Source organism: Cedecea neteri NBRC 105707 = ATCC 33855 (genome assembly GCF_001571265.1).
Classification (GTDB): domain Bacteria; phylum Pseudomonadota; class Gammaproteobacteria; order Enterobacterales; family Enterobacteriaceae; genus Cedecea; species Cedecea neteri.
This window is the reverse complement of record NZ_BCTL01000034.1, coordinates 1-57084: the sequence shown is the minus strand read 5'-3', so window position 1 is coordinate 57084 and position 57084 is coordinate 1. Positions and strand designations below refer to the sequence as shown.

The window sequence follows — 57084 nt, the reverse complement described above, 5'->3', positions numbered from 1 at the left end:
CTCAAAACCTTTGCCTGACACCGAAAAACGTGTGGCGATGCAGACGATAACTTCGACGAATCAGTCACAGCTTATTGTTGAAAGTTGGGAGGATATCGAGACCAGTATTAGCCGCCCAACGGACACTCAGTTGCGTTACGTGACTCAGGGCGATACCTCGAAAACCGCGGCGCTGAAAACGCTGCAGTTCGTGGCCCTGGCCTTTGCGGGAGGCGGGCAGGTCAACGGTTTTAGCAAGGAAGATTTGAAAGGGACTCAGGTGCCGGGCGTTATGAACCCTTCCATTACTTACCTGACGCCGCGCGTGAGCGACATCATGAAAAATGAGATGGATCGGCAGCCGATGAGAAAATACAACAGCCCGCTGATCATCAAGCCCACAACCTGGAAGCTGATGTATAAAAACCTGGCGGGCGGTGACGACAATTATACGTTAGTGATGAAAACGACGCTCAGTCGCAATGCCACAGACAAAACAGGGAAAGACAACTACATGTTTATGGAGTGCGTTTCTACCGAAACGACGCCGGAATATACCCTCCCACAATGGCAGGCCAATAACTATGCCAAAGTGAATGAAGTGACACAGCAGGTGTTGGATAGCTGTCTCGCTAAATTTACTACAAAGGCGAATGCCTTCCTTTAATGGCGAAAAAAGTAAGCGCTTTAAAAAGAATGCCTGGATAATTTCTTCGGGCATTCAATTTTCCCCTTAGATTTTCCTTACCTGTCTGTATTGAAACTAACCCCATTTCCTCTCCATCCTGAATATTCATTCCCGCTGAAAACCTGATTGATGTTTTATTTGTTATGTTATAACGTTTGTTTTTTTTCGTGTAAGGAATACACAGGGGAACAGTATGATCATGAAAAAATCGGCGTTTATTCTGGGCATGGGCGTGTTACTGGCGAGCCATCAGGCGTTGGCGCACGGCCATCATCACGGCAAACCGCTCACGGAAGTGGAACAAAAGGCGAGCGAGGGGATCTTTGACGACGTTAACGTGAAAGATCGCGCGCTGTCCGACTGGGACGGCGTCTGGCAGTCGGTCAATCCTTTACTGCTAAGCGGCGACCTCGATCCGGTGCTGGAGAAAAAAGCCAAAAAGAGCGGCAAAAGCCTGGCGGAATATCGTGCGTATTATCAAAAAGGCTATGCGACAAACGTGGAGATGATTGGGATTGAGAATAACGTCATCGAATTTCATGTCGGCAAAGAGGTGCAAAGTTGTCATTACGACTATGCCGGGCACAAAATCCTGACCTACACCTCGGGAAAGAAGGGCGTTCGCTACCTGTTTGAGTGCAAAGACGCGCAGTCCAAAGCGCCAAAGTTCGTGCAGTTTAGCGACCACATCATCGCCCCGCGCCAGTCGCAGCATTTCCACATCTTTATGGGCAGTGAATCACAGGATGCTTTGCTGAAAGAGATGGATAACTGGCCGACGTATTACCCGTACAACATGACCAAAGCGCAGGTTGTCGACGAGATGCTGCATCACTAACACAGTAAAAGGGCGGCCCGGTGGCCGCCTTAGTATTTAGAACAGGTAGCGAGTACCCAGAGTGAACTCGCTGGAGGCCAGACGGGCCTTCATCTGCTCGTCCTTCAGGCCGCGTACGTTCCCAAAGGTGTTATAGCCGCTTTCCACTTTCCCCATATCTACGTAGCGATAGCCCACGTCGAAGTTCAGGCGATCGATCGGTGAGTAGCTAATGCCCGCGCCCAGCGAATAAGCGAGATTGTTTTGCGTGCTGTCGGCGTATTCACGGGCGGTGTTGCCCTGCCAGCCGCCGGCTTTCACTTTCGCAATGCCCACGCCAGCGGTGCCAAACAGCGACACCCCATAGCCAATATTGTAATCGCGATAGACGTTCAGCATCAGCCGCTCGGTGTTCAGCTTCAGGTGGTTGAAGCTAGTCGGGAAGACGGTGGAGCCGCTGGTAAACTCGGTTTTCTGGCGGAAGGTGTATTCCCCTTCGGTACGCCAGCCATTGCCGTACTGATAGCCTGCCGCCAGCGAAGCGCCGCCGAGCCTGTCTTTTTCTTTGCCGTCAACAAACTGGCCGACGCCAGGACGGCTGCTGGTATCCTGGTCGCTGGCGCGCTGCTCGCTGTGCACGTATTTTGCCGAAGCGTAATAGCCTTCATCGCTGGTGGCTGCGGCGGCATGGCCCGCGCTCAGCAAAACCGCCAGCGTGAGTATGTTTTTCTTGTGATTCATGTTTTGGCTCCTTGCCGTGTTAGCCCGCGTTCAATTCTTTCTCAATGCTTTTTAAGCCTTCCAGCGCACAGGCCTGATCCAGATGTCCACCCGGTGCGCCGCCGACGCCGACTGCGCCAATCACCTGTTCACCGGACTTCACCGGCACGCCGCCCGCCAGCAGCAGGAAGCCAGGGATATCACGCATATTGGCCGCGCCGGCGTTGGACTGAGAGCCTTTCATTACGTTGTCGGTTGGGTTTTTGGTGGTCAGCGAGGTGAAAGCTTTCATGCGGCTGGCTTCCACGGTATGCGGCCCGGCGTTGTCCATGCGTTTCATCACCAGCGGCGTGCCTGAACGATCAACCACGGTGACCGCCACGTTGTAGTTATCTTTGGCGCACACCTGAAGAACGCTTTGTGCCAGCTTATCGGCAAGCTCAAGGGAGAGGTTTTTCTGGCTCAGCACGCCGGTGGCGGCGCTGGCGGTAGAGACGATGCCGCCCAGCAGCAGGGCGCTTAACAGAAGACGTTTCATGATGTTGCTCCAGAGTTGTTGGTTATGGAGCAATACTATGCAACGAGTCACAGGCGGGAAATTGGCGCGAACACCTAACTTTCCAGGTAGTTTTACTTAGTCTCTTTGGCGATGCCGCCGTAGGTTTTTAGCAGCTTAGGCAGGGAATTTACTTCCAGCTTGGCGAAAATGTTAGCGCGATGCGCTTCCACGGTGCGAGGAGAAAGCGAGCACAGCTGCGCGATCTCCTTGCTGGAATAGCCCTGAATCAGCTGCTCCAGCATCTCTTTTTCGCGCGCGGTAAGCGTCGCCAGTTTCTCCTGCAGCGGCAGCCATTGCTGCCGGGCTTCGGCTTTCGCTTTCTGCTGTTCCATCGCCGCACCAACGACTTCGAACAGCAGGTCGGCATCAACGGGCTTGGTAAGAAACTCAAAGGCACCGTTTTTAAAAGCCCGGCGGCACAGGTCAATGTTGCCGTGCCCGGTCATGATAATCACCGGCAGCGTCAGGCCTTGCTGCGTCCACTCCTCCAGCAGCGTCAGCCCGGTTTTTCCCGGCATTCGGATGTCCAGCAGCATGCAGCCGCTGAGCTGGCTGAAGTCACCGGCGTTTTGCTGAAAAGCCTGGGCGCCGTCAAAAACGTGAGTTTGCCAGCCGACGGTGGCGAGCAGGAGGCTCAGCGAGTCGCGAATGGCGGCGTCGTCATCAATCAGCCAGATGCACGGTTCCATAATTTCTCCTCATCCCGTAGCGGGAACCAAAGGCGGAAACAGGCTCCGCCCCCCGGCATGTTGCTGACTTCAATGGTACCGTTCAGGCGCTGTACCAGCGTATCGGCGAGTGCCATCCCCAGCCCAACACCCTGCGCACGGGTGGTGAAGAACGGGATAAAGACCTGTTCCAGCGCTTCCGGGGAAAGCCCCGGCCCGCCGTCGGTCAGCGTCAGCGCGATACCCTGATTTTCAATTGTCGCGTCCAGATGTATCCAGCCCGCGCCGCTGGTCTGTGCCTGAATCGCGTTGCTGGCGATGTTATGCAGGATTTGCTCCACCCACAGCGGCGGGGCAAACAGCGGCGGCAGGTCGTCGGCAAACTGGCTGGTGGCGCGGATTTTTCCGCTGCTCAGTTCGTTATCCAGCAGTCTGCATACGCGCTGCCAGAGCGGCGGGAGATCGACCCGTTGGTACTCGGCTCGCTCGCTGGTGAGCTTCTGGCGGAACTGACTTAGCAGGGCATCGATACGCTTTATTTGCAGCACGGCGGCGTCCAGCAGGTCAGGAACCTGGGCCGGGTTCTCCTGCTTAATTAGCCGTACTGCCGCCTGGTTGTAGCTCATGATGGCGGTTAGCGGCTGGTTTAGTTCATGCATCATGCCGGCCGCCAGCTCTCCCATCGTATTCAGCCGCGTCAGTTCGGCATAGCGGGCGCGCAGGTCGGCAATGTCCCGGCGGCGTTTGTTCGCCTGATATTGCGTCAGTAAATAGAGTGCCAGCGCCCAGAAAATCGCCGGAGAAACGATAAGCCACCAGGGCAGTTCCGCCCATTCCGGGCTGTCGCTTGCCGACACTAAAAACGGTTGCGTCGGGCTGGCGACGGCTTTGTCCCACCGCCAGTAGCCCGCGTTGGCGTTGCCCTGTTCGCAAAGAATTGTGTTATTCCAGCTGATGCTGAGGTGTTGAAAAGTCTTTTTCTCCCCCAGGGTGTCGAGCAGCGTCGGGAGATCAATCAGCAGCGAGAGGTTAGGGCGGTTCAGCCAGTAGCGGCCATTTGATTCCGGCACAATCGCCAGGCGAGGCTCAAGGTTGTTATGCCGCCGCCACAGGACTATCTGCGGCAGGATCTTTTGTACTTCACCGGCATCCTGACTGGCTGGCAGAAGCGGGATAATGGCATCGTGCTGGGACAGCTTGACCGTAATTTCGCGATAAAGAATGCGGAAGTCGGCGGATTTGTCTTGGTATTGCTGCTGTAAAAACCAGGCGCCAAGCCCTGCGCAGCTAAGCAGCGTGAGCAATAGCCAGCTGATTATCCTTAACATGCGAAGTCCTTTGGTCGGCGACGGCTGAAAATATGGGCTTCAGTATGGAGTAACTTTTAGGCAAAAAAAAGCGGGCACCGCAGCGCCCGCCTCAGTTCAGCTTTTAGAACAATCAGTGCTTGTTACAGCCTGCGCACTGTTTGTTCTGGATCTGCTGGAAGAAGTCGTTGCCTTTGTCATCCACCAGGATAAACGCCGGGAAGTCTTCCACTTCAATTTTCCAGATGGCTTCCATGCCCAGCTCAGGGTATTCCACCAGTTCAAGGCTCTTGATGCTGTTTTGCGCCAGCACGGCAGCCGGGCCGCCGATGCTGCCGAGATAGAACCCACCGTGTTTGTGGCAGGCGTCCGTCACCTGCTGGCTGCGGTTACCTTTGGCCAGCATGATCATGCTGCCGCCGTTGGCCTGCAGCTGATCCACGTAGGAGTCCATGCGGCCTGCGGTGGTTGGGCCTAAGGAGCCGGAAGCGTAACCCTCTGGGGTTTTGGCCGGGCCAGCGTAGTAGATCGGGTGATCTTTCACGTACTGAGGCAGCGCTTCGCCGTTATCGAGACGCTCTTTCAGCTTCGCATGGGCGATGTCACGCGCCACGATGATGGTGCCGCTGAGCGACAGGCGGGTGGAAACAGGGAACCCGGACAGCTGAGCGAGGATCTCTTTCATCGGGCGGTTCAGGTTCACTTTCACCGCTTCGCCTTCACCGGCCTGACGCAGCTCTTCCGGGATGTATTTACCCGGGTTGCTTTCCAGTTTCTCAATCCAGATGCCGTCTTTGTTGATTTTGGCCTTGATGTTGCGGTCCGCAGAGCAGGAAACGCCCATGCCGATCGGGCAGGATGCGCCGTGACGCGGCAGGCGAACGACGCGGATGTCGTGGGCGAAGTATTTACCGCCAAACTGTGTGCCCAGGCCGAGCTTCTGCGCTTCTTCCAGCAGTTCCTGCTCAAGCTGCACGTCGCGGAATGCCTGGCCGTGCTCGTTGCCTTCGGTTGGCAGGCCGTCGTAGTAGTGGGTAGACGCCAGCTTCACGGTTTTAAGCGTAGATTCAGCGGAGGTGCCGCCGATAACAAACGCCACGTGGTACGGCGGGCAGGCCGCGGTGCCCAGGGTACGCATTTTCTCAACCAGGTAATTTTTCAGCTTCGCCGGGGTGATCAGAGCCTTGGTTTCCTGGTAGAGATAAGTTTTGTTGGCGGAGCCGCCGCCTTTGGCGACGCACAGGAATTTGTATTCGTCGCCGTCCACGCTGTAGAGATCAATTTGCGCTGGCAGGTTGGTGCCGGTGTTCACCTCTTTGTACATATCCAGCGGGGCGTTCTGAGAGTAACGCAGGTTATCTTCGATATAGGTGTTGTACACCCCTTGAGACAGCGCCGCTTCATCGCCGCCGCCGGTCCAGACGCGCTGGCCTTTTTTTCCCATGATGATGGCTGTGCCGGTGTCCTGGCAGGTCGGCAGAATGCCTTTGGCCGAGATTTCGGAGTTACGCAGGAACTGCAGCGCGACGTATTTGTCGTTCTCGCTGGCTTCCGGGTCGCTCAGGATGTTCGCCACCTGCTGCTGATGCGCCGGGCGCAACATAAACGCCGCATCGTGAAACGCCTGCTGCGCCAGCAGGGTCAGCGCCTGCGGCTCAACTTTAAGAATGGACTGGCCTTCAAATTCGCTTACGGAAACGTGGTCGCGGGTTAACAGGTAATATTCGGTGTCGTCATGCGCCAGCGGGAAGGGATTTTGGTAAACAAAAGGTTTGTTCGACATAGCTCGTTACTCCATAAAAATAAACCGCCGGAGGTTGCCCTCCAGCGGCTTTAAATCAGAACATCAGGGACATCCACGGATAACCAATCACCAGCAGCGCGACCAGGAACAGGCCGCCGAAGATGGTGCCCAGGCGCCAGTAGTCTTTGGTTGGCAGGTAGCCGCTACCGTAGTAGATAGGGCTTGGGCCGGTGCCGTACGGGGTGATGATGCCCATGATACCCAGCGAGGTCACCATCAGCAGACAGAACACTTCCATATTCATGCCCGGAATGGTGGAGGCGATGGTCAGCATCGCCGGCAGCAGTGCGGTGGTGTGCGCGGTGGTGCTCGCAAACAGGTAGTGCAGCAGGTAGAACGCCAGCAGCAGGACAATGGTCGCGGTGCCTGGGGCGATACCGGTCATCAGCGCGCCGCCTTCTTTACCCAGCCAGGAGATGAAGCCGGTAGAAGACAGGCCATCGGCCAGGGCAACCAGGGTGGCGAACCAGACGAAGGTATTCCACGCCGCCTTGTTATTGGTGATGTCGTTCCAGTTCAGGACGCCGGTCCACAGCATCAGGACGATAACCAGAAGGGCGGCCAGCGCAGGCTCAATCCAGCTTGCCGCGAAGATCCACATCACCAGTGCGGAGCAGACGAACACCAGCAGCAGGATTTCGTTGCGGGACAGCTTGCCCAGTTTTTCCAGTTCACGGCTCGCCCATTTTGGCACTTCGTCGTTCACTTTCACTTCAGGCGGATAGAGCCAGTAGGCCAGCAGCGGCATGGTCAGCAGTAACAGCAGGCCAAGCGGCAGGAAGGCGAGGAACCACATACCCCAGGAGATGTTGATCCCGACGATGCTTTTCACCAGCGCCAGCGCCAGCAGGTTAGGGGCCAGAGCAGAAAGGAACATTGAGCTGGTGATACATGCGGCGGTGATAGCCACCCACATCAGGTAAGAACCGATTTTACGTGCGCTCGGGTCGTTAGGTTTAGAGCCGTACAGCGGCGGCAGGTTAGCGATAATCGGGTAGATGGTCCCGCCGCTACGTGCAGTGTTGGACGGGGTAAACGGCGCCAGCAGCAGGTCGGCGAAGGCAATGGCGTAGCCCAGCGTCAGGCTGCGGCGGCCAAGGTATTTCACCAGAATCAGCGCCAGGCGACGGCCAAACTGGGTTTTATCGTAACCGGCAGCAAACATAAATGCGCCGAAGATAAGCCAGACGGTGGAGTTACCGAAGCCGCTGACCGCCCATTTAAAGGAGGCCCCCGCCAGCTTGAATTTCGGGTCGGCCATTTGTTCCGGGCTGAACAGCAGCCACTGGCTGCCAAGTGAAATGACGACGATCCCGGTCAGGCCGATAACGGCGCCCGGCAGCGGCTCGAAGATAAGCCCTACGATGACGCCGACGAAGACAGCAAAGAAGTGCCAGGCGTACGGCGGCAAGCCGTCCGGGACCGGAACCAGCATCAACAACAGTGCCACAATGATGGGCAGCGCCATCATCAGCCAACGTTTGTTGCTGCCTGCTTTTTTAGTGCTCTCTTTGAGCGGCGGTAGATTGGTGGTTATTACACTCATAATGACACCGTTATAAGGAGTTAAGGATTCTGTTTTTATTTCCGCTTACTTTAGTTTTTAAACTTTCTTTATTAATTAAATGTTGGTTTCTGGTTGTGGCGGAAATAACCATTCATCGCTTTTTATCAGCGGTGAATTAAATTCTTTGGATAATTATATATTGCGCTTTCGGGGTATATGACAATTGATCGAGATCAAGAAACAGCATTCTGTTTATTCTTTTATAAAAAAATAATAGTTCGCATATTTTCAGGGGTATTTACGCAAAAAAGTTATCAATTTGATCATTAAAAATGCGCCTCTCAGTCTATTTTTAGTGGTTTTAGCTGACTCGATTCCGCTCTGCGCAAGGCCTGGCGTGTGTCTGTGTGGTACTCTGCCAAGGTAACTGAAATGTTATATTAATTTAATAAGCTGTTATCTTTTATATTTTAATTAATAACACGTTGTGGGTAATTGTGTTATTACGGTTCTTCAATAATTTTTAAACTAACGTAAATAGTTTGGTAACTAAAAATAGTCTTATATTGTTGATATGCGAAGTGGCCAATAACCAGAACGAAAATAGTGCCAGCAACCCAATTCTCAGTTTTAAATTTTAAAGTTTGGAGTCGACATTATGAGCACCGACAAACACATGTTAAGCCCATTTACTTTACCTAACGGTACGGCGTTAAAAAATCGTCTGCTAATGGCACCGATGACCACCTGCACCGGGTATTTTGATGGCACCGTGACCGAAGAGCTGGTGGAGTACTACCGCGTCCGTGCCGGGAGCATCGGCACCATCGTGGTGGAATGCTGCTTTATTGACGATTTGGGCCTCGCATTCCCGGGCGCTATCGGGATAGATACCGACGAAAAAATTGCCGGCCTGGCGAAAATCGCCTCCGCGATTAAGGCTGAAGGCTCCAGAGCGCTGCTGCAGATTTACCACGGCGGCCGCATGGTTGACCCTAAACTCATCGGTGGCCGCACGCCGGTTGGCCCTAGCGCACTGGCTGCACCGCGTGATGGCGCCGCAACGCCGCGTGGCCTGACCACAGAAGAAGTGGCAGGCATGGTCACCAAATTTGGTGACGCCGTTCGCCGTGCGATTCAGGCAGGTTTTGACGGTGTGGAAATCCACGGCGCGAATACCTACCTGATCCAGCAGTTCTACTCCCCGAACTCAAACCAGCGCGACGACGAATGGGGCGGCAGCCGCGATAACCGCGCTAAGTTCCCGCTCGCTGTACTGGATATCACCCATCAGATGGTGCGCCAGTACGCCGACGACGCGTTCATCATCGGCTATCGCTTCTCCCCGGAAGAGCTTGAAGTCCCGGGCATTCGCTTCGACGACACCATGTATCTGTTGGAAAAACTGGCCGCGCGCGGTCTGGACTACCTGCACTTCTCCCTGGGTTACTCGCTGCGTCCGTCGATCAACGACACCAGTGACCCGACGCCGCTTATCAACAAATACTGTGCAATGCGTTCCGACGCGCTGGCGCAGATCCCGGTGATGGGCGTGGGCGGCATCGTCAATGCATCCGACGTGGAAACCGCGCTGGAACACGGGTATGACCTGGTGGCCGTGGGCCGCGCCTGCATCGCCTACCCTGACTGGACTGCCCGCATCGCCAACGGCGAAGTGCTGGATCTGTTTATCGACAGCACCAAACGTGAAGAGCTGACTATTCCTGAGCCGCTGTGGCGCTTCTCGCTGGTCGAGGCGATGATCCGCGACATGAGCATGGGCGGTGCCTCTAAATTCAAACCGGGGATTTTCGAAGAAACTGTTAGCGATGACGTCAATCAGCTGGTGATCAACGTCAGCCTCGACAGCGATCGCATCGCCGATATCGTGCTGGCTTCTGGCCCGCAGGACGACGTTGAATTCACCACTAACTTCGAAGAAATTCGTACCCGCATCCTGACCGCCAACTCGCCGTTTGTGGATGCCATTTCCGGCGCGACTTCCCAGAGCGAAGCGGTGAAAAAAGCCGTTTCTAAAGCGATGGTGAAATCCAGCAAACAGCAGGCATTTGAAGAAAGCGGCGGCGTTAGCGCCCCGCAGAGCTACGACGTGGTTGTGGTCGGCAGCGGCGGTGCCGGTCTGGCGGCGGCGATTCAGGCCCATGACGAAGGTGCCAGCGTCCTGATCGTTGAGAAGATGCCGTCCATCGGCGGGAACACCGTCAAGGCATCTGCCGGCATGAACGCGGCGGAAACCCGCTTCCAGCGCGTAAAAGGTATTCTCGACAGCAAAGAGCTGTTCTATGCCGAAACCCTGAAAGGCGGCTACAACAAAAACAACCCTGAGCTGCTGCATCGCTTTGTGGAAAACGCCCCGCAGGCCATTGAGTGGCTGGCGGATCGCGGCATCATGCTGAACGACATCACCACCACCGGCGGGATGAGCATTGACCGCACCCACCGCCCACGTGATGGATCGGCGGTTGGCGGTTACTTGATCAGCGGCCTGCTGCGTAACATCAACAAACGCAGCATCGACGTGCTGATGGAAACAGCGGTAACGGAAATCCTGTTTGACCAGGGCGCGGTCAGCGGCGTGGCGCTGCTGACGGACGAAAACGAAGCGCTGACCATCCACGCGAAAAGCGTGATCGTGGCGACCGGCGGCTTCAGCGCCAACAGTTCGATGGTGGTGAAATACCGCCCGGATCTGGAAGGCTTTGTCACCACTAACCACAAAGGCGCAACGGGTGGCGGCATCGCGCTGCTGGAAAAACTGGGCGCAGGCACCGTGGATATGGGCGAAATTCAGATTCACCCAACCGTGGAGCAAACCACTTCGTACCTGATTTCCGAGTCCATTCGCGGCGGCGGTGCCATCCTCGTGAACCAGAAAGGCAGCCGTTTCTTTAACGAAATGGAAACCCGCGATAAAGTGTCGGCGCAGATTATCGCGCTGCCGGAGAAATACGCTTACATCGTGTTCGACGAGAACGTTCGCACCAAAAACAAAGCGGCGGATGAATACATCGCCAAAGGCTTTGTGGTCAGCGCCGAAGGGCCTCGCGAACTGGCGGAGAAACTGGGGATGGATTACCACACCTTCCTCGCCACGCTTGAGCGTTACAACGGCTTCGTGGAAAATCAGTACGACGAAGATTTTGGTCGTAAAACCGCGCTGCGTAACCCGATTAAAGATGGTCCGTTCCACGCCATCCGCATCGCCCCAGGGGTGCACCACACCATGGGCGGCGTGACCATCAACGCCGAAACCGAAGTGCTGGATAAACAGCACCAGGTTATCCCTGGCGCATTCGCGGCGGGTGAAGTGGCCGGTGGTATTCACGGCGGCAACCGCATCGGCGGTAACGCAGTGGCCGATATTATTGTCTTTGGTACCCTGGCGGGCCATCAGGCGGCAAGCTGGGCAAAACGCTAAGCCCGACTGCGCCCCGGCTTTTGCCGGGGCGCAACCCTTTCAGCAAAAGGAGTCCGCTATGTCACAACCCGAAGGTGTTTATGGCTACTCCGCCGTTTTAATGGGCTCGCCCATTCTCCTCAAGCTGTTCGAAGCCAACGAAACGCTCGCCTCCCAGGTGTTCCGCCTGATCAAACAATACGAAGACCTGCTCACCGTGAACCGCGCCGAATCCCAGGTGATGAGTATCAATCACGCCGCGGGCAAACATCCGGTCACCGTCAGCCGTCCCGTGTTCGAACTCATCAAATGCGCCAAAGCCGCCAGCCAGTTTCCCGACAGTATTTTTAATCTGGCCATTGGCCCGCTGGTGAAGCGCTGGAAGATTGGTTTTAAGGGCGACAGCGTGCCGCCGGCGCAGGATATCGCCGCGCTGCTGCCGCGCACGCAGCCACATCAGGTGGTGCTGGACGAAGCCGAAGGCAGCGTTTATCTGGCGCACAGCGGCATGGAAATCGACCTGGGCGCGATAGCCAAGGGCTACATTGCCGACCGCGTGCGCGACTTCCTGAAGCGTCAGGGCGTGGAGCAGGGATTGATTAACCTCGGCGGCAACGTACAAACGCTGGGTTCGCCGGAAGGCGGCTGGTCCATCGGGCTGAAAAAGCCGTTTAGCGGCCCGGACGAGATGCTGGGCGTGATTGAGGTGGCAAACAAGTCGGTGGTGACGTCCGGCGTTTATGAGCGTTATTTCGAACTGGACGGCAAACGCTATCACCATATTCTCGATCCGCGTACCGGCTATCCGCTGGACAACGACCTGGATAGCGTGACGATCGTGTCGACTGACTCTTTAGACGGTGATATCTGGACCACGCTGATTTACGGGATGGGCGTCGAGAAGGGCTGCGCCGTGCTGGCAAATCGCCCCGATATCGAGGCGATTTTTGTCACAAAACGGCGAGAGATTATTCTCTCTTCCGCCAGCCAGTTCCGCTTTACGTTACTGGATGACGGCTACCAGCTGATTACTGGCAGTACTGCTTGAGCAGGCCAAGCTGCTCGGCCTGCAGGCGATAGCGGTACACCGGGCGGCCGGTCATGCCGTAATGAATGCTGGTGAACAGAATATTGATCTGCGCAAGCCAGATCAGATACTTACGGCATGAAACGCGAGAGATATTCACCGCTGCCGCCAGTTCGTCGGTGGAGAACTCTTCCGTCGGGTGCGTGTCGATCCACTGGCAAATGGTGCGCAGCGTTTGCGGCGTCAGCCCCTTCGGCAGGCGCTTGGCGTCCGCCACCACCGGCGAGCCACCGTGCAGCAGCCTGTCAACGTCCGCCTGCTCGTAATATTTGTGGGTGCCCATCAGGTTTTTCTTTTCGCGCCAGTTGGTTAACGCTTCTTCAAAGCGCGGGAACTGGAACGGTTTAATCAGGTAATCCACCACGCCGTAGTGCATCGACTTCTGGATAGTGGCCGCGTCCGCCGCCGACGAGATAACGATCACGTCGATGGTTTTCCCCGCTTCACGTAGCGTCGGCAGCAGATCCAGGCCGTTGTCCTGCTGCATATAAACGTCCAGCAGGATCAGATCGATTTTTAACTCCGGGTTGCTGACCATCTCCCGCGCCTGTTTCAGCGTGGAGGCGGAACCGCAGCAGGTAAAGCCCGGGATTTGGCTGACGTAGGCGCGGTTAAGCTCCGCGACCATCGCATCATCATCAACAATTAAGACATTAATCACGCATTGTTCCTTTCACTATCCCAGGGTAACTGCACAAAGAATTGGGTGAAGACGCCGGGTTCTGACTCCACCTGAATACTGCCGCCGAGCCGCTCAAGCTGCTGCCTGGCGAGGAACAGCCCCACGCCGCGCTGATCGCCTTTGGTGGAGTAGCCTTTGTCAAAAATAGACTGAATATGGTCCGGATCGATGCCCGGCCCGTCGTCGCTGACCTCAACGCTCAGCACGCCGTTCTGATAGTGCAGTAGTACGCCCACCTCGCCATCAGCCTGGCCTGCCATTGCGTCCAGCGCGTTCTCTATCAGGTTGCCCAGCGCGGTAATCAGCGCCATCACCTGAAGCTCGTTCGGGTTGTCCGGCAGCTGGCATTCATCGGCAAGCGCCAGATGGTGGCCCGCTTCCCGCGCGCGGTTAATCTTGCCAATCAGGAACCCGGCAATGACCGGCGACTTAATTTTGCTCTGCAGCGTGCCAATTTCCGTCTGGTAATTGCTGGCGGTTTGCAGAATGTACTCTTCAAGCTTGTCGTAATGTTTAAGCTGCAGCAGGCCAAGAATGACGTGCAGCTTATTCATAAATTCGTGTGAGCGCTCGCGCAGCGCGTCGACATAATTCACCATGCCGTCTACACGCTGGGTCAACAAATTGATTTCAGTCTTGTCGCGGAAGGTACTGATGGCGCCGATCACCTGATTATTTATACGAATTGGCACCGCATTACACAAGACCAGGCGACCATAGCTGATGATTTGCCTGTCCTGAATCGGCGTGCCGGTATGAAGCACTTCGCACAGCGTTGCCACCAGCGGCCCCGGCGGCACGGTTTTGCCGAGGCGGAAATCATCCGGGGAGAGCAGCAGCTTGCGCGCCGCGTGATTGATGAGCGTCACCCGGCCTTCGCGGTCGACGGCGATAATGCCCTCTTTGACGGACTGCAGCATCGCCTGGCGCTGCTCGAACAGGGCGGAAATTTCATACGGCTCGAAGCCGAACAGAATGCGTTTCAGTACCCGTACCAGCACCCAGGTGCCGAGCGAGCCGAACAGGGCGCTAAATAACACCGTCCAGAGTACGCTCCAGCGGCTTTTGCTGATCTGCTCATCCACTTTGCTGAGCGAAATGCCGATGGCGACCACGCCTATCTGCTTATGCTGCTCGTTATAGACCGGCGTAAAAACGCGCAGGGCTTCCGCCAGCACGCCGTGGTTGATAGAAACATTCTCTTTGCCCTCCAGCGCCGGGAAAATGTCGTCGCCGATAAAATGCGAGCCGATATTGCCGGGTTTGGGGTGCGAGTAGCGAATGCCGTTCATGTCGGTCACCACCACGAACAGCAGGTCGTTACGATCCTGCACGCGTGAGGCTACGGGCGGGATGATGTCTTTACTGTGGGGCTGCGTCAGGCCGTACTTGATCGTTGGATCGTCGGCCAGGGTTCTCGCCACCGCCAGCGCGGTGTCTTTCAGGCCGCTGCGGGTGGCGTTGCTTATCTGGATAAAATACAGGGCGTAAACCACAAGCAGCACCGAGCCGATAACGGCGCACAGCATCAGCGTCACCGAGGTGCTGAGTTTCATCGGGCGCTTGGCCGTCGTTTGCGGGGGCTTTGTGTCGCTCATGGTTGTTCCGGTCCGGGGCGCAAACGCTGATTATCGCCGATGGAACCGGATTGTAAAAGCCGTGTCAGAGATAGCGGCCAATATACCTCTGCGGGGAAACGCCCAGTTTTTTCCGGAACATAGCGATAAATGCGCTGCTGCTGGCGTAGCCGAGCGTGCTGGAGAGATTGCTGATGGTGGTGCCGCGCGCGAGGTGGCAGACGGCTTCCACCAGGTGCATTTGCTGTCGCCATTCGGTAAAGCTGAGCTGGGTTTCTTCCCGGAACAGCCTGGCCAGCGTTCTTTCGCTCGCGCCTACCTGTTTGCCCCACCAGGCCAGGGTTTCCCGCTGGGAAAGGTCGCTGCATAGCGCATCGCAAAGCTGGCGAATACGCCTGTCGTGGGGCAGGGTGATGTGGCACAGGGCAATATCCTGCAAGCGCAGAAGCTCGTTGTGCAGCAGATCATGCAATAACTGGCTTCGCTGCGGGTCGGCGGGCTTTTCAAGGCCGGCGACGGTCACAGACTGAAACAGCGGCGTAACGGCCAGGCTGCGGCTGTGGCGGCTGAATGCGTTTGAGGCTGCGGGCGTCATGTACAGGTTGTGGGTCACCACTTTACCGATGGCCTCCAGGCCGTGCGGCAGGCGCCCCGGCAGCCAGAGCGCGTGGCCGGGGGCGACCACCCAAACGTTTTGCTCGCTGCGGATCTTCGCCACGCCGCTGACCGGGTAAATCAGCTGGCCCTGTTCGTGGGCGTGAAACGGTTCCTGGCTTCCTGCGCTATAATGGAGTTCTCGTACTTCCAGAAACGCTTCCTGCGGACTCTGCTGTGTGAATTGCTTTATCATTTGTTGCCTGCCGTTCGTCCGATTCTCGCCATTTCATGATGCAGTAGCGCGTTAAGACAATGTCTGTCCGCTTTGCGATATCTCCCCATCCGATCGCGCTATTCTGCCACGGGTGCTCTTCTCTTTTAAAGGTGAATAATTATCATTTCGATCCTCTTCTTATAACATGATACGGTCGATATGAAACAGGGCGGATGGGTAAACGGGAACATGCCTTTGAAGGCGTTAAGTTGTGCGGTCTTTGCGGCGTGCGCGGGCTTTGCCCATGCAGCAGACAAACCGGCGGCACAGGACAGCACGATGGTCGTTACGGCCACGGCACCTTCTTCTTCCGGCCAGGAAGATGAAACCAGCGTGGTGGCGCATGAGGCGGTGGCGGGCACCAAATCCAGCTCGCTGATTAGCCGCACGCCGCAGAGTATTTCGGTGGTGACCAAGGCACAGATTGCGGCGATGGCGGCAAAAAATATTCCCCAGACGCTGCGCTACGTCGCGGGCGTCTCGTCGGAAGATGCTGGCCCGGATACCCGCTTTGATACCATCATGGTGCGCGGCTTTGAAGCCGACGAATACCTGGACGGCCTGCGTTTGCCGCGTGAAGCCTGGTGGAGCCGCCCGGCGTGGGATCCGTTCCTGCTCTCCCGCATTGAAGTGGTCAAAGGGCCTGCTTCCGTGCTTTACGGCCAGGCGAACCCCGGTGGCGTGGTGAACCTAGTCAGCAAAACGCCTCAGGCCCAGCCGGGCGGCCAGGTTTACGTCAGCGCCGGGAATAACAGCCAGTTCGGCACCGGCTTCGACGTGACCGGCCCGCTGACCGACAGCAAAGAGTGGCTGGGCCGCGTGGCGGGTACCTTCTTCGACACCAAAACGCAGGTCGATCACACCCGTTACCAGCACTACGACATTGCTCCGTCCGTCACCTGGCAGCCAAACGACCGCACCAGCCTGACGCTGCTGGCGCAGCTGCGCCAGGATCCTGATACCGGCTTCTACAATATGCTGCCGATGAAGGGCACGCTGGTGAACAACCCGAACGGTAACATCGGCACCCACTTCTACGGCGGCCAGCCGGGCTTTGATACCTACACCCGCAGGCAGGGCAGCATCGGTTATCAGTTCCGCAGCGAGCTGAACGATAACGTCACGCTGCGCCAGAACGTGCGCTACATCAGCAGCAGTGCCGATTACCGCATGGTCTATCCGTTCGGGACTTACCCGACCCAGCCGCAGGTTGACCGTTACTCCATGAACCTCACCGAGACGATGAGTAACTTTGCAGCAGATAACCAGGGCGAGTTCCGCTTTGATACCGGCCCGGTGTCGCACACTGCGCTGCTGGGCGTGGATGTGATGCACTCCTCGGTGCGCAGCCAGGCGGGCTACGGCGACGCTTCGCCGCTGAATTACCTCCACCCGGACTACAGCCCGTTGGTGGAAGTGCCTGCGTTTACCAGCAACAGCCATTCTACGATGGATCAAACGGGGCTTTATCTGCAGGATCAGCTGGCGCTGAATAACTGGGTGATGAGCCTGGCGGGGCGCTACGACAGCGCGCAAACCAAAGCCACCAACCTGTTGAACGACACTCACCAGACGCGCAACGACTACGCGACAACCGGCCGCGCGGGGTTGCTGTACCACTTTGATAACGGTATTGCGCCGTACATCAGCTACTCGACCTCGTTTGTGCCAAGCGCCGGCACCGACTTTAACGGTAATGCGTTTAAGCCAACCAAAGGCAAGCAGACCGAAGTCGGGCTGAAATACGATCCGGTCGGGATGGACGCGCTGTTTACCCTGGCGCTGTTCGATCTGCGCCAGACTAACGTCGCCACGCCGGATCCCGATCATGTGAACTACAGCGTGCAGACCGGCGAGATCCGCTCGCGTGGGATCGAGCTGGAAGGCAAGGTGAACGTCACGCCTGCCTGGCAGATCCTTGCGTCTTACTCGCTGACCGACCCGGAAGTGATGAAGGCGAACGACGGCAGCGAAGGCAAACACCCGACGGGCATTTCCCGCAACCTGGCTAAGCTCTGGAGCCAGTACGCGTTCAGCGGCCCGCTGGATGGTTTCTCCGTCGTCGGCGGCGTGCGTTATGTCGGCCCAAGTTACGCCACCACCGATAACTCGCTGCAGGTGCCGGGCGCCACGGTCTATGACGCCCGCATCGGCTGGCAGTATCGCCAGTGGCAGGTCGCTCTTAACGCCGCCAACCTGACCAACAAAACCTACCTCGCCGCCTGCCAGAACAACGGCTGTGAGTTCGCGGTTAAGCGTCAGTACGTGGCCACGTTAAGCTACCAGTGGTAAGCGAATGCTCTCCCGCAGACGTTTACTGACCTTAGCGCTGGCCGCTCCGTTTATCGGGGCGGCTGGTGCCGTTTCCGGGCCTCCGCAGCGCCTGGCGGTGCTCGACTGGGGGCTAACCGAGCTGATTCTGGCGCTCGGCGTCACGCCGCAGTCGGTTTCCGCTCCCGACTGGTACCGCAAGCTGATTGGCACGCCGGAGCTGCCCGCCAGCGTGGTGGATATTGGCCTGCTGTTTCAGCCGAACCTCGAAACGCTGTACGCGCTGAAGCCCGATCTTATTGTGATCACGCCAGGCCATGCGCTGCTCAAGCCCCAGTTGGAGCGCATCGCGCCGACGCTTACCCTGCCAACCGGCAGCCTCGCCGAATGGCAAGTCTCCCTCAATAAGCTGGCTACCGTGCTGCGCCGTGAACCTCAGGCGCGTGCGGTGTTGGCGGCCTTTGAGCAGGCTTCGCTTCATGCCCGAGAGTCTGCCGCGGCTTATCAACGCCCGCTACTGATCGCCACGCCGATAGACGCGCTGCATATGCGGCTTTACGGCACAGGCAGCCTCGCCGGAGATGTGCTGGCACGCTGTGGTTTCAGCAATGCCTGGCAAGGCGGCGTTAATTCCCAGGGCGAAGCGATGGTCGAGTTAACGCGCATCGGCGCAGACAATGCCGGGCTGATTCTATTGCCGGAGGACGGGCAATGGCCGCAGATCCAGCGCTGGCAGAGTTCATTGCTGTGGCAGCGCCTGCCGCTCACTTCTCAGCCTCAACTGGCTTTCCCGGCGCAAAAATTCAATTCCGGTGGCGCGCTGGTGACGGCCACGCGCATCGCCGAAGCATTGGGGCAGATTGTGACGGGGTGGCAACGTGGCTGAGACGGGAAAAACGACGGCTTCCTGGCTGCTGATAGCCGCACTCTGGGCGGCAAGCCTGATCATGGCGCTGCAAAGCGTGGCGCAGCACGGCGGGCTTGTTCAAGGTCTGAGCGTGCTTTTTAGCTCGCAAATGCCGAATGCGCAGGCGGTGATCCTGCATTCCATGTGGTTCCCGCAGCAGGTGATGGCGTGGCTCGGCGGCGCGGGGCTGGCGCTTTGCGGCTGGCTGATGCAGCGCGCGCTGCGCAATCCGCTGGCGGAGCCGATTACCCTCGGCATGACCTCCGGCGCGACGCTGGCGTTAGGCGTGGCTTCGATGTGGTTCCCGGCCACGTTGCTGACGGCCCGCACCGGCGTGGTGATTACCGGGGAAGTTGCCGCTTTGCTGCTGGTGTTGCTGCTTTCCTGGCGGCAGCGCCTGTCGCCGCTGGTGATGATTCAGGCCGGGATGCTGGTCAACCTGTGGTGCGGCTCGCTGACCATGATCATGGCGGTGATCAACGACCGTTTTCTGCTATCGGTGCTGATGTGGGGCGGCGGCTCGCTGGCGCAGCAGGACTGGGGCGGCGTGACGACGATCCTGCCCTGGCTGGGGCTGTGCTTGCTGGCATTGCTGCTGTTGCTTCGCCCGCTGGCGCTGCTCAGGCTGCCGGAGGCGATGGTGAACAGCTTAGGCGCTTCTCCGCTGTTGATCCGTTCGGCGGCGATGGCGCTGGCGTTGGTGATGAGCGCTCTAATCATTAATAGCGTCGGGGTGATTGGTTTTATCGGCCTCGCCGCCCCGCACCTGGCCAGGTTAGGTGGGGCGCGCACCACGCGGCAAATGCTCTGCCATTCTCTGCTTATCGGCGCCGGTTTGCTGTGGTTCACCGATCTGTGCGTCAGCCGTATCACGCTGCTGGACGGGCAACTGCTGCCCGTCGGCATGCTAACCGCTTTAACCGGCGGGCCGCTGCTGATTCTGCTTGCGGGCAAAGCCCGGCATCAGGTGCAGGACACCACGCCCTCCGCCTACGAAGGCGAGGCGTGTGGCGTGCGCTTCCCGGCGGGCACTGCTTTTGTGTTGCTGCTGGTGGCTATTGTGCTGTCGCTGTTTGTCGGGCAAGGGCTGCACGGTTGGCACTGGACGACCCTTGCAGAACAACACGCTCTGCTGCCGATGCGCCTGCCGCGCCTGCTGGCGGCGTTAAGCGCCGGAGCTTTGCTGGCGGCCGCGGGCGTATTGATGCAGCGCGTTAGCGGCAACCCGCTGGCAAGCCCGGAGATCCTCGGCATCGGCGGCGGGGCAGCGATGGGCGTGACGGCGTTTCTGCTGCTATTCCCGGCGGGCGGGACAGGGCTGATGATCCTCAGCAGCGCCACCGGGGCATTAATTAGCCTGCTGATAACGCTGTGGAGCAGCCGCCAGAGCGCCTTTAACCCGCAGCGGGTGCTGCTGAACGGGCTGGCGCTGAACGCGCTGTTCCAGGCGATTGCCAGTATCGTGATGCTCAATAACCGCCAGGCCAGTTCGATGCTGCTGCAGCTGATGACCGGCAGCACCTACTACGTTAATAACGGCATCGCCATCGGCGTGTTCTTCGCCATGTTGCTGCTGCTGGCGGTTTCTCCACTTTGCAGACGCTGGCTGCTGCTGTTACCGCTTGGGCAGGTGAGCGGCTCGCTCGGCGTGAATGTTGCCAGGGCGAGGATTAGCGTACTGGCGCTGGCCGCATTGATGACCGGACTTGCCACGTTGATCGTCGGGCCGGTGTCGTTTGTTGGGCTACTGGGGCCGCATCTGGCGCGAAAAGCCGGCGCGAAACGCCCGATGGCGCAGTTGTTCACCGCCGCGCTGTTGTCCGCGCTGATTATGGTGCTGGCGGACTGGATGGGCCGCAATTTTCTTTATCCGCGTCAGCTGCCCGTGGGGCTGGTGGCGTCGCTGGTCGGCGTACCGCTGCTGGTATGGCCGCTGATTCGTAGCCGGGCGCATACACATCAACAATAGCGCCGGAAGAGTAATGTCGAAAAGGAAGCAACAATGTCTCTGTTAATGATGCTGTTCCGCCTGGTGGGCGGCTGGCTGGTGCTGGCGGCGTTCGCCAGCGTGGTCAGTGGGTTAAGCAACGCCTCGCTGCTGGCGGTGATCAACCATAGCCTGACGTTGCCGCCCGACGGGCTGGCCGATGTGGCTCTGAAGTTTGTTTTGTTGGCCGCGTTAATGCTGAGCACTCGCGTACTGGCCGAAACGCTGTTTATGTGGCTCGGGCAAAAAGTGAAGGCCACACTGCGTAAAGATGTGGTGAACCACGTCAGTGAAACTGCCTGGGCGCAGTTGGAGAAAACCGGCATGGCGAAGGCCGTTTCGATACTTACGCAGGATCTCGACACGCTGGTGGTCTTTTTTGTCAGCCTGCCGGGGCTGCTTATCTATGGGGCGGCGATTGTCGGCTGCCTTTTCTACCTCGGCACGCTGTCGTGGCAGGTTTTGCTGCTGGCGCTGCTGGTGCTTGGCCTGGGCGCAATGGGCTATCGAGCCGCCCACGACAAAGCGCTGGGGCTGCTGCGTAGCTCGCGGCAGCGGGAAGATACGCTGATTGCCCAGTGTAAGAAACTGTTCGACGGCGGGCGTGAGTTTCGCCTGAATCCGCCGCGCAGGCGGCATTTCGTCGACGGCCCGCTGAGCGAGAACATCGAGGCGGTTCGCCTCGAACGCACTCGCGGGTATGTGTTTTATGGTCTGGCGAAAAGCTGGGGCAGCGTGCTGTTCTTCGCGTTTATCGGCGTGGTGCTTTATTGGCTGCGGGAGTCTCTGGCGCTCAGTACGGCGGTGATGACCGGCTACACGATGATTTTTCTGTACATGATTGTGCCGGTCGAAGGCGTGCTCTCGGCCTTACCAACGCTGACCAGCGCCCGTATCGCGCTCCAGCGAATCGCCCAGCTTAAAGCCGATCTGCCGCAGGAGAAGCTGCTGCCGCTGAAAAGGCCGCCCCATTTCGACAGCCTCGAGCTGACGGACATTCGCTACGAGTATCAGGGCGAAGAGGGCGAACGTTTTACCCTCGGGCCGCTTGATCTTCGCTTTACCAAGGGCGAGCTGATCTTTTTGGTGGGCGGCAACGGCAGCGGGAAAACCACGCTGGCAAATTTGCTGGTTGGCCTCTACCCGCCGGACAGCGGTGAAATCAGGCTTAACGGCATGCCGGTTACCGCGGAACAGCGTGAAATCTACCGCCAGCACTTCGCTGCAGTGTTCAATGATTTCTTCCTGTTTGATGATGTGGATAACGTCCACGAGCGCACGGCGGGCCAGGTGGACAAACTGCTGCACCTGCTGAAGCTCGACCACAAAGTGGCCTTCCGCGACGGGCGTTTCTCAACCACCGCGCTTTCTCAGGGGCAGCGTAAACGCCTCGCGCTGCTGCAGGCCTGGCTGGAGAACCGGCCTTTTTATCTGTTTGACGAGTGGGCGGCGGACCAGGATCCCGGCTTTAAAGAGGTGTTCTATAAAGTGCTGCTGCCGATGTTAAAAGCGGAGGGAAAAACGGTGCTCGCCATTACCCACGACGACCGATATTTCCCGCTGGCGGACAGGTTAATTAAGCTGGAGTCCGGGAAAGTGGTAGCAGACAGCGTGGTCAGGCCGCTGTCTGCCTGAAGTGCAGATCTAAACCAAATGGCACGCGACGCGGTGAGCGTTGCCCACTTCACGCAGCGCGGGGACTTCCTGGCGGCAGCGGTCGGTGACCAGCGGGCAGCGAGAGGAGAAGCGGCAGCCGGAAGGTGGGCGCGAAGGATCGGGGATTTCGCCCTGAATGGCTGCCACCGGCTCGCTGCTCGGATCCAGCGTCGGGACCGCGGCCAGCAGCGCCTGAGTATACGGGTGCAGAGGCTGGCTGAATAGCACGTCGCGGCTGGCGGTTTCCACCAACTGGCCGAGATACATCACCGCCACGTCGTCGCACAGGTGTTCCACCACGCCGAGATCGTGCGAGATAAACAGGAACGTTACGCCGCGTTCGTCACGCAGATCGGAAAACAGATTGATGATCTGCGCCTGAATGGAAACGTCGAGCGCCGAGATCGGTTCGTCCGCGATAATAAAATCGGGGTTAAGGATCAGCGCGCGTGCGATGCCAATGCGCTGGCGCTGGCCGCCGGAAAACTCATGCGGGAAGCGGTTGTAATGCTGAGGCGCCAGGCCGCAAATCTTCATCACTTCCAACACTTTGTCCCGCAGCTCGGCGCGGGTACAAAGCTTGTGCTCCAGCATCGCTTCGCCAATGGCGTCTCCTACGCGGATGCGCGGGTTTAGCGAACTATAAGGATCCTGAAAGACGAGCTGAATTTTAGGCCGCAGCGCCTGCGACTCTTTGGCGCTCAGCTCGCTCAGCTCTTTGCCGCGATACTTCACGCTGCCGGCGGTTTTGTCATACAGGCCGAGCAGGGTGCGCCCGACGGTGGTTTTCCCGCTGCCGGACTCGCCTACCAGGCCGAAAATCGTGCCCTGGCGAATGTTAAAGCTGACGCCGTCGACCGCGCGCAGCTCGCCGGTTTGCTGGCCAAACAGCCCGTCACGCAGCGGGAAGTGTTTTTTGAGTCCTTCGACTTCAATAACGTACTGATTGTTCACGATACGGACTCCGCTAACTCACTGTAGAAACAGGCCGCCTGTCGCTGCTGGCCGAGCAGCGCCGGAATGCCCTGGCGGCAGCGATCGGTAGCGCGCTCGCAGCGATCGGTAAAAGCGCAGTAAGGCGGCAGGGCGGCTAAATCGGGCACCTGGCCGGGGATCGAATAGAGCCTGCGGCGGCGCTCGCCGGGGACTGGTCGGGAAGCGATCAGCCCTTTGGTATACGGGTGCAGCGGATGGCGGAGTACTTCAGCCGTTGGCCCCTGCTCGACGATGCGCCCGGCGTACATCACCACGACGTGTTCCGCCATTTGGGCGATAACGCCGAGATCGTGGGTGATCAGCATCAGCGCCATGTGGTGCTGGCGTGCCTGATCCCGCAGCAGGCAGAGGATCTGAGCCTGAACGGTCACGTCCAGCGCCGTGGTGGGCTCATCGGCAATCAGCAGTTTTGGCCGGCAGCTAAGCGCCATGGCGATCATCACCCGCTGCAACATGCCGCCGGAAAGCTGATGCGGATAGCTGGCCATCAGGCTCTCCGCTCGCGCCAGCCCGACGTTGGTCAGCATTTGTGTCGCCAGGTGCCAGGCGGCTTTCGGCGTTTCCCCGCGATGATGGATCAGCGGTTCGCACAGCTGATCGCCGATGGTCAGCACCGGATTCAGGGCGGTCATCGGCTCCTGGAAAATCATCGCCAGCTCGTTGCCGCGTAAATCTGCCATTTGCGCAGGCTTAAGCCCCAGCAGGTTTTTCCCCTGAAAGAGGATCTCGCCGCCGTCAATCCGCGCGGCCTGTGGATGGAGTAAGCCCATTAGCGACATGGCGGTCACGCTTTTGCCGCAGCCGGACTCGCCGACGACGCCAACGGTTTGCCCGGCGCGAACGGTAAACGACACGTCCTGCACGGCGCGCACGCGGCCCTGTTCTCCGGCAAAGGAGAGGGAGAGGTTATTAAACTCAATCAGCGCTTCGTTCATTTCGCGCCTCGCTTCATTTTCGGATCCAGCGCATCGCGCAGGCCGTCGCCCAGCACGTTAATCGCGATCACGGTGATAAAAATGGCTATTCCCGGCGGCATCCACAGCCAAGGGCGGCGCTGGAAGTCGATCAGGCTGTTGGCGCTGTCCATCATATTGCCCCAGGAAGGGGTGGGCGGCACAACGCCGAGGCCGAGGTAGCTCAGCGCCGACTCCATCAGAATAGCGTTTGCCACCGCCATGGTGGCCATGACCACCAAAATTGGAATGGTGTTCGGCAGCAGGTGGCCGAACAGGCGACGGCGGGCGGATAGGCCGAGCACGCGAGTCGCCAGCATAAAGTCGCGTTCGCGCAGGGAGAGGATTTGCCCGCGCACCAGGCGCGCCAGCTTCGGCCACTCCAGCAGGCTGAGCATGATAACCACCATGTAAATACGCGAGTCCGGCGAGAAGTCGAGCTCTGACAGCATCGCGCCCGCGACGATCAGCAGCGGCAGGCTCGGAATAGTCATCACCAGATCTGCCAGGCGCATAATCAGCTTATCGGTCCAGCCGCCCAGGTAGCCGGAAACCGCACCGAGCAGGTAGCCGAGGGTGACCGACAGCAGCATAGTCAACAGGCCGATGATTAACGAGATGCGCCCGGCCAGCAGCAGGCGGGTATAGACGTCGCGTCCGAGGAAGTCGGTGCCCAGCCAGTGTATTTCGCCCGGCGGTTTGTTGATCATCAGGGCGTCGGTGGCGTCGTCTTTCCACGGTGACCAGAGTGGCCCAAACGCGCACCACACCGCCATCACAATCAACAGAATCAGGCAGAACATCGCCAGATGGTTGCGCTTCAGCGCCTGCCAGGCCTGGCGCCAGGGTGAAGGCGTGACCTGGGCCAGCGCCGGGATTTCCGCCTTGCGCAGGCGGCGGTTGGTAGAAAACAGAGAACTGAGCATCACGACCTCACACGAATGCGCGGGTCGGCCCACGCGTAAAGCACATCGGCAATCAGGTTTCCGAGGATTGTCAGCCCCGCCAAAAACAGCGTGAAGCCCATCAGCACCGGGTAATCACGGGCGGCGAGTGAATCAATATGAATGTGGCCCGCGCCCGGCCAGTTAAAGACTTTCTCGGTGATGATTGCGCCTGAAAACAGCCCAGGCAGCTCAAAGCCCAGCAGGGTGATGATCGGCAGCAGTGCGTTGCGCAGGGCGTGCTTCAGGATCACTGTACGTTCCCGCAACCCCTTGGCGCGGGCGGTGCGGATAAAGTCCATTTTCACCACGTCCAGCATGCTGGCGCGGAAGTAGCGCGTCAGGCTGCCCGCCTGCAGCATCACCAGCGCGAGTACGGGCAGCACCAGGTGGGCGGCAACCTGCACTACGTAGGCCCAGCCGGTGGCGTCGCTGCCGGTATTGGTCATGCCGCCGACCGGCAGCCAGTGCAGATCCACCGCGAACCATTTGATCAGCAGCAGGCAGAGGAAAAAGGTCGGGAAAGACATGGCGGCGAACACCAGCACGCTGACCAGGTGGTCAAAAAGCGAGTTGGGCTTCATGGCCGAGACAATGCCCACCGCTAGGCCAATGCCCCAGTAAAACACCAGCGCGATAGAGGCCAGCAGGAAAGAGTTCCAGATGTACTGGTTCAGCAACTGGCTAACGGGAATTTGGTACTGCAAAGAGAAGCCTAAGTTACCGGTCATGAGCTGACCAAGCCAGTGGATATAGCGGGTGAACAGCGGCTGGTCGAGGCCGTAAATGGCCTTTAGCTCGGCGACGCGGGCGGCTGTCAGCGTGATATTGCCGTCGATAAAATCACCGGGGGTTTTCGCGAACAGCATAAAGATAATAAACGAGGCGAGCAGCAGCATCGGCAGGGTTTGCAGCAGGCGGCGCAGAATAAAATTTTTCATTACGTTCTCACTGCCGACGCCCCGGTAAAAGGGCGACGGCGAGGTTTACTGCATTACTTAACGATTTTCACATCCGGCAGGCTGCCGGTCAGGCCGTTGTAGATGTCCGGCTTAAAGCCGGTGACGCGGGCGCTGCTGGCGGACAGAATTTTTCGGTTGCCGAGCAGAATCGCCGGTGGATCCGCAGCCAGCACTTTATACAGCTCGTGGTAGATGGCTTTCCGCTTCTCTTCATCCAGCGTGGCGTTGCCTTCGTTTATCAGCTTATCGACCTGTGCATTGCTGTAGCCGGAGGCCTTCGCTTCATTGCTGTAGAAGTCCCAGACGCCGTCGTGCGGATCGTTCAGGGTGCTGGTGCTAAAGGAGGCCAGATCGTAGTTGCCCGCTTTACGCTGCGCCATCAGGGCATTGAAGTCGACGACCTGCGGCTTCAGCAGCACGCCAATTTGCTGCCAGTTCTCTTTAGCGATAGGGATCAGCGCGTCGTTCAGCACTTTTTTGCTCACCAGCAGCGTCAGCTCCAGACGTTTGCCGTCCTTCACGCGGATGCCGTCCGGGCCTGGTTTCCAGCCCGCTTCATCCAGCAGCTTTTTCGCCTGCGTAGGATCGAATTTATACGGATTTACGCCCTCCGGGTTATAAGCCCAGGAGATCGGCGAGATCGGTTCATTGGCGACCGTGCCGTAGCCCTGGTACACCACGTCGATCAACTTCTGGCGATCCAGACCGTAGATCAGCGCCTGGCGAACTTTTACGTCCTGCAGCGCCGGGCGGCGAACGTTGAATTCAACCTTGCTGTAGTCGCTGGAGCCGTAAAGGTTGATATTGGCGAAGCCCAGCAGTTTCAGCTGCTCGATATCGTCCGGGCGTGAGGTAAAGGAGTCGTAATCCGTCTCGCCGGTCTGGAACAGCTGGAAGTTGGTGGACGGGTTAGTCACGCGGTAGATAAAGCGCGGCGTTGGCGGCGTGCCGCGGTAGAAATGGGTGTTGGCGTGGAAGCGAATTTCCTGACCCGGAATATACTTCTCGTAAACATAAGGGCCGTTGCCCAGCGGTTTGCCGTGAAGGGTGCGCAGGTAGTCCAGATTGCCGCGCTGGTAGCCTTTGCCGTAGTAAGCCTTCGACAGCACCGGGCCGCCAATCTTGCCCAGCGTGGTTGCGCCCGGTTGGGTGGTGGTGACCTGCAGCGTAAGCGGGTCAATAACCTTCAGGCCGCTGACGCTGTCGGCTTTCCCGGCTTTGTAATCTGCGCCGCCTGCAATGTTGGCCAGCGTGATGTCGGTATCGCCGTCATATTTCGGGTCATACAGTACGGTGAGGGTGAACGCGACGTCTTCGGCGGTGAGCGGAGAACCGTCGCTAAAGGTCAGGTCAGGGCGCAGCTTGATGGTGTAGACCTTGCCGTCCGGGCTGACCGTCCAGCTTGCGGCGAGGCCAGGGACCAGGTTGCCGTGGCTGTCCCAGTCAATCAGGCGCGAGAAAATGACGTTGGTGACGTTTTCATCCCAGCCGTTAACGAAGAAGTAAGGGTTAAAGATACCCTGCGGCTCGGAGATCCCGGCCACAACCGTGTCTTTGCGAAGCTTAGCGGTGGCAGGGATCTGGCTCGCGTCGGTGGCGGGCGTGATGCCTTCTTTTAAAATGTCATCGGCTGCTGCTGCGCCGGAGAAAACCACCACGCTGCTAATCAGGGCTGCCTGTAAAGCCAGGCGAAAGCGCGTGGGTTTTGTTTGTAATGCGTCAAGTAACCTGGCCAATAGCATTCCCTCAAGATTTTTTGCTGTAAAATTTACAAATCATGACGAAAGATAAAAGCCGCGATCCTGCCTGTCTAACAATGAAAAGCTATGCCTTATAGCGATTTGTTCCTTTGCGTGGGTGAAGAGAATGACTTGTGCTGAAGCCGTTCTGCGCGCGGGAGTCTGCCTGACACTCCTGGAGGGGGATTTTCGAAGTGTAACCATTCCTTGCCACTCTCGGCTTCAGGTGTTAAAAGGTGCCCCTTTGACAAATCACAAAGGAGCAGGGCGTGAAAAACACGTCAGTCGCATCTGAGCCACAGGGCCAGAATGCGGGGCCGGAGGATGGCCATCAATTACAGCGTGGCTTGCAGAACCGCCATATTCAGCTGATTGCGCTGGGCGGCGCGATTGGCACCGGACTTTTTCTCGGCATTGGCCCGGCGATCCAAATGGCCGGGCCTGCCGTCCTGCTGGGCTACGGCGTAGCGGGGATCATCGCGTTTCTGATCATGCGTCAGCTCGGTGAAATGGTGGTTGAAGAGCCGGTTTCTGGTTCGTTTTCCCATTTTGCTTATAAATATTGGGGGCCGTTTGCTGGCTTCCTGTCCGGCTGGAACTATTGGGTAATGTTCGTGCTGGTCGGCATGGCGGAGCTGACCGCCGGCGGCATTTATATGCAGTACTGGTTCCCCGACGTGCCGACCTGGACGTGGGTGGCCCTGTTCTTCGTGGTGATTAACGCCGCGAACCTGGTGAACGTGCGCCTGTATGGCGAGATGGAATTCTGGTTTGCACTTATTAAGGTGCTGGCGATTGTCGGCATGATTGGCTTCGGTATCTGGCTGCTGGCCTCCGGCCACGGCGGTGAACGTGCGAGCGTCAGCAACCTCTGGCAACATGGCGGCTTCCTCGCCACGGGCTGGCACGGGCTGATTCTGTCGCTGGCGGTCATCATGTTCTCGTTCGGCGGGCTGGAGCTTATCGGCATTACGGCGGCGGAAGCGCGCTCGCCGCAAACCACCATCCCGAAGGCGGTTAACCAGGTGGTTTACCGTATTCTGCTGTTTTATATCGGCTCGCTGGTGGTGCTGCTTTCGCTCTATCCGTGGCTGGAAATTAAGTCCAGCAGCAGCCCGTTCGTGATGATTTTCCACGAACTGAACAGCAACGTCGTCGCCTCGGCGCTCAACTTTGTGATTCTAGTGGCTTCGCTGTCCGTTTATAACAGCGGCGTGTATTCCAACAGCCGCATGTTGTTCGGGTTGTCCGTGCAGCGTAATGCGCCAAAATTCCTGGCGAAAGTCAGCCGTGGCGGCGTGCCGGTGAATTCTCTGCTGCTGTCTGGCGCAATCACTTCGCTGGTTGTCGTTTTAAACTACCTGCTGCCGCATGAGGCCTTTGGCCTGCTGATGGCGCTGGTGGTGGCAACGCTGCTGCTGAACTGGATCATGATCTCGCTGGCGCACATTAAGTTCCGCCGGGCAATGCGCAGCCAGGGGCATGAAACCAGCTTCAAGGCGCTGCTGTACCCGTTCGGCAACTATCTGTGTATTGCCTTTATGATGATGGTGCTGGGGCTGATGTGCACCATCGACGGCATGCGTCTGTCTGCGATGCTGCTGCCGGCCTGGATAGTGTTCCTGTTTATCGCCTTTAAGCTGCTGCGTCGCAAGGCCAGCTAAAGTCCAAAAATAACGCCGACTGTTTTTAATACCGTTGGCGTTATTTATCTTAAATTTAAAAAGACCGTTTAATTTGCCTTTGGGAAATATAATCTTTCTGCCATAACAAAATAAACTACAGCGCTTTTACAATTAACGCCTAAGTTAATGACAAATTAATTTTCATTTTCACCGCTTATCAAATAGTCCTTTCTTATTTACCGCATTCGGCAGAATATATCTGCCGCACACTGCAGCGCATCGCGCCAATAAATAAAAATATCGCATACCTTTTGCCACGTTCGCTGGCACTCTTCTCTTTTACAGCTTGGGATTTATATGAGAGTTAACAACCCTGTTACGCAGCAGGAGCATCTTCTCAGGGACGGAGAGGCTTTGATGTCGACCACCGATATTCACAGCCATATTACTTACGCCAATTCTGCTTTTATTAAAGCCTGTGGTTTTACCGAACAAGAGTTAATGGGCGAGGCGCATAATCTTATTCGCCATCCCGACATGCCGCCCGAGGCGTTTGCCGATATGTGGGCTACTTTACAGCAGGGAGACAGCTGGACGGGGATGGTTAAAAATCGTCGGAAAAATGGTGATTTTTACTGGGTCCGCGCGAACGTGACCCCGGTTTACCACGGCGGCGAACTGACCGGGTATATTTCGGTACGGACGGTGCCGGAGCGAGAGGAAGTGACGGCAAGCGAAGCGCTATATCGCGCCGTCAGAGAGAAACATGCCGGGCATCTGCGCTTCTTTAAAGGGCTGGTTATCCGTCGCGGCTGGAAAAGCGTGCTGTCGCTCTTTCAGCGCCTTTCATTGTCTCAACGGCTCTTCGGGGCGCTGGGCATGTTAGCGCTGGCCGTTGGCGTGATGCCGCTGGCGCATTTGAACATTGGCTGGCAGGCGGCGCTGACCGTTTTGCTGCTTGCCGCGATGGGGAGCTTTCTCCAGCAGCAAATTATCAGGCCGGTAAAAACTATCGTCCGGCAAATGCAAAAAATTGTCTCGGGGCAACAGGCCGGGCTGATTCAGCTTAATCGCGTGGATGAGGTAGGCCTGATGATGCGGCTGGTAAACCAGTCGGGGCTTAATCTGCGCTCGCTGGTGGATGATGTGGGCGGCCAGGTCAGCGGTATCGGCGGGATAAGCCAGCAACTGGCTGAGAGCAGCCGGGCGATGAGCGAACGCACCGATGAAACCTACGCCCAACTGCAGCAGACGGCGGCGGCCATTGAGGAGATCTCCGGCGCGGTCGAACAAACGGCGGACTCCGCCGCGCAAACATCACAAATGGCAGACAGGGCCAGCCAAAGCGCGCTGGAAGGCGAACAGATGATGAAACGCACGCTGGCGATGATGGAGTCGATGGCGGAGACCAGCGAGCATATTGTCGAGATAATTAGCGTTATCGACAAAATTGCTTTCCAGACCAATATCCTCGCGCTTAATGCGGCGGTGGAAGCGGCCAGGGCGGGCGTTTCCGGGCGGGGTTTTGCGGTGGTGGCTGCGGAAGTGCGCAATCTGGCACAGCATTCCGCCTCGGCGGCGAAAGAAATCAAAGCGCTGATCGATCGTAACGCAGTCGGCGTGAGTTCGGGCGTTGCCGAAGTGAAAAGCGCGGAAAAGCACATCAGCGAAATGGCGGCGGAGATCGTGAGCATGGCTGGGTTGATAAGAGAAATTGGCGATGCGACCCGCGAGCAGACCAGCGCGCTGGGGCTTATTAACCATTCGGTGGAGCAAATAAGTACCATGACGCAGAACAATGCTGACATGGTGGTGCAGGCAGGCGCAGTCGTTGAAAATCTTAATCAACGTGCGTGGCGCTTAACCAGCGCGATTAACGTCTACGGCAGTTAATTTTGCTATGCCGGACGTGGACGGCAGCAATGTCCGGCACCTTATCCTCCTGGATTTACGCTATTATGCTGGCCTAAATTAAGCGGAAGTTTGAAAGGGTAGGGCGATGAGCGTTAGTCGGAAAGGGATGCTGTATGTGTTGTTTGCGGCGGTGCTGTGGGGAAGTTCCGGGGTGTGTGCGCAATACATTATGGAGCAAAGCCATATTTCCTCGGCGTCGCTGACCATGCTGCGGCTGCTGTTTTCCGGCCTGATCCTGCTGATGCTGTCGTTTATGCACGGGGACAAAATCTTCGCCGTGTTTAAGCAACGAAACGACCTGATTTCCCTGCTGATTTTTACCCTATGCGGCGCGCTAACGGTGCAGCTGACCTTCCTGCTGACCATCGAGCAGTCCAACGCCGCAACCGCAACGGTTCTCCAATTCCTCTCGCCAACTATTATCGTGGCCTGGTTTGCCTTTGTGCGTAAAAAGCGTTCCGGAAAACTGGTCTATGCCGCGATTGGCACCTCGCTAATCGGGACGTTTGTGCTGGTAACTCACGGTAATCCGGCGTCGATTACGATTTCCGGCAGCGCGTTATTCTGGGGCATTGCTTCTGCGTTTGCCGCTGCGTTCTACACGACCTACCCCTCGAAGCTGATTGCGCGTTACGGCACCTTACCCATCGTGGGCTGGAGTATGCTGCTTGGCGGCACGGCTCTGCTGCCGTTTTACGCCAGCCAGATCGGCAGTTTCACCGCAACCGGCGGCACGCTGCTGGCCTTCTTCTATTTGGTAATAGTCGGCACGGCGATCACCTTCAGCCTCTACCTGACCGGGGCACAAATGATTGGCGGGCCAAAGGCCAGTATTCTCAGCTGCGCGGAGCCGTTGAGCAGCGCGCTGCTGTCGGTATTGCTGCTGGGTATTAGCTTTACGCTGCCGGACTGGCTGGGGTCGTTGCTGATTATTTCTTCGGTGGTGCTTATCTCTCTGGATTCCCGGGGAAAGCTGCATTCACACTAAGTCTCTACATTTTGCAAGGTTTAATTACCGGCAGAAATATCATATTTTGAGGGGTAGAAGTTGCCGTTGTGATACGGTAAAAAGTGCGCTTCCCGGCGCAAGTCTGCACCTCCGATAAAGGTATTTCAGTGTGATGATTGATAATCTAATTGAGCGTATCTCTTCCGCCTTAGACGCCGAATACACCCTGGAAGGTTTGGTCAGACAGCTGCTGGAAATGCTGGAACTGGTGACTAATATGGAATCCACCTACCTGACCCGCATCGATGCGGAGGGCAGCCAGCAGCACATTGTTTTCTCCCGCAATACGAAAGCGATGAATATCCCGGAAGGGCTCTCCGTACCCTGGGAAGACACGCTGTGCAAACGCGCTTTGGATGAAGGCCGCCGCTATACCTGCGATGTCGCCAGCGTTTGGGGTGACTCTGAAGCGGCAAAGGCGTTGGGGATTGTGACCTACGTCAGCACGCCTGTGACCCTTGCCGATGGCTCACTCTACGGCACGCTGTGTGCCGCCAGCTCCGAGCAGCGCGTGCTGACCGATCATAGCGAACAGGTCTTGCAGCTGTTTTCTCAGCTGATTGCCCAGCAGATCCAAAATGAGCAGTTGATGAAAAAGCTGCAGTTGGCCAACGTGGCGTTGACGACCGCCAGCTACACCGATGAATTAACCGGGCTGCCTAACCGCCGAGCGGTCTTCGATCAATTGCCTCGTTTGTTCTCTCGCGCCAAGGATGACGCCCGCTATGTGCTGGTGGCCTTTGCCGACCTGGATGGATTTAAGCAGATAAACGACGTACACGGGCACGAAACCGGGGATGACTTTCTTTGCGCCATCGGCAAGCGGCTGAAAGAGGGCGTGAGGGGGGATGAAGTGTTAGGGCGCCTGGGCGGCGATGAGTTTATCGTTGCCGGGGCGGGGCCGACGGAATACAGCGAAGCCCTGCGAGCAACCAGCGCTTTTCGCGACAGGCTGTCAGCGCTGTTGAGCGGAGAATATCAACTAAAATCCTGCGTGATTGATTATGCCGGGCCAAGCATCGGCGCTATCGCTATTAATCCGGCAATAACAACGCCGGACGATGCGCTTCGCGAGGCGGATACGCTTATGTATGTCGATAAGAAACGCCGTAAAAATAGCGCGACGGTAAGCTAAACGTCGCGCCCAGGCTTCAGGATGCTGGCGTCACGGGGACTGCACTACCGCTTAGCTCGGTGACCAAATCGTTCACACCGTCGCTCATGTTGACGAAGCGGGTCAGCGGTGAGCGTGTGACCACCACAAAAACGCCCACGTTATTTTGCGGCACCATTGCCATGTAGGTGATGAAGCCGCCGCCGCCGCCGGTTTTCTGGATAATCCCCGGACGGCCATCTTTCGGCGACATCCATACCCAGCCCATACCTAGCGCATCCGCTTTGCCCGGCACGTCCATGCCAATAACCTTATGCAGCTGGCTGCGCTGATAAATCAGGGTTTGCATTCTGTCGGCCTGATTTCCGCGATGGTGGAAATCGGAGGAGAGGAACTGCTGCATCCAGCGCATCATGTCGCCCGGCGTAGAGTAAACGCCGCCGCTGCCCACTGCCGCCAGCGTGTTATCGCAAGGGCTGGCGCCTTTCTCGGCGATCATCAGGCGCTTGCACTGGTCTGGAGAAGGGGTAAAGGTGGTGTCTTTCATGCCCAGCGGGCGGGCGATTTGCTCATCGAACAGGTCGGCATATGGCCTGCCCGTTGCGCGTGACAGGGCATCGGCCAGCAGGTCAAACGCCAGGTTTGAATAGGCGGCAACGGTGCCCGGTGCGGCTTTAAGCGTGGCCTGCGAGAGCCAGTTCCAGCGCTGATCCCGCGTCGGCCAGGTGAACACCGTGCGGTGCGCTGCGCCACCGGGCTGTTCACGGGGCAGGGAGCTGGTGTGGGTGGCGAGGTTAATCAGCGTAATCGGCTGGCCGTTAAAGGTCGGTACCCTGGCGCCTGGCGGAGCATATTTGCTGAGCGGATCGTTGAGCTGGACCTTCCCCTGATCGAGCATTTTTACCAACATTTCGCTGGTCATCAGCTTTGTCAGCGAGGCGATACGGATCACTGAATCCAGCTGCGGGCGAACGTTATTGCCCGGTCTGGTGTCGCCGAAGCTGCGAAATACCCGCTGGTTACCGTCGATGACCACGATGGCCATGCCGGTTGCACCACTGCCGTAATAGATATGGTTGGCATAGCGATCGACAACGTCGGCGGCGAATTCTGGTGCCGGTGACGGTTGCGCAAAACTGAGCGCCGGAAGCAGGGCAGCGGCCAGCATAAGAAGACGAGGAAGACGAGTTTTCAACGCAAAAATCCAGTTAAAAAAATAAGGCGGTATTGCAGGTATTTATACTACTCTGCGCCCTTATGCAAAGCGTCAATTCAGCGATTGTGGCCTGAAAAGCGTAACCGTGCGTTACATCACCAGATGGCGTACAAAAGTTTGCCAGCCGGGGCCTGATGCAGCATTTTTTGCCTGTTTGTTAGCCGATGCCGTTGGCCGTACGCAGTGCCCCTAAAGAAAGATCTTAATTAAGAAGAAAAACTGACAATTTCACTACGCTGCTTTAGCAAAAAGTGCGTATTATCCTGCGAGTTATTTATTGCGTCGCTGCAACTATTTTCCTTACGCAGCATCTTAGTTATAGCCCCAGGCGTACCGCTACTGATTGAGTTCTTTATGCGATACATAACCCTCCCGCATAAAGAAGTTAATATGTCTAATAAGCCGCTGTTTTATAAATGTCTTTTACATCCCCGCTATTGGTTTACCTGGTTTGGACTGGGTGTGCTTTGGCTGTGGGTGCAGCTCCCTTATCCGGTGTTGATGAAAATGGGCGACCTCATTGGTCGTTTCTCAATGCGTTTTCTCAAGCGCCGGGTCACCATTGCCCGCCAAAACCTGCATCTTTGCTTCCCGCATTACAGCGAGGCGCAGGTTGAAATTATTGTGCAGAATAACTTTGGCTCGCTCGGCATGGGGCTGATTGAAACCGGTATGGCCTGGTTTTGGTCAGATGAACGCGTGCGCAAGTGGTTTGATGTTCGCGGCCTTGAGCACATCAACGCCGCCTGTGACAAAGGCAAAGGCGTGATGGTTATCGGCGTGCATTTTATGTCGCTGGAGCTTGGTGGACGCGTTATGGGGCTGTGTCGCCCAATGATGGCAATGTACCGCCCACACAATAACAAGGTGATGGAGTATGTGCAGACCTGCGGGCGTTCGCGTTCCAACAAAGCGATGCTCGACAGGCGTAACCTGAAAGGGATGGTGAAAGCGCTGAAATCCGGCGAGGCGGTGTGGTTTGCTCCAGACCAGGATTACGGCCCGAAAGGCAGTTCTTTTGCACCTTTCTTCGCTGTTCAGCAGGCCGCGACAACCAACGGGACCTTTACTATTGCTCGCCTGGCAAAACCCGCCATCCTGACCACGGTATTGATTCGCAAGCCCGGAGGCTCCGGTTACCAGCTGGTTATTGAGCCGGAGTTTTGTGATTATCCGGGCGAAGACGAGCAGGCCGCCGCAGCCTATGTGAACCGTAAGATTGAGCACGAAATTATGCGCGCGCCGGAGCAGTATCTGTGGCTGCACCGCCGCTTTAAAACCCGGCCGTTCGGCCATGCCGGGCTCTACACGATTTAATCTTCCAGCGGGTATGCTACGCTTTTTCCTTCTTAAGCCTTAGGAGAGTCAGCATGCCCGCCCCCCGCGTTGTAATGGTTATCGATATGCAAAACGGCGTTCTGGAGTCCCCCCGCCGTGCTCGCGAACAAACCACCGCCAGAATTAATCAGCTTATTGATGTGGCGGAAAAAGTCATTTTTATCCAGCATCACGAGGCAGAGCTTCAGCCAGGCAGCGAAGCGTTCGACATTATTCCCGAACTGCATCGCCCGGCAGGGGCGCTGTATGTGACCAAAACGGCCTGCGATGCCTTCTACCGCACGACGCTGGATTCCTTGTTAAAGCAAAATGAAATCAATGAGCTGGTGGTGTGCGGCTGCGCCACGGATTACTGCGTGGATACCACCGTCAAAAACGGCGTCAGCCGGGGTTATGCGATAACGGTTGCCAGCGATGCGCACACCACCGCCGACCGCACGTCGGTGAGCGCCGAGGCGCTTATTCAGCACCACAACGAGGTTTGGGCCAATCTGTCGATTCCGGGCAATACGCTGGCGGTGAAAACAACCGAGGCCATTCTCGACGGCTGGCGCTAAGTTATGTAAGCCTCTCTCACTCCTTGATACAACATTCAGCAAGCATTATCGTAGAACGTTCGCTATAACCAGCAGATATAACAACAAAAAGTCGTATCAGGAGTGCTGTAATGTTTAAATCTTTTTTCCCGTCGCCGAAGCTGTTTTTTCTTTCGGCGGCAATATGGGGACTACTCGCAATCATATTTTGGCAGGCCGGCGGCGGCCTGTGGTTAGAAAACCTGGCGGGCGCCAGCCAGCAAATTCCTATTAGCGCAGCACGCTTCTGGACGCTAAAAGCATTTGTTTTTTATGCTTTTTATGCCGTCTGTGTTGGTCTTTTTGCCGGTGTGTGGGCGCTGGTGAGTCCACATCCCTGGCAACGTTGGTCGATTCTCGGCTCGTCGCTGATTGTCTTTGTGACCTGGTTTATGGTTGAGCTGGGCGTGGCGATCAACGCCTGGTATGCCCCGTTTTTTGACCTTATCCAAACCGCGCTAGCCTCGCCCAATAAAGTCCCTTTGCAACGCTTCTATAGCGAAACCGGCGTATTCCTCGGCATTGCGCTGATTTATGTCACCGTCGGCGTGCTGAATAGCTTCTTTATTAGCCACTACGTATTCCGCTGGCGTACCGCGATGAACGACTACTACATGGAAAACTGGCAGAAGCTGCGCCATATCGAAGGGGCGGCCCAGCGTGTGCAGGAAGACACCATGCGCTTTGCCTCCACGCTTGAGGATATGGGCGTGAGCCTGCTGCAGTCGGTGATGACGCTGATTGCTTTCCTGCCTATTCTTGTCGCGCTGTCACCACACGTTAAAGAATTGCCGATTGTTGGCGCGGTGCCTTATGGCCTGGTGATTGCGGCGATTATCTGGTCGCTGATGGGAACCGGCCTGCTGGCTGCGGTCGGGATAAAGCTGCCGGGGCTGCAGTTTAATAACCAGAAAGTGGAGGCCGCCTACCGTAAAGAGCTGGTTTACGGGGAAGACGATGCCAGTCGCGCTACTCCGCCAACGGTAAAAGCGCTGTTTGGCGACGTGCGGCATAACTACTTCCGGCTCTACTTCCACTACACCTATTTCAACATCGTGCGCATTCTTTACCTCCAGATAGACAATGTGTTTGGCCTGTTCCTGCTATTCCCTTCGATTGCCGCAGGTGCGATTACCCTGGGCCTGATGCAGCAGATAACCAACGCCTTTGGCCAGGTACGCGGCTCGTTCCAGTATCTGATCAGTTCCTGGACCACGCTGGTTGAGCTGATGTCTATCTACAAACGTCTGCGCAGCTTCGAGCGAACGCTGCAGGATGTGCCGGTGCCGGGCACCGAAGAAGCCGTATAACGCAAAAGAAAAGGGATGGCACAGTGCCATCCCTTTTGCTAAGCCCTACTGATCAGTGCCCTGCGGAAGGGGCTCCCGGTGCGCCTGCCCGTATAAATGGTGGACGGGCAAACCAAATCACTACAATCAGCGCCATAAAGCCCCAGCCCAGCAGCCAGAAGTAGTCGATGGTCGACATCATATAGGCCTGCTGCTCGATGGTTTTATCCACCACGGCAAGGTGCTGCTGCGTTGCGCCGCCCATCTTATGCAAATAATCCATCGCCGAAGGGTTATAGGCCGACACGCTTTCCGTCAGGTTGGCGTGGTGATAAACCTCGCGGCGTGACCAAATCCAGGTGGTCAGCGAAGAAGCAAACGATCCGCCGAGCACGCGGAAGAAAGTCGCCAGGCCAGAGCCTTCCGCGACCTCAACGCCGTGCAGGTTCGACAGCACAATGGTGGTTATCGGCATGAAGAAGAACGCCACGCCAATCCCCATGAACAGCTGTACTTCGGCAATAGTGCGGAAATCTACGCTGGTGTTAAACTGCGCGCGCAGCAGGCACGAAGCGCCCATGGTCAGGAACGACAGCGTGGCCAACAGGCGCATATCGACCTGGTTGGCGTAGCGCCCGACAATCGGCGTCAACAATAGTGGCAGCACGCCCATCGGGGCGGCAGCCAGCCCGGCCCAGATTGCGGTGTAGCCCATCTGGGTTTGCAGCCACTGCGGCAGAATAATGTTGATGGCGAAGAACGCCGCGTACCCCAGCGTCAGCGACAATGTGCCGATGGCAAAGTTGCGGTCCGCGAACAGCCGCAGGTTAACGATTGGATGGCGCTCACCCAGTTCCCAAATGACAAACGACACCAGCGAAACGGCAGAGATAACCGACATGGTGATGATTTCCGGCGAGGCAAACCAGTCGAGATCGTTCCCCTTGTCCAGCACCACCTGAAGTAGCCCGACGCCGAGCACCAGCAGCGCAATACCGATGTAGTCGATTGGGGCGATGGTGGTGGTTTCTTCGCGTTCACGCAGCTGCGCCCACACCACGATGGCTGCAAAAATCCCGATCGGCACGTTGATGTAGAAGATCCACGGCCAGGAATAGTTATCGGTGATCCAGCCGCCGGTGATAGGGCCGACAATCGGCGCAACAACCGTCACCATCGACAGCAGCGCCAGCGCCATACTTCGCTTGCTGGACGGGAAGATTATCAGCAGCAGCGTCTGGCACATCGGAAACATCGGCCCGGCGAAAAAGCCCTGCAGCGCGCGGAAGATAATCAGCTCGGTCATGCTGTGGGCAAAACCGCACAGGAACGAGGTGAGAGTGAACAGCGCCACCGACCCGACGAACAGCTTGAGCTGCCCAAACCGGCGGGTAAACCAGCCGGTCAGCGGCAGGGCAATGGCGTTACACACCGCGAACGAGGTGATAACCCAGGTGCCCTGATCGGCGCTGACGCCGAGGTTACCGGCGATCGTCGGCAGCGCCACGTTAGCGATGGTGGAGTCCAGCACCTGCATAAAGGTAGCCAGCGACAGCGCGATGGTCGCCAGCAGCAGGCTGGGGGGCGTAAACGCCGCCTTATCTTGCATAACGACTCTCTTAGCGGTTGCCTGACGCTACCGGCTGGCTGTTGTCATGAAGGATTTTGGTGACCAGCTTGTCGGCTTCATCCAGCGCGTTCTGGTAAACGTCGGTGGTGAAGCGCGGCGCGGCGACGGTTTTTTGCGGCAGCAGGTGGCCGTCAGCATTGCGGATATCCACGCGAGCAAACATCGACAGCCCTACGCGGAGCGGGTGCTTCTGCATGTCATGCGGGTCAAGCGTGATGCGGACCGGCAGGCGCTGAACGATTTTGATCCAGTTGCCGCTGGCGTTCTGGGCCGGCAGCAGCGAGAAGGCGCTGCCTGTGCCGATGCCGAGGCTTTCAATGGTGCCCTGGTACTCGACGTCGTCGCCGTAGAGATCGGCGGTGAGCGTTACTTTCTGCCCCAGGCGCATATCCTGCATCTGGCTCTCTTTAAAGTTGGCGTCTACCCAGACCTGGTCCAGCGGCACAATCGCCAGCAGGGTGGTACCGGAATCAACGCGCATCCCCAGCTGAACGGCGCGTTTAGCCACAAAGCCGCTCACTGGCGCAACGATGGTGCTGCGCGCGTTATCAAGGAAGCGCTGGCGCAGCGTGGCCACCGCGCTTTTAATTTCCGGATGGCTGTCGATAACCGTGTCATCCACCATTGCGAGGTTAGTACGCAACGCCTGCTGGGCGGCGATCAGGTCGCTCTGCGCGCTGGTGACCGCATCACGGTAGTGGGACAAGTCTTCGGCGGCAATCGCCCCGGTGGCAAAGATTTTCTGGCGGCGAGCGTAGTCGCTTTGCGCGGTTTGCAGCGCAACCTGCTTAGCGGCAACCTGGGCGCGGTAGTTATCCGCAGTGCTGTAGAGCCCGCGTACCTGGCGCACGGTGTTGGCAAGGTTGGCTTCCGCCTGCTGGAGCGCAATTTCGGTATCGCTTGGGTCAAGCTGCACCAGCGGTTGGCCTTTTTCGACATAGTCGCCTTCATCGACGCTAACCTGCGTCACCGTTCCGCCGATTTGCGGCGTCAGCGTGACCTGGTTGCCGTTGACGTAGGCGTCGTCGGTTGTTTCGTAGTAGCGCGCGTAGAGCATGTACCACGCCACGCAGCCTGCGCCGATCAGCAACAGGATGATGAGAAAGATGGCGAAGTTACGCTTGCGTTTGCTCGGCGCGCGTTCAACCTGCTCGGTAGAGGTTTGCATTTTTTGTGGCCTTAATCAGAAAGCTTAGAGGTGGCGCTCGGTGATCTCATCCGGCAGCATTTTGATTAGCAGTTCATTGAGCTGCTTTGATTCTTCAGGCGTCAGGCGCTCGGTAAGGGTGCCGATGATCGACGCCAGCGCGTCGTTCTGGAAAGCTTCACATAGCTCTTGCCCTTTCTCGGTCAGCGCCAGAATGACCTGACGTTTATCTTCGGGATTCACGTTTCGCACGATCAGATCTCGCTTCACCATTCGTTCAAGCATACGGCTCATGGCGCCGGTATCCATCACCAGATTTTTGCTGACTTCAACCGGGCTGTTGAAGCCCTTAAAGATACTTATCAAGACTTTAAATTGCGCACCGGTAATGCCCATCGGCGAAAAATACTGGGTAATGAGCTGGTCTTTGAACTGGTTCGACAGGTGAATCAGCAGGCCAAGGTGCAGTTTAGAAGGAGGGATACCCGTAGAGTTACTCATGATATTTGCCTGGTCAGTAGTTGCAAATGAAATTACTGACCAGGCATCTAATTGTCAACGTTATGTCAGGATGAGAGCACGTTTTGTCAGCCAACCAGCCAGGACTGGGCCTCTTTTTTCATCGCAATTTCGAGGTCTGAGCCTTGCGTTGCAAACACGCGCTGTACAGGAAAACCTGATTTTTCCAGCAGATATGCGAGGGGGGCGTAGGCTGCCGGGTAGCGTTTTGCCGCCTCTTTATCAATGTCCACGGGGCCAAACGGGAAGTCGAATGAGCCAAAATCGTAAACCACCTGGCGGCGCAGGATTCGCCAGATGCCCTGGCGTTTTTCCAGCATGTCATAGAAACGGTTATGGCAGGTGGCGCCCATTTCTAACCTGTGGTTTTGGCCAATAATCATGGCGTTGGTTTCAGAGATCGCTTTGTCTTGCGTGCTATTGAAGCTGACGACCGGCGTACCAATCAGGTGTTTGGTACTGATGTCGGACTTGCCCATCCGCATCGAGCCCTGGATAAATTCACTGGCAAGACCCTCAAACCAGGTGACTTCGATAGTGCCTTCCGGGTGGAAGAGCGCCGATAGCCTGTCCCACTGGGCAAGATCCCGGTGCATCCAGCCGTTGATTAAGTCGTTGATGGCGAGGCGGTCCTGCAAATAGTCACTGTTCATATAAGGCTCCTGTCAAGGTAAGGAGCCCATTGTTGCTCCGCGTTATTGATAAATGAAATATATTGATATGATGATTTAATCATTAAAATTGATGGCTAACAGGCATGGAATTAAGACACCTTCGCTACTTCGTGACGCTGGCCGAAACCGGTCATTTTGGCCAGGCCGCAGCACGGCTGCATATTGTCCAGCCCGCGCTAAGTATGCAGATTCGCACGCTGGAAGACGAAGTAGGCGGGCCGCTGTTTACGCGCACCAGCCGTAAGGTCGAGCTAACGGAAGCGGGAAGATTGCTGCTGCCGGAGGCGAGACGCACGCTTGAACAGGCAGAACACGGTAAAAATATAGTTCAGAGAGCGCTGCGGGGCGAAACCGGGCTGGTAAGAATTGGCTTTGCCGGTAACGCCGTGGTTTCCGGGTGCTTAATGAATGACGTTCGCGCTTTTCGCCAGCTTCTGCCGGAGGTTGAGCTTCAGCTTCAGGAAATGTCCCCCCTCGCGCTCGGCGAGGCGCTCAGGCAGCGGACTGTCGACGTGGCTTACACACCGCTAATGGGCGAGCTTACCGAAGATATTGAGGCGGTGAAAATTGCGGAATGGCCGATGATGGTCGCGGTGGCGGAAGGCAACCCGCTGGCGGCCGAAAAGCGGATCACGCTTGAGATGCTGGCGCAGGTTCCTCATATTCAGTTCGCCGCCGGCGAGGGTGACGAAGCCCTGGAGCTGGTTCGTGAGCGCTGGGGAAGTGAAGCCCCCGAACGGCTATACCGGGCATCCAGCACGCTTGGCGCGCTGGCTATGGTGGCATCCGGTTTTGGCATTGCGCTGCTGCCGCATTCTTTTACCCACATGGCTATCCCGCACCTGGTTTATCAGCCAATTTCCGATCGGCGACTGATGGCTGAGTTGCTATTGTTAAGTCGTCGCGATGAAACTCAGGGGGCCGTGAAGGCCTGGGTTCGTCTGGCCCTGAAAAATAATCACAACGAAACGTAATGAGGATGACTTTATTGAACAGGCAGCATGGATTGATGGCGCTCTCTCTGGGAGCCTTGTTGGTATTGACAGGGTGTACAACCAAAAGCAGCACGCCTGCCTCAACAACGACTGCGGCAGCTAAACCAATAGATATCGAAACCCTGGCCCAGCGCAAAATCCCTGATGGGGTGAAAGACAGGGCGGGACTGGCAAAAGACCTGCTAACGACCCTGAAGAGCCAGAACCTTGAGCAGAGCGAAGAGAACATTTGTTCGGTGCTGGCGGTGGCGCTGCAGGAATCTAATCTGCAGGCCGACCCGGCGGTGCCGGGGCTGAATAAAATTGCCTGGAAAGAGATCGACCGCCGCGCGGAGAAAATGCATATCCCGCCGCTGCTGGTGCACACCGCGCTGCGCATTAACTCCCCTAACGGCAAAAGCTATAGCGAACGATTGGATAACGTCAAAACCGAAGGTCAGCTTAGCGCCATTTTTGACGACTTCCTGACGATGGTACCGATGGGGCAGAAGCTGTTCGGCAGCTTTAACCCGGTACGAACCGGCGGCACAATGCAGGTCAGCGTGGCCTTTGCCGAGAAACACACCGATGGCTATCCGTGGAAAATAGAAGGCACGGTACGCCAGGAAGTTTTCACCCGCCGCGGTGGGCTTTGGTTCGGGACTTACCATTTGCTGAATTACCCGGCTAACTACACTAAACCTCTTTATCGCTTCGCCGACTACAACGCGGGCTGGTACGCCAGCCGTAATGCTGCTTTCCAGAGCGCCGTGAGTAAGGCTACCGGCGTGAAGTTGGCGCTGGACGGGGACCTGATCCTCTACACCAGTGATAAACCGAGCAGCACCGAGATGGCAGTGCGTAAGCTGTCTAAACAGCTGGATATGAGCGACAGCGAAATCCGCCGGGCACTACAAAAGGGGGACAGTATTGGGTTTGAAAAAACCAGCCTCTACAAGCAGGTTTTTGCGATAGCAGAGAAAAAGGCGGGGCAGCCTTTGCCTAAAGAGGTGCTGCCGGGCATTACGCTTGAAAGCCCTAAAATCACTCGTAATTTGACCACGGCCTGGTTTGCAAAACGCGTGGACGACAGGCGGGCAAGCTGCATGCAACGCTAGCGTAGACGGGCGGAAGCGGTAAAGCTTCCGCCTTCTTCATCAGTAATACCAGGCGGAGTGGCGGCGGTTTCTCAGGCGTATCGTCAGGGCGACAATGCCGATGGCGACAGCGCCAAGCAGGAAGGGGATCAGCCCGAAAACGGTGCTGACCGCCAGGCCCATCTCAATGCGAGGGCGGCTGGCATCGTTGCCTTGAGCCAGATATTCCAGCAGGCCGGGAGCCTGCACGATAAGATTTAGCATTTGGGTGGCCACCCAGAAGCAAAAAAGAACGAACAGCGCATAGGCAATGTTACCCGGCACCGATCTTTCTGATTTTTCAGTTATTATGACCCGGTTAGCCGGAATAACGGCTTTTGACAATGAAATATCAGGCATCACGACCTCCCGTAAAAGCGCAATCTGAACCGAATGTGTGGCATCTCATAGCGCGAATTTTGGCAGGTGATAAGCATTGTCAATATCAGATTGCTGGTAATTTGAAGGCCAGAATCCTCCTGGATTTGCATTTTATGCACAAGTTCACATTTCTGTAACTTAAGGTAAATCTCATTAACATTATGCTGACGGAGTGCGTGGTAACCGCACGTTTCTCTGCCGTCGATGTGCGACAATGCCTGCAGGTTTATTTTTAATGCGTGAGGCGGCTATGTTAACCCTGAAAATGCGTCGTGACTGGCATTACTATGCGGTGGCGATAGGGCTGATTTTTATTCTGAATGGCGTGGTCGGCCTGCTGGGCCTGGAAACGAAGGGTTGGCAGAATTACGCGGTGGGGCTGGTGACCTGGGCGATCGGTTTTTGGATAGCCGGCTTTATTATCCGCCGCCCCCGGGAAGAGTCGGAAACGGCGGAGCCTTAAGCATTACGAGGTGATTGAGCTTTTCAGCGCACAATCCTGCTGGTGGCGCTCAAGGGCAAGCTCAATCAGGCGGGTGATCAGCTCCTGATAGCTGATGCCGCTGGCCTGCCACAGCTTGGGATACATGCTGATGTTGGTGAAGCCCGGCAGCGTGTTGATCTCATTAATAATAACGTCGTTATTTTCGGTCAGGAAGACGTCAACGCGGGCCATGCCGCTGCATTCCAATGCCTGATAAGCACGAACCGCAATTTTACGGATTTTGTCGTTTACGTCGGCGTCGAGCGCCGCCGGGACGACAACCTGCGCGGCCTGCTCATCGATGTACTTGGTGTCGTAAGAGTAGAACTCGCTGTTGACCACGATCTCGCCGCAGGTGCTGGCCTGCGGGTAATCGTTCCCCAACACCGCACATTCGATTTCACGGCCTTTAATGCCGGTCTCGACCACCACTTTATGGTCAAACTCAAAGGCTAACGCCACTGCCGCGTGATACTGCTCTTCGGTGCTGGCTTTGCTGACGCCGACGGAGGAGCCCTGGTTGGCCGGCTTCACAAATAGCGGCAGACCCAGCTGTTTTTCAACCTCTGCGAAGCTGATTTTGGTACGGTTAGCGCGAGTTAACGTAATGAACGGGGCGACATTCAGGCCCGCGTCGCGCAGCAGGCGTTTGGCTACGTCTTTATCCATGCTGACCGCTGAGCCCAGTACGCCGGAGCCAACAAACGGCAGATTGGCGACGCGGAGCATGCCCTGCAGGGAACCGTCTTCGCCCAGCGTGCCGTGCACAATCGGGAAAATCACGTCGATTTGGGACAGCTGTTCTGCAGTGCTGGTTTCAATCAGCTGGTGTTCGGTCTGGCCGGGGACCAGCGCCACATTTTTCTCTGACCGGTTCAGGGCGATAAGCGCCGGGTTATTGGCGTTCAGCAGGTAGCTGGACGCATCGTTGATATGCCACTGGCCCTGTTTATCAATGCCCAGCAGCACAACATCAAACTTCGACTTATCAATGGCGTCGACAATATTTTTTGCCGACTGCAGCGACACCTCGTGTTCTGCCGATTTTCCACCAAACACGATACCAACCCGCAGTTTTGCCATGCCTTTAATCCACCCATAAACTTTACGAAAGGGGACAACATAGCACGCTCATTCCGGGGATTCATGTGGTTCCTGCAACAACCTGTCCGGTCGGGCAGGATATGTGCTTTAGTAAGCAATCATTTCCGGATCGTAATGGCGGCGCCGGGGCGCTGACGGCAATATTCATTAGTGTGATAAGCTTTCCAGAAATCGTTCTATTCTGGTTGCATCCCCCTTGAAAAAGCGCGCTATGGAGTCCTGGAAGGTCAATCTCATTTCGGTCTGGTTCGGGTGTTTTTTTACCGGCCTTGCGATCAGCCAAATTTTGCCTTTTCTTCCGCTCTATGTTGAGCAGCTTGGCGTCACTTCCCACGAAGCGCTTTCCCTTTGGTCTGGCCTGACGTTCAGCGTTACCTTTTTGGTTTCGGCCATTGTTTCACCTATGTGGGGCAGCCTGGCCGACCGCAAAGGGCGCAAGCTGATGTTGCTTCGCGCTTCGTTCGGTATGGCGGTGGCGATTCTTCTGCAGGCCTTTGCGACCAACGTCTGGCAGCTCTTTTTGCTGCGGGCGGTGATGGGGTTAACCTCGGGCTACATCCCTAATGCTATGGCGCTGATTGCCTCTCAGGTGCCACGCGAACGCAGCGGCTGGGCTATCAGTACGCTGTCTACCGGGCAAATCAGCGGCGTGATCGTGGGCCCATTGCTCGGCGGTTTTATGGCGGATCATCTTGGGCTAAGGCCGGTTTTCTTTGCAACGGCCGGGCTGCTGATGGTCAGTTTCCTGGTGACGCTGTTACTGATTAAAGAGGGAGCCCGCCCGAAAATCAGCAAAGATGAGCGCCTGACCGGGAAAGAAGTGTTCGCCACGCTGCCTTATCCCTGGCTGATCCTCAGTCTGTTTATCACCACGCTTGTGATCCAGCTGTGCAACGGCTCGATTGGTCCCATTCTGGCGCTGTTTATTAAACAACTGTCGCCGGACAGCAACAATATTGCTTTTATGAGTGGATTTATCGCCGCATTACCGGGGATTTCCGCGCTGTTTGCCGCGCCTAAATTGGGCAAACTGGGCGATCGGATTGGCACAGAACGTATTTTGATGGCCACCCTGACGTGTGCCGTGGTGTTATTCCTGGCCATGTCTTTTGTGACCTCGCCGGTGCAGCTCGGCATTTTGCGCTTTTTGCTGGGCTTTGCTGACGGGGCGATGCTGCCGGCGGTGCAAACGCTTTTACTCAAATACTGCAGCGACCAGGTCACCGGGCGCATCTTCGGTTATAACCAGTCGTTTATGTATTTAGGGAATGTCGCCGGGCCTTTAATGGGGGCAGGGGTATCCGCAATGGTTGGTTTTCGTTACGTTTTTGCGGCAACCGCCGTGGTTGTGCTGCTCAATGTCTGGCAGCTTGCGGTCGCCCTCAAACGTAAAAATGCACGGCAGCAGATACTCGACAGAAAAACGTAAGGGCGGTCTTTTTAGGGCCGCTGGTTATATTAATGAGTGAAATATGAAGATTGATTTCGACTTATTTTTCATTCGATCGGCAGCCTGTGACTTAGCGAATAATATTCCATTATTCTTTTTTTGTAGTGCGAAAAATTCTCATCCGGGATTATTATCAGACTGAATCGTTTTAATCTCGCCGCTATTTGCTATCCCACACATATTTAACCCGGCATATTGCTCTCAGGTGGATCTGAGTGTTAACGTCATATCCTAACCCCGCAGGGACTGAGAAAATGAAAAATCTTATTGCAGAGTTATTGGTTAAACTCGCCGAAAAGGAAGAAGAGTCAAAAGAGTTGGTCGCTCAGGTGGAAGCCCTTGAAATAGTGGTGACTGCCTTATTGAGACGGCTTGAACAAGGAGAGCGTTCGGCATTAGTTGCCAGTATTGAAGGGGCGTTAGATGATGCCTCCCCAAAGACTGTAGTGCCGGTTCAGGATACCGAATTACTCCGTCAATATTTAAAAAAGCTCCTTATCCATCCCCGTAGTTGAATCAAAATTCGCTGTCATATTAGTGTCATAAGTCATTTTTATACTCGCTCTGTTTTTATTTATATTCAGTAGTTTCTACATGGAGAAAATAAAGTGAAACAGAGCGTAATTATCGCCAGCCTGCTGCCTTTGCTGCTTGTCAGCGCCCCCTCAAAATCACAAGAAACATCTTCTTCCTCTCTGGAAAATCGCGCCGCTCAGGGAGATTTAACTCAGCCGGGCGGTGCTCGCCGTATTACTGGCGATCAAACTGAAGCGATTCGTGCCTCGCTCAACAATAAAACAGCAAAGAACGTTATTCTGCTAATTGGTGACGGTATGGGCGATTCGGAAATTACCGCCGCCAGAAACTATGCCGAAGGCGCCGGTGGCTTCTTTAAGGGGATTGATGCTTTACCTCTGACCGGGCAATACACCCATTATTCTTTAGACAAAAAAACGAAAAAGCCGGATTACGTGACCGACTCAGCTGCTTCCGCGACGGCGTGGAGCACCGGGGTAAAAACCTATAACGGCGCGCTCGGCGTGGACGTTAACGGCAAAGACCACGTGACCATTCTCGAGCTGGCGAAGGCGGCCGGGAAGGCTACGGGCAATGTTTCAACCGCAGAAATTCAGGATGCTACGCCAGCGGCGCTGGTTTCCCACGTCACCGGGCGTAAATGTTATGGCCCTAACACGACCAGTGAAAAATGCTCGACCAACGCGCTGGAGAACGGCGGCAAAGGCTCGATTACCGAGCAACTGCTGAATACCCGAGCCGACGTCACGCTTGGCGGCGGGGCAAAAACGTTCAGCGAAGCGGCAAAAGCCGGTGAATGGAACGGGAAAACGCTGCGCGAGCAGGCGGATGCCCGCGGTTATCAGTGGGTCGACAACGCGGCGGGTCTTGCGGCGGTGACAGAGGCTAACCAGCAGAAACCGTTGATTGGTATGTTCGCGGACGGCAACATGCCGGTGCGCTGGGAAGGCCCGAAGGCTACCTACCACGGCAATATCGATCAACCGGCCGTCACCTGTACGGCAAATCCTAAGCGTGATAGCAGCGTGCCGACCCTGGCGCAGATGACCGAAAAAGCTATCGATCTGCTGAAAGGCAACGAAAAAGGTTTCTTCCTGCAGGTTGAGGGCGCCTCTATTGATAAGCAAGATCACGCCGCTAACCCTTGTGGGCAGATTGGTGAGACGGTCGATCTCGATGAAGCCGTGCAGAAAGCGCTGGAGTTTGCCCGTAAAGACGGCAATACCCTGGTTATCGTTACCGCCGACCACGCCCATTCCAGCCAGATTGTGGCACCGGATACCAAAGCGCCAGGTCTGACTCAGGCGCTGAATACCAAAGACGGCGCGGTGATGGTCATCAGCTACGGTAACTCTGAGGGGGAATCTCAGGAGCACACCGGCACCCAGCTGCGCGTGGCGGCTTATGGCCCGCATGCAGCTAATGTGGTGGGGCTGACCGACCAGACCGATCTGTTCTACACCATGAAATCGGCGATGGCGCTGAAGTAAAGGCGTGCATACGTAACAGGTAAGAAAAAAATGCGGCGGAAACGTCGCATTTTTTTTGCCTTGGGCCAGACTTTAAACGTCACTATAAAAAAGGAATAAGGTATGAAATTTTCATTATTAGCGGTGTTACTGGTAGGGCTGGTTGGGTCAGCAACGGCGGCGGATAAAACGATGACGCCGCAGCAGCAGCGCATGACAAGCTGTAATCAGCAGGCGGCTTCGCAGTCCCTGAAAGGGGATCAGCGTAAGAGCTATATGAGCAGCTGTCTGAAAGGGGAAGCGCCTGCCGCAGCAGGGAAAACCCTGACGCCTCAGCAGCAAAAAATGAAGGATTGTAATGCAGATGCCGCGAAGCAATCGCTGAAGGGCGACGCCAGAAAAACCTTTATGAGCAACTGTCTGAAGAAAAAGTAAGTCGCTCTGAATGACCCTCACCCCGGCTTTCTCCCTAAAATGGCGAGGGGGAAAATCGAAGATTAATGCTCGATTCAGTTCCCTCTCCCCTGTGGGGAGAGGGTTAGGGTGAGGGGCTATTCCGAAATCAGGACTTCCCGAGCAGCTCCGACTTCGCCATACATTTCACCATCGCTTCCATCACGGCCGCGCGAAAACCTTTTTCTTCCAGCACTTTGACTGCCTCAATGGTGGTACCGCCAGGGGAGCAGACCATGTCTTTTAGCTCGCCCGGATGCTTCCCGGTTTCCAACACCATCTTCGCCGATCCCATCACCGCCTGAGCGGCAAACTGGTAGGACTGTTTCCGCGGCATACCGCCCAGCACGGCTGCGTCGGCCATGGCTTCGATAAACATAAAGACGTAGGCCGGGGCAGAGCCGCTGACGCCCACCACCGGGTGGATCATCGCTTCGCTTACCACTTCGGCCTGACCAAAGCTGCGGAAAATACTTACCGCATCGGCAATGTCTTCAGGTGTGACCAGCGCGTTTGGCGTTACCGACGTCATGCCCGCATTCACCAGCGCAGGGGTATTCGGCATCGCACGAATAATTTTACGGTCGTGGCCCAGCACTTTGGCCAGGGTTTCCAGAGTGATACCTGCGGCAATAGAGATAATAACGGTGTCTTTGTTCAGGTCGGAACTAACTTCGCTCAGCACCTTAAGCATGATGTTTGGCTTCACCGCACCAAAGACGATGTCGGCTATCTGCGCGACTTCCTGCGCGCTCTGCGCCGGATTAATGCCGTATTCTTCGCACAAGGCCTGAACCTTGTCCGGCGACGGGGTATAAACCCAGATATTGCCCGCAGGCACAAGGCCGCTGGAAATCAGGCCGCCGAGGATCGCCTTGCCCATGTTACCGCAGCCAATAAAGCCAATTTTCTTATCCATAGCGTTACTCCATGGTGATGTGTTTTGTTATTTGATGGTAATAGCTTAACGCGCTTTTTACCGCTTAGGCTATGTTTGCACTCATTCAGGCTCGGCCGGGGGCTGAAACAGATAAATTTTGCCATTCGGCAAAAGCACGGCAAAATCGCCCCCATTCCCACCGAATGTCAGGAGCCATAATGCAAATTTGGGTGGATGCCGATGCGTGTCCAAAAGTCATCAAAGAGGTGCTGTTTCGTGCGGCAGATCGTGCTCAGGTTATGGTCACGCTGGTAGCAAACCAGGGGATGAAAACACCGCCGTCGCGCTTCATTCGCAGCCTTCAGGTTGCCTCTGGGTTTGACGTGGCGGATAACGAAATTGTGCGTCGCTGTGAGAAAGACGATCTGGTGATCACCGCTGATATCCCTCTGGCAGCGGATGTGCTGGAGAAAGGAGCGGTGGCGCTGAATCCCCGGGGCGAGCTATATACCCCTGCTACCATTCGTGAACGCCTGACGATGCGTGACTTTATGGATACCCTGCGCGCCAGCGGCGTGCAAACCGGCGGGCCGGACAGTCTGAGCCAGCGCGACCGCCAGCAGTTTGCCAATGAGCTGGAAAAATGGCTGCTGAAGGTCGCGCGGGCGCAAAAGTCTTAGATAAAGCTATCGTCGTCGTCGCCGTAATCGTCGCCGCCAAAATCATCGTTACCGTAATCGGTATTGTCCTGCGACTGCCAGCCTCCCTGGTTCAGGAACTGACGATCGTCGACCTGATTGTAGTCGTTGACCGAGTCGAATGAACTGTTGTCGAAGGTGGGCGCCGGTTCATTGATAATATTGACAATCTCTTCCGGCTGGCTGCGGTGGAACATGCTGGTCAGCATTTCTGCCACCACGACGCCACCGGCTACGCCCGCTGCGGTTTGCAGCGCGCCTGACAGGAAACCGCCTCCGGCACGCGGAGCGCTGGCAGGGGCTGCCTGCTGCTGTGGCGCACCATACCCGGCAGGTGCGCTGTATCCGCCCTGTTGGGGGGCGCCGTAGCCTGGTGCAGAAGAGGTACCGTAGTTCTGGCTGCCCGGAATCGGATCGGAGCCGCGAGAGCTGTTATTGCTGCTGCTACTGTTGCCGCCGCCGCCGAATAATCCGGCAAGGAAACCGCCGCTGCTTTGCTGCTGGCGGGACTTCTGCTCCAGCTCGCTCACCTGTGCTTCCAGGGCCTGAATTTTGCCATTCAGCTGCTTCATGGCCGCTTCCTGGATAAGGATCGTCTGCGTCATGTAATAAGCGGCACCCGGCTGCTGGCTGAGGTGTTGCGCAATCCGCTGTTCTGCGGCCGCATCGCGGGTGGCACTTTGGCTTTCGGCCTGTTTCAGACGGTCAAAAAGCCCGTCAATAAGACGCTGCTCTTCAGATTGCATGGTTCATACCTCTGTCATGATGAAGTCTTAAAACGAGTCTGGATCAAATTCAGCGTAGGTGAAACGCCTTAATCGTAAAGCTAACCATAAATGTGTTACCGAATCTCAGATTAAGGGTTGTCATTGGCCTGGCGTTTAAAGTATTGTGGCGCAGTTAGCAGGTGGTGGATTTAGTTTACACTTGTTACGTATCAGTTAATGCCGTTATAGCTGGGTTCTAAGCGATAGATTTCACTTTTGTAATTAAAAGTTTACACTTGTCGTGTACTAGTTTAATGGTATTATCGCATTCTGTTTTCCTGCTTTTGCCCCTTTGTGGCCTCAGGCCCGCATTTCCGAGGATTATCTTTGATGACTCAACCCCTATTCTTAGTCGGCGCGCGCGGCTGTGGTAAGACGACCGTTGGTCACGCATTGGCGAGAAAGCTGGGTTACGCCTTTGTCGATACCGATAGTTTTCTGCTAAACCATACCGGTAATAGCGTGGCGGAGATTGTGGCTGAAGAGGGCTGGGAAGGGTTTCGTGCTCGTGAATCCGATGCGCTTCAGCGCGTGACGGCCCCGGCGACCGTGGTGGCGACCGGTGGCGGCATGGTGCTGGCTGAAGGCAACCGTCAGTTTATGCAGGAAAATGGTATCCCCGTTTGGTTACATGCCCCTGCGCAGGTACTGGCTTCGCGCCTGACCGCCTCGCCGGAAGAAGGGCAGCGCCCAACGTTGACCGGAAAAGGCGTTACCGACGAAATTGTGGACGTCCTCGCCGCTCGCGAAGGGCTCTATCGGCAGGTCGCCCGGCACATTGTGGACGCCACCCGCACACCGGATGCGGTGGTGGAAGCTATCCTCAGCGCATTACAAATGGCTCGCGCCAGTTAGCCTATACTTAACGCTCATCCATAAGAAATGAAGGACGAGCGATGGCAACTCAACCTCCTTACCCCCGTGAAGCCCGAATTGTTGAAGTGCAGAAAGGCGTGCCGGGTTCAGCCGTCACCTGGTACCAGCTGCGGGCGGATCACCCTCACCAGAACACGCTGATCAGCGAACACCAAACGCATCAGGAAGCTCTGGACGCAAAACAGCGCTATGAAGATCCAAATAAATCCTGATCGTTCTCTTCAGGCTCGCGCCATGAATGTTTCATTTTTGATCAGAGAAGCTTTTATCTCGTTCATTTAGCTAAAATATATCTATTTATATATGTTGCTCAGTAGTTGATGTTTCGTTAAGGATTTCGGTATCACTCTGGTTGTATGCTGCGGATTACGGCGAGCAAAAAACGATCGACCCCGGCGGAGTTATTTCATAGCGGACGTGGAGCAGTGCAGCGAAAAGGGCGGTGACTGAGTAATAGCGGAGCGAAGCATGAAACCAACTGTAGCCATTCTCACCGTCGGCAAAGTGTCAGTCAGTGAGGTTTTGCCATTTTTAACCGAACATATCTCTGAGCAACAAATCTCGCAGGTCAGCCTGTTGGGCAACCTCTCTCCTGATGAGGTCCGGCACCAGTTTTCCCTTTCGCCCGGAGAAGAGTCTTTGCTCACTTTGCTGGCGGACAACACCATTACTTCGGTCGGGCGCGACAAAATCTCCATTGCGATGCAGGGCATTATCGAACAGCTGGATAACCAGGGCTACGAAGTGATCCTGCTGATGAGCACGATGCCGCTGACGGGGCTCAGCGCCCGTAATGCCATCCTGCTGGAGCCTGAGCGTATTATTCCGCCGCTGGTGGCTTCGATTGTGGACGGTCATCAGGTGGGGATCATTTTGCCGGTCGCCGACATGATTAAGTTTCAGGAGCTGAAGTGGCGCAAGCTGACCCATCCGCCGCTTTATGCTCTCGCGAATCCGGTGCACGGCAACGAAGCTGACTTGCTTGAGGCCGGAAGAAAGCTGATGGCTGAAGGCGCGGATGTTCTGGTCCTTGATTGCCTCGGCTACCATCAAAAACACCGGGATTTACTGCAAAAGCAGCTGGATGTGCCGGTACTGTTATCCAACGTACTGGTGGCCAGGTTGGCCGCAGAATTGCTTATCTGAGCGGAATTAACAATTTGCGTGACAGGTCGGAGAGTTCGCCTCTATAGTGGTTTTTTCACTAATTTCGATAAAGGGCCTGTCCATGCTTCAGAGTAATGAATACTTCTCCGGTAAAGTAAAATCCATCGGTTTTACCAGCAGCAGCACTGGCCGTGCGAGCGTTGGGGTGATGGCGGAGGGGGAATACACCTTCGGGACCGCCCAACCGGAAGAGATGACCGTAGTCAGCGGCGCACTGCACGTTTTGCTGCCGGGGGAAACCGAGTGGAAAACCTATGCTGCGGGCGAAGTCTTTAACGTGCCAGGCCACAGCGAGTTTCATCTGCAGGTTGCCGAGCCAACGTCCTACCTTTGCCGCTATCTGGCCGATAAATAACTGAATTTTTTAGCCCCTCGCTTACGGCGAGGGGCTATCTCTCACGACTCAGCCGCTTAATTAACGCTGCGCTTCGCCGCCCAGCGCTTCCACCAGATTAGTCACCAGCGCAGACAGTTCACCGGTCATCAGGATGAAATCGGCATCGAAACGTCCGCCAAAATCTTCCCGGTCGATATCGTCGTTCTGTTCGCGCAGGATATCGGCAAACTTCAGGCGTTTGATGGAGCCGTCGTCGGCCAGTACGAACTGAATACGCTCCTGCCAGTCCAACGCCAGCTTGGTGACCACTTTACCGGTTTCAATGTGCGCAGCGATTTCATCACACACCAGCTCCTGCTGTTTGCAGCGGATCACGCCGCCGCCTTCAAGGATTGCCTTGAGTTCAGCTTCGTCCATCAGCGCAAAGCCTGCCGGAACATCTCCTGAACGCACCCACTCGGTCAGCGTCAGTTCGATAGGGTTTTCCAGCGCCAGCGGTACCACCGGCAGAGAACCCAGGCTTTTACGCAGCAGGGCCAGCGTATCTTCCGCTTTTTTGGCGCTGGCGCAGTCAACCATGATCAGGCCATTGACGGTGTCTATCCACATCATTGTCTGGCTAAAGCGACTGAAAGCGCGAGGCAGCAGCGAGTGCAGCACTTCGTCTTTCAGGGAGTCTTTCTCGGTCTTTTTCAGCTTGCGAGCCTGTTCCGCTTCGAGCTTATTGATTTTGGCCTCAAGAGCCTGTTTGATGACCGGAGCGGGCAGAATTTTTTCTTCTTTACGGGCGCAAATCACAATCTGGCCGTTGGCAACATGGGTTAATGCATCGCTGTGCGAGCCCATCGGCGACACCCAGCCGGTTTTGGCCATATCCTGGCTGCCGCAAGGGGTGAAGGTGAAGGCGGCTAACTGTTTTTCCATTGCATCCGCCGTCAGCGTGATGTCACGGCTTAAACGGTAAACCATTAAATTTTTAAACCACAGCATGATTCTGTCCCAGGTTGTCAGTTAAACGCAGCGGGCATGATAACGAATTGACGGCCTCGTTTCATTGCCTTTGCTTAGGCTGTATTTTATGTTGTTGATAATTATCACCAAATGAGGAAGTTCTTGTGCGCATAGGTATCGATCTCGGTGGGACTAAAACAGAAGTAATCGCGCTGGCAGACGACGGTAAACAGCTTTACCGCCACCGTTTGCCAACGCCTAAAAACGACTACCAGGCCACCATCAAAAACATCGTTGAGCTGGTGCGGCTGGCGGAAGAAGCCACGGGCGAGACCGGTACGGTAGGGCTCGGGATCCCGGGGTCGATTTCCCCTTATACCCGAGTCGTGAAGAATGCGAACTCAACCTGGCTGAACGGGCAGCCTTTTGACAAGGATCTGAGCCTGGCGCTCAAGCGTGAGGTCAGGCTGGCTAACGATGCTAACTGCCTGGCAGTGTCGGAAGCTATCGACGGCGCGGCCGCAGGGGCACCGATCGTCTTTGCGGTGATCATCGGCACCGGCTGCGGGGCGGGCGTAGCGATCAATGGTCGCAGCCTGATCGGCGGCAACGGCACGGCGGGCGAGTGGGGGCATAACCCGCTACCGTGGATGGACGAAGACGAGCTGCGTTTTCGGGAAGAAGTGCCGTGCTACTGCGGCAAGCAGGGATGTATTGAGACCTTTATTTCCGGCACCGGCTTCGGCACGGACTACCAGCGCCTGAGCGGAAAAACGCTGAAAGGGCATGAGATTATTAGCCTGGCAGAGCAGCAGGATCCGCTGGCAGAGCTGGCCATCAGCCGCTACGAGACTCGTCTGGCGAAGTCGCTGGCGCACATCGTCAACATTCTGGATCCGGATGTGATCGTACTGGGCGGCGGAATGAGTAACGTGGAGCGCTTATACCGGACGGTGCCGCAGTTGATTAAACCGTGGGTGTTTGGCGGCGAGTGTGAAACACCCGTTCGTAAAGCGGTACACGGCGATTCCAGCGGCGTTCGCGGTGCGGCGTGGCTTTGGCCTTTGGAGAAGTAAATCGCCCCTCACCCTAACCCTCTCCCCAAAGTGGAGAGGGGATTAAAAGAGGGAGCGGTTTTCTTTCTCTATCTCAGGGGGGCTTAGTCACATTTTCCTTTCAAAATCTACCGGGAGATATTTTTTGCTCCTCAATTGTTCCGTTCACCCCTAATCCTGTTTTCCCTGCACGTTCCGAAAACGGTGAACGTGTCC

52 protein-coding genes (1 of these 52 only partly in view) are annotated in these 57084 nt (G+C 56.5%); 28 read left to right on the top strand and 24 right to left on the bottom strand.

Annotation, left to right across the window (positions count from 1 at the left end):
• On the top strand, window positions 1-646 hold the 3' portion of the coding sequence (locus CNE01S_RS14920; RefSeq protein WP_061277117.1) for a hypothetical protein. The gene continues 59 nt to the left of window position 1, outside the view; only the last 646 of its 705 coding nucleotides appear in the window; its start codon lies off the left edge, out of view; it ends in the stop codon at window positions 644-646.
• Window positions 647-860: 214 nt separating this feature from the next.
• Window positions 861-1505 (top strand): metal-binding protein ZinT, encoded by a 645-nt coding sequence (zinT, locus tag CNE01S_RS14915; protein ID WP_061277116.1) that lies wholly within the window; start codon window positions 861-863, stop codon window positions 1503-1505.
• A gap of 36 nt (window positions 1506-1541) precedes the next feature.
• On the opposite strand, the gene CNE01S_RS14910 is transcribed toward zinT, so the two are convergent.
• The 6 genes from CNE01S_RS14910 to CNE01S_RS14885 all read right to left on the bottom strand — a co-directional run bounded on the left by CNE01S_RS14910 (window position 1542) and on the right by CNE01S_RS14885 (window position 8088).
• Entirely contained in the window at window positions 1542-2225 is a 684-nt protein-coding gene (locus CNE01S_RS14910) for an outer membrane protein (protein WP_061277115.1), read from the bottom strand.
• A 19-nt stretch (window positions 2226-2244) separates the two neighbouring features.
• Window positions 2245-2742 carry a GlcG/HbpS family heme-binding protein gene (locus CNE01S_RS14905; protein WP_061277114.1) on the bottom strand — a complete coding sequence of 166 codons (498 nt, stop codon included), beginning with the start codon at window positions 2740-2742 and terminating at the stop codon, window positions 2245-2247.
• Window positions 2743-2834: 92 nt separating this feature from the next.
• Complete coding sequence (locus CNE01S_RS14900; protein WP_061277113.1) at window positions 2835-3452, bottom strand: response regulator transcription factor; 618 nt, start codon at window positions 3450-3452, stop codon at window positions 2835-2837.
• On the bottom strand, window positions 3431-4759 hold the full coding sequence (locus CNE01S_RS14895) for a sensor histidine kinase (RefSeq protein WP_061277112.1): 1329 nt from the start codon (window positions 4757-4759) through the stop codon (window positions 3431-3433). Before CNE01S_RS14895 ends, CNE01S_RS14900 begins: the two co-directional genes overlap by 22 nt.
• Window positions 4760-4871: 112 nt before the next feature.
• Window positions 4872-6521, bottom strand: coding sequence for a class I fumarate hydratase FumA (gene fumA, locus CNE01S_RS14890; protein WP_061277111.1), 1650 nt, complete (start codon window positions 6519-6521; stop codon window positions 4872-4874).
• Window positions 6522-6576: 55 nt separating this feature from the next.
• Window positions 6577-8088, bottom strand: coding sequence for a DASS family sodium-coupled anion symporter (locus tag CNE01S_RS14885; RefSeq protein ID WP_045781484.1), 1512 nt, complete (start codon window positions 8086-8088; stop codon window positions 6577-6579).
• 619 nt (window positions 8089-8707) lie between these two features.
• On the opposite strand from CNE01S_RS14885, the gene CNE01S_RS14880 reads away from it, so the two are divergent.
• Both CNE01S_RS14880 and CNE01S_RS14875 read left to right on the top strand, forming a co-directional pair.
• Complete coding sequence (locus tag CNE01S_RS14880; protein ID WP_061277110.1) at window positions 8708-11488, top strand: flavocytochrome c; 2781 nt, start codon at window positions 8708-8710, stop codon at window positions 11486-11488.
• Between the two features lie 58 nt (window positions 11489-11546).
• Entirely contained in the window at window positions 11547-12515 is a 969-nt protein-coding gene (locus CNE01S_RS14875) for an FAD:protein FMN transferase (protein ID WP_061277109.1), read from the top strand.
• Here CNE01S_RS14875 and dcuR read toward each other — a convergent pair.
• The 3 genes from dcuR to CNE01S_RS14860 form a co-directional block, all read right to left on the bottom strand.
• On the bottom strand, window positions 12496-13215 hold the full coding sequence (gene dcuR, locus CNE01S_RS14870) for a two-component system response regulator DcuR (protein WP_061277108.1): 720 nt from the start codon (window positions 13213-13215) through the stop codon (window positions 12496-12498). The genes CNE01S_RS14875 and dcuR overlap by 20 nt on opposite strands.
• On the bottom strand, window positions 13212-14834 hold the full coding sequence (locus CNE01S_RS14865; protein ID WP_061277107.1) for a sensor histidine kinase: 1623 nt from the start codon (window positions 14832-14834) through the stop codon (window positions 13212-13214). Before CNE01S_RS14865 ends, dcuR begins: the two co-directional genes overlap by 4 nt.
• 64 nt (window positions 14835-14898) lie before the next feature.
• Window positions 14899-15663, bottom strand: coding sequence for an AraC family transcriptional regulator (locus CNE01S_RS14860; protein WP_061277106.1), 765 nt, complete (start codon window positions 15661-15663; stop codon window positions 14899-14901).
• Between the two features lie 210 nt (window positions 15664-15873).
• Between CNE01S_RS14860 and CNE01S_RS14855 the strand changes: the two genes are divergently transcribed.
• From CNE01S_RS14855 to CNE01S_RS14840, 4 genes are read left to right on the top strand one after another with little or no spacing between them, the layout of a single operon-like run.
• On the top strand, window positions 15874-17976 hold the full coding sequence (locus CNE01S_RS14855) for a TonB-dependent siderophore receptor (protein WP_245874484.1): 2103 nt from the start codon (window positions 15874-15876) through the stop codon (window positions 17974-17976).
• Window positions 17977-17980: 4 nt separating this feature from the next.
• Window positions 17981-18841 carry an iron-siderophore ABC transporter substrate-binding protein gene (locus tag CNE01S_RS14850; RefSeq protein ID WP_061277104.1) on the top strand — a complete coding sequence of 287 codons (861 nt, stop codon included), beginning with the start codon at window positions 17981-17983 and terminating at the stop codon, window positions 18839-18841.
• Window positions 18834-20831 (top strand): Fe(3+)-hydroxamate ABC transporter permease FhuB, encoded by a 1998-nt coding sequence (fhuB, locus tag CNE01S_RS14845; RefSeq protein ID WP_061277103.1) that lies wholly within the window; start codon window positions 18834-18836, stop codon window positions 20829-20831. Before CNE01S_RS14850 ends, fhuB begins: the two co-directional genes overlap by 8 nt.
• A gap of 33 nt (window positions 20832-20864) precedes the next feature.
• A complete protein-coding gene (locus CNE01S_RS14840) occupies window positions 20865-22484 on the top strand; it encodes a cyclic peptide export ABC transporter (RefSeq protein ID WP_061277102.1) in 1620 nt (539 codons plus the stop codon).
• A gap of 9 nt (window positions 22485-22493) precedes the next feature.
• On the opposite strand, the gene CNE01S_RS14835 is transcribed toward CNE01S_RS14840, so the two are convergent.
• Genes CNE01S_RS14835 through CNE01S_RS14815 form a run of 5 tightly spaced genes read right to left on the bottom strand, consistent with a single transcriptional unit; the run spans window position 22494 to window position 28102 of the window.
• Window positions 22494-23459 (bottom strand): ABC transporter ATP-binding protein, encoded by a 966-nt coding sequence (locus CNE01S_RS14835; protein ID WP_061277101.1) that lies wholly within the window; start codon window positions 23457-23459, stop codon window positions 22494-22496.
• A complete protein-coding gene (locus tag CNE01S_RS14830; protein ID WP_061277100.1) occupies window positions 23456-24436 on the bottom strand; it encodes an ABC transporter ATP-binding protein in 981 nt (326 codons plus the stop codon). Before CNE01S_RS14830 ends, CNE01S_RS14835 begins: the two co-directional genes overlap by 4 nt.
• Window positions 24433-25380 carry an oligopeptide ABC transporter permease gene (gene opp4C, locus CNE01S_RS14825; RefSeq protein ID WP_061277099.1) on the bottom strand — a complete coding sequence of 316 codons (948 nt, stop codon included), beginning with the start codon at window positions 25378-25380 and terminating at the stop codon, window positions 24433-24435. Before opp4C ends, CNE01S_RS14830 begins: the two co-directional genes overlap by 4 nt.
• Window positions 25380-26339, bottom strand: coding sequence for an ABC transporter permease (locus CNE01S_RS14820; RefSeq protein ID WP_061277098.1), 960 nt, complete (start codon window positions 26337-26339; stop codon window positions 25380-25382). Before CNE01S_RS14820 ends, opp4C begins: the two co-directional genes overlap by 1 nt.
• A gap of 53 nt (window positions 26340-26392) precedes the next feature.
• On the bottom strand, window positions 26393-28102 hold the full coding sequence (locus CNE01S_RS14815) for an ABC transporter substrate-binding protein (RefSeq protein WP_425430193.1): 1710 nt from the start codon (window positions 28100-28102) through the stop codon (window positions 26393-26395).
• A gap of 266 nt (window positions 28103-28368) precedes the next feature.
• Here CNE01S_RS14815 and pheP point away from each other — a divergent pair, with 266 nt between their 5' ends.
• From pheP to CNE01S_RS14795, 4 genes are all read left to right on the top strand, one after another.
• Complete coding sequence (pheP, locus tag CNE01S_RS14810; RefSeq protein ID WP_061277096.1) at window positions 28369-29763, top strand: phenylalanine transporter; 1395 nt, start codon at window positions 28369-28371, stop codon at window positions 29761-29763.
• Between the two features lie 318 nt (window positions 29764-30081).
• Entirely contained in the window at window positions 30082-31617 is a 1536-nt protein-coding gene (locus CNE01S_RS14805; RefSeq protein ID WP_061277095.1) for a methyl-accepting chemotaxis protein, read from the top strand.
• Window positions 31618-31723: 106 nt separating this feature from the next.
• A complete protein-coding gene (locus CNE01S_RS14800; RefSeq protein ID WP_061277094.1) occupies window positions 31724-32626 on the top strand; it encodes an EamA family transporter in 903 nt (300 codons plus the stop codon).
• Window positions 32627-32759: 133 nt separating this feature from the next.
• Window positions 32760-33782, top strand: coding sequence for a sensor domain-containing diguanylate cyclase (locus CNE01S_RS14795; protein WP_061277093.1), 1023 nt, complete (start codon window positions 32760-32762; stop codon window positions 33780-33782).
• 16 nt (window positions 33783-33798) lie between these two features.
• Here CNE01S_RS14795 and ampH read toward each other — a convergent pair whose 3' ends face one another.
• Window positions 33799-34956, bottom strand: a complete 1158-nt coding sequence (gene ampH / locus CNE01S_RS14790) for a D-alanyl-D-alanine-carboxypeptidase/endopeptidase AmpH (RefSeq protein ID WP_425430192.1) — start codon at window positions 34954-34956, stop codon at window positions 33799-33801.
• 411 nt (window positions 34957-35367) lie between these two features.
• Here ampH and lpxP point away from each other — a divergent pair, with 411 nt between their 5' ends.
• The 3 genes from lpxP (at window position 35368) to sbmA (ending at window position 38200) form a co-directional block, all read left to right on the top strand.
• Window positions 35368-36294, top strand: coding sequence for a kdo(2)-lipid IV(A) palmitoleoyltransferase (gene lpxP, locus CNE01S_RS14785; RefSeq protein WP_061277091.1), 927 nt, complete (start codon window positions 35368-35370; stop codon window positions 36292-36294).
• 53 nt (window positions 36295-36347) lie between these two features.
• Complete coding sequence (locus CNE01S_RS14780) at window positions 36348-36872, top strand: isochorismatase family protein (protein ID WP_061277090.1); 525 nt, start codon at window positions 36348-36350, stop codon at window positions 36870-36872.
• 110 nt (window positions 36873-36982) lie between these two features.
• Window positions 36983-38200: a peptide antibiotic transporter SbmA gene (gene sbmA / locus CNE01S_RS14775; protein ID WP_061277089.1), complete on the top strand. Its 1218-nt coding sequence runs from the start codon at window positions 36983-36985 to the stop codon at window positions 38198-38200.
• A gap of 52 nt (window positions 38201-38252) precedes the next feature.
• On the opposite strand, the gene CNE01S_RS14770 is transcribed toward sbmA, so the two are convergent.
• The 4 genes from CNE01S_RS14770 to CNE01S_RS14755 all read right to left on the bottom strand — a co-directional run bounded on the left by CNE01S_RS14770 (window position 38253) and on the right by CNE01S_RS14755 (window position 42128).
• A complete protein-coding gene (locus CNE01S_RS14770; RefSeq protein ID WP_038475186.1) occupies window positions 38253-39788 on the bottom strand; it encodes a DHA2 family efflux MFS transporter permease subunit in 1536 nt (511 codons plus the stop codon).
• A 10-nt stretch (window positions 39789-39798) separates the two neighbouring features.
• Window positions 39799-40977, bottom strand: a complete 1179-nt coding sequence (locus tag CNE01S_RS14765) for an HlyD family secretion protein (protein ID WP_061277088.1) — start codon at window positions 40975-40977, stop codon at window positions 39799-39801.
• A gap of 24 nt (window positions 40978-41001) precedes the next feature.
• Complete coding sequence (locus CNE01S_RS14760; protein WP_038475182.1) at window positions 41002-41457, bottom strand: transcriptional regulator, SarA/Rot family; 456 nt, start codon at window positions 41455-41457, stop codon at window positions 41002-41004.
• A gap of 86 nt (window positions 41458-41543) precedes the next feature.
• Window positions 41544-42128, bottom strand: coding sequence for a nuclear transport factor 2 family protein (locus CNE01S_RS14755; RefSeq protein WP_061277087.1), 585 nt, complete (start codon window positions 42126-42128; stop codon window positions 41544-41546).
• A 104-nt stretch (window positions 42129-42232) separates the two neighbouring features.
• Here CNE01S_RS14755 and CNE01S_RS14750 point away from each other — a divergent pair, with 104 nt between their 5' ends.
• The gene (locus tag CNE01S_RS14750; RefSeq protein WP_061277086.1) at window positions 42233-43123 is read left to right on the top strand and encodes a LysR substrate-binding domain-containing protein; all 891 of its coding nucleotides are present in this window, start codon (window positions 42233-42235) and stop codon (window positions 43121-43123) included.
• 35 nt (window positions 43124-43158) lie between these two features.
• On the top strand, window positions 43159-44241 hold the full coding sequence (locus CNE01S_RS14745; RefSeq protein WP_096754155.1) for a DUF1615 domain-containing protein: 1083 nt from the start codon (window positions 43159-43161) through the stop codon (window positions 44239-44241).
• A 39-nt stretch (window positions 44242-44280) separates the two neighbouring features.
• Here CNE01S_RS14745 and CNE01S_RS14740 read toward each other — a convergent pair whose 3' ends face one another.
• Window positions 44281-44619, bottom strand: coding sequence for a DUF2755 family protein (locus CNE01S_RS14740; protein WP_061277085.1), 339 nt, complete (start codon window positions 44617-44619; stop codon window positions 44281-44283).
• Window positions 44620-44890: 271 nt separating this feature from the next.
• Between CNE01S_RS14740 and CNE01S_RS14735 the strand changes: the two genes are divergently transcribed.
• Window positions 44891-45103, top strand: a complete 213-nt coding sequence (locus tag CNE01S_RS14735; RefSeq protein ID WP_061277138.1) for a DUF2754 family protein — start codon at window positions 44891-44893, stop codon at window positions 45101-45103.
• A gap of 3 nt (window positions 45104-45106) precedes the next feature.
• Here the strand turns inward: CNE01S_RS14735 and ddlA are convergent, their stop codons facing one another.
• Window positions 45107-46207 (bottom strand): D-alanine--D-alanine ligase, encoded by a 1101-nt coding sequence (gene ddlA, locus CNE01S_RS14730; protein ID WP_061277084.1) that lies wholly within the window; start codon window positions 46205-46207, stop codon window positions 45107-45109.
• Between the two features lie 232 nt (window positions 46208-46439).
• Between ddlA and CNE01S_RS14725 the strand changes: the two genes are divergently transcribed.
• From CNE01S_RS14725 to CNE01S_RS14710, 4 genes are all read left to right on the top strand, one after another.
• Window positions 46440-47657 carry a multidrug efflux MFS transporter gene (locus CNE01S_RS14725; protein ID WP_061277083.1) on the top strand — a complete coding sequence of 406 codons (1218 nt, stop codon included), beginning with the start codon at window positions 46440-46442 and terminating at the stop codon, window positions 47655-47657.
• A gap of 275 nt (window positions 47658-47932) precedes the next feature.
• The gene (gene iraP, locus CNE01S_RS14720) at window positions 47933-48193 is read left to right on the top strand and encodes an anti-adapter protein IraP (protein ID WP_061277082.1); all 261 of its coding nucleotides are present in this window, start codon (window positions 47933-47935) and stop codon (window positions 48191-48193) included.
• 93 nt (window positions 48194-48286) lie between these two features.
• Window positions 48287-49705, top strand: a complete 1419-nt coding sequence (gene phoA / locus CNE01S_RS14715; RefSeq protein ID WP_061277081.1) for an alkaline phosphatase — start codon at window positions 48287-48289, stop codon at window positions 49703-49705.
• 102 nt (window positions 49706-49807) lie between these two features.
• Window positions 49808-50119 (top strand): PsiF family protein, encoded by a 312-nt coding sequence (locus tag CNE01S_RS14710; RefSeq protein ID WP_038475163.1) that lies wholly within the window; start codon window positions 49808-49810, stop codon window positions 50117-50119.
• A gap of 127 nt (window positions 50120-50246) precedes the next feature.
• On the opposite strand, the gene proC is transcribed toward CNE01S_RS14710, so the two are convergent.
• A complete protein-coding gene (gene proC, locus CNE01S_RS14705) occupies window positions 50247-51056 on the bottom strand; it encodes a pyrroline-5-carboxylate reductase (protein WP_061277080.1) in 810 nt (269 codons plus the stop codon).
• Between the two features lie 179 nt (window positions 51057-51235).
• On the opposite strand from proC, the gene CNE01S_RS14700 reads away from it, so the two are divergent.
• Window positions 51236-51697 (top strand): YaiI/YqxD family protein, encoded by a 462-nt coding sequence (locus CNE01S_RS14700; protein WP_008454481.1) that lies wholly within the window; start codon window positions 51236-51238, stop codon window positions 51695-51697.
• Here the strand turns inward: CNE01S_RS14700 and CNE01S_RS14695 are convergent.
• On the bottom strand, window positions 51694-52461 hold the full coding sequence (locus CNE01S_RS14695; RefSeq protein WP_061277079.1) for a DUF2076 domain-containing protein: 768 nt from the start codon (window positions 52459-52461) through the stop codon (window positions 51694-51696). The two genes, CNE01S_RS14700 and CNE01S_RS14695, sit on opposite strands and share 4 nt — an antisense overlap.
• Window positions 52462-52812: 351 nt before the next feature.
• Here CNE01S_RS14695 and aroL point away from each other — a divergent pair, with 351 nt between their 5' ends.
• The 4 genes from aroL (at window position 52813) to ppnP (ending at window position 54880) form a co-directional block, all read left to right on the top strand.
• Entirely contained in the window at window positions 52813-53337 is a 525-nt protein-coding gene (gene aroL, locus CNE01S_RS14690; protein ID WP_061277078.1) for a shikimate kinase AroL, read from the top strand.
• A 41-nt stretch (window positions 53338-53378) separates the two neighbouring features.
• Window positions 53379-53570: a YaiA family protein gene (locus CNE01S_RS14685; protein WP_061277077.1), complete on the top strand. Its 192-nt coding sequence runs from the start codon at window positions 53379-53381 to the stop codon at window positions 53568-53570.
• Window positions 53571-53826: 256 nt separating this feature from the next.
• Complete coding sequence (locus CNE01S_RS14680) at window positions 53827-54504, top strand: AroM family protein (RefSeq protein ID WP_061277075.1); 678 nt, start codon at window positions 53827-53829, stop codon at window positions 54502-54504.
• 82 nt (window positions 54505-54586) lie between these two features.
• Entirely contained in the window at window positions 54587-54880 is a 294-nt protein-coding gene (ppnP, locus tag CNE01S_RS14675) for a pyrimidine/purine nucleoside phosphorylase (protein WP_008454495.1), read from the top strand.
• 60 nt (window positions 54881-54940) lie between these two features.
• Here the strand turns inward: ppnP and rdgC are convergent, their stop codons facing one another.
• On the bottom strand, window positions 54941-55852 hold the full coding sequence (gene rdgC, locus CNE01S_RS14670) for a recombination-associated protein RdgC (protein WP_061277073.1): 912 nt from the start codon (window positions 55850-55852) through the stop codon (window positions 54941-54943).
• A 125-nt stretch (window positions 55853-55977) separates the two neighbouring features.
• On the opposite strand from rdgC, the gene mak reads away from it, so the two are divergent.
• Complete coding sequence (gene mak / locus CNE01S_RS14665) at window positions 55978-56889, top strand: fructokinase (protein ID WP_061277072.1); 912 nt, start codon at window positions 55978-55980, stop codon at window positions 56887-56889.
• Window positions 56890-57084 lie beyond the last annotated feature (195 nt).

Excerpts from the sequence above, each read along its gene's own strand:
- CNE01S_RS14745 (WP_096754155.1), top strand. The coding sequence starts at position 43,159 with ATGGCGCTCTCTCTGGGAGCCTTGTTGGTATTGACAGGGTGTACAACC.
- CNE01S_RS14880 (WP_061277110.1), top strand. The coding sequence starts at position 8,708 with ATGAGCACCGACAAACACATGTTAAGCCCATTTACTTTACCTAACGGT.
- CNE01S_RS14855 (WP_245874484.1), top strand. The coding sequence starts at position 15,874 with ATGCCTTTGAAGGCGTTAAGTTGTGCGGTCTTTGCGGCGTGCGCGGGC.
- CNE01S_RS14695 (WP_061277079.1), bottom strand. The coding sequence starts at position 52,461 with ATGCAATCTGAAGAGCAGCGTCTTATTGACGGGCTTTTTGACCGTCTG.
- ddlA (WP_061277084.1), bottom strand. The coding sequence starts at position 46,207 with ATGGCAAAACTGCGGGTTGGTATCGTGTTTGGTGGAAAATCGGCAGAA.
- CNE01S_RS14905 (WP_061277114.1), bottom strand. The coding sequence starts at position 2,742 with ATGAAACGTCTTCTGTTAAGCGCCCTGCTGCTGGGCGGCATCGTCTCT.
- CNE01S_RS14900 (WP_061277113.1), bottom strand. The coding sequence starts at position 3,452 with ATGGAACCGTGCATCTGGCTGATTGATGACGACGCCGCCATTCGCGAC.
- CNE01S_RS14840 (WP_061277102.1), top strand. The coding sequence starts at position 20,865 with ATGTCTCTGTTAATGATGCTGTTCCGCCTGGTGGGCGGCTGGCTGGTG.
- CNE01S_RS14685 (WP_061277077.1), top strand. The coding sequence starts at position 53,379 with ATGGCAACTCAACCTCCTTACCCCCGTGAAGCCCGAATTGTTGAAGTG.
- CNE01S_RS14760 (WP_038475182.1), bottom strand. The coding sequence starts at position 41,457 with ATGAGTAACTCTACGGGTATCCCTCCTTCTAAACTGCACCTTGGCCTG.
- CNE01S_RS14800 (WP_061277094.1), top strand. The coding sequence starts at position 31,724 with ATGAGCGTTAGTCGGAAAGGGATGCTGTATGTGTTGTTTGCGGCGGTG.
- CNE01S_RS14860 (WP_061277106.1), bottom strand. The coding sequence starts at position 15,663 with ATGATAAAGCAATTCACACAGCAGAGTCCGCAGGAAGCGTTTCTGGAA.
- CNE01S_RS14885 (WP_045781484.1), bottom strand. The coding sequence starts at position 8,088 with ATGAGTGTAATAACCACCAATCTACCGCCGCTCAAAGAGAGCACTAAA.
- CNE01S_RS14755 (WP_061277087.1), bottom strand. The coding sequence starts at position 42,128 with ATGAACAGTGACTATTTGCAGGACCGCCTCGCCATCAACGACTTAATC.
- CNE01S_RS14795 (WP_061277093.1), top strand. The coding sequence starts at position 32,760 with ATGATTGATAATCTAATTGAGCGTATCTCTTCCGCCTTAGACGCCGAA.
- aroL (WP_061277078.1), top strand. The coding sequence starts at position 52,813 with ATGACTCAACCCCTATTCTTAGTCGGCGCGCGCGGCTGTGGTAAGACG.
- CNE01S_RS14830 (WP_061277100.1), bottom strand. The coding sequence starts at position 24,436 with ATGAACGAAGCGCTGATTGAGTTTAATAACCTCTCCCTCTCCTTTGCC.
- CNE01S_RS14680 (WP_061277075.1), top strand. The coding sequence starts at position 53,827 with ATGAAACCAACTGTAGCCATTCTCACCGTCGGCAAAGTGTCAGTCAGT.
- CNE01S_RS14700 (WP_008454481.1), top strand. The coding sequence starts at position 51,236 with ATGCAAATTTGGGTGGATGCCGATGCGTGTCCAAAAGTCATCAAAGAG.
- CNE01S_RS14805 (WP_061277095.1), top strand. The coding sequence starts at position 30,082 with ATGAGAGTTAACAACCCTGTTACGCAGCAGGAGCATCTTCTCAGGGAC.
- CNE01S_RS14875 (WP_061277109.1), top strand. The coding sequence starts at position 11,547 with ATGTCACAACCCGAAGGTGTTTATGGCTACTCCGCCGTTTTAATGGGC.
- CNE01S_RS14910 (WP_061277115.1), bottom strand. The coding sequence starts at position 2,225 with ATGAATCACAAGAAAAACATACTCACGCTGGCGGTTTTGCTGAGCGCG.
- ppnP (WP_008454495.1), top strand. The coding sequence starts at position 54,587 with ATGCTTCAGAGTAATGAATACTTCTCCGGTAAAGTAAAATCCATCGGT.
- lpxP (WP_061277091.1), top strand. The coding sequence starts at position 35,368 with ATGTCTAATAAGCCGCTGTTTTATAAATGTCTTTTACATCCCCGCTAT.
- CNE01S_RS14740 (WP_061277085.1), bottom strand. The coding sequence starts at position 44,619 with ATGCCTGATATTTCATTGTCAAAAGCCGTTATTCCGGCTAACCGGGTC.
- zinT (WP_061277116.1), top strand. The coding sequence starts at position 861 with ATGATCATGAAAAAATCGGCGTTTATTCTGGGCATGGGCGTGTTACTG.
- CNE01S_RS14820 (WP_061277098.1), bottom strand. The coding sequence starts at position 26,339 with ATGAAAAATTTTATTCTGCGCCGCCTGCTGCAAACCCTGCCGATGCTG.
- CNE01S_RS14750 (WP_061277086.1), top strand. The coding sequence starts at position 42,233 with ATGGAATTAAGACACCTTCGCTACTTCGTGACGCTGGCCGAAACCGGT.
- CNE01S_RS14815 (WP_425430193.1), bottom strand. The coding sequence starts at position 28,102 with ATGCTATTGGCCAGGTTACTTGACGCATTACAAACAAAACCCACGCGC.
- CNE01S_RS14895 (WP_061277112.1), bottom strand. The coding sequence starts at position 4,759 with ATGTTAAGGATAATCAGCTGGCTATTGCTCACGCTGCTTAGCTGCGCA.
- opp4C (WP_061277099.1), bottom strand. The coding sequence starts at position 25,380 with ATGCTCAGTTCTCTGTTTTCTACCAACCGCCGCCTGCGCAAGGCGGAA.
- fumA (WP_061277111.1), bottom strand. The coding sequence starts at position 6,521 with ATGTCGAACAAACCTTTTGTTTACCAAAATCCCTTCCCGCTGGCGCAT.
- CNE01S_RS14725 (WP_061277083.1), top strand. The coding sequence starts at position 46,440 with ATGGAGTCCTGGAAGGTCAATCTCATTTCGGTCTGGTTCGGGTGTTTT.
- sbmA (WP_061277089.1), top strand. The coding sequence starts at position 36,983 with ATGTTTAAATCTTTTTTCCCGTCGCCGAAGCTGTTTTTTCTTTCGGCG.
- rdgC (WP_061277073.1), bottom strand. The coding sequence starts at position 55,852 with ATGCTGTGGTTTAAAAATTTAATGGTTTACCGTTTAAGCCGTGACATC.
- CNE01S_RS14850 (WP_061277104.1), top strand. The coding sequence starts at position 17,981 with ATGCTCTCCCGCAGACGTTTACTGACCTTAGCGCTGGCCGCTCCGTTT.
- CNE01S_RS14710 (WP_038475163.1), top strand. The coding sequence starts at position 49,808 with ATGAAATTTTCATTATTAGCGGTGTTACTGGTAGGGCTGGTTGGGTCA.
- iraP (WP_061277082.1), top strand. The coding sequence starts at position 47,933 with ATGAAAAATCTTATTGCAGAGTTATTGGTTAAACTCGCCGAAAAGGAA.
- proC (WP_061277080.1), bottom strand. The coding sequence starts at position 51,056 with ATGGATAAGAAAATTGGCTTTATTGGCTGCGGTAACATGGGCAAGGCG.
- CNE01S_RS14735 (WP_061277138.1), top strand. The coding sequence starts at position 44,891 with ATGTTAACCCTGAAAATGCGTCGTGACTGGCATTACTATGCGGTGGCG.
- CNE01S_RS14770 (WP_038475186.1), bottom strand. The coding sequence starts at position 39,788 with ATGCAAGATAAGGCGGCGTTTACGCCCCCCAGCCTGCTGCTGGCGACC.
- CNE01S_RS14865 (WP_061277107.1), bottom strand. The coding sequence starts at position 14,834 with ATGAGCGACACAAAGCCCCCGCAAACGACGGCCAAGCGCCCGATGAAA.
- CNE01S_RS14780 (WP_061277090.1), top strand. The coding sequence starts at position 36,348 with ATGCCCGCCCCCCGCGTTGTAATGGTTATCGATATGCAAAACGGCGTT.
- CNE01S_RS14765 (WP_061277088.1), bottom strand. The coding sequence starts at position 40,977 with ATGCAAACCTCTACCGAGCAGGTTGAACGCGCGCCGAGCAAACGCAAG.